The 57,671-nt window shown below is 72.6% G+C and carries 48 protein-coding genes (1 of these 48 running past the window's edge); 8 read left to right on the top strand and 40 right to left on the bottom strand.

The features are described 5' to 3' along the window. Nucleotides 1-1,367, bottom strand: the 5' portion of a protein-coding gene (gene guaB / locus ACZYRU_RS22985; RefSeq protein WP_488959425.1) for an IMP dehydrogenase. Its footprint begins 160 nt before the window's first position; the window shows 1,367 of its 1,527 coding nt (coding positions 1-1,367); its start codon is at nt 1,365-1,367; the stop codon falls past the left edge of the window. Between the two features lie 42 nt (nt 1,368-1,409). On the opposite strand from guaB, the gene zwf reads away from it, so the two are divergent. Next, the gene (zwf, locus tag ACZYRU_RS22980) at nt 1,410-2,870 is read left to right on the top strand and encodes a glucose-6-phosphate dehydrogenase (RefSeq protein WP_488959424.1); all 1,461 of its coding nucleotides are present in this window, start codon (nt 1,410-1,412) and stop codon (nt 2,868-2,870) included. On the opposite strand, the gene ACZYRU_RS22975 is transcribed toward zwf, so the two are convergent. The 8 genes from ACZYRU_RS22975 to groES form a co-directional block, all read right to left on the bottom strand. Next, on the bottom strand, nt 2,867-4,018 hold the full coding sequence (locus tag ACZYRU_RS22975) for an MBL fold metallo-hydrolase (RefSeq protein ID WP_488959423.1): 1,152 nt from the start codon (nt 4,016-4,018) through the stop codon (nt 2,867-2,869). The two genes, zwf and ACZYRU_RS22975, sit on opposite strands and share 4 nt — an antisense overlap. A gap of 54 nt (nt 4,019-4,072) precedes the next feature. Further along, nucleotides 4,073-5,080, bottom strand: coding sequence for a cytochrome d ubiquinol oxidase subunit II (locus ACZYRU_RS22970; protein WP_488959422.1), 1,008 nt, complete (start codon nt 5,078-5,080; stop codon nt 4,073-4,075). Then, nucleotides 5,077-6,486, bottom strand: coding sequence for a cytochrome ubiquinol oxidase subunit I (locus tag ACZYRU_RS22965; protein ID WP_488959421.1), 1,410 nt, complete (start codon nt 6,484-6,486; stop codon nt 5,077-5,079). The genes ACZYRU_RS22970 and ACZYRU_RS22965 overlap by 4 nt, the downstream gene beginning before the upstream one ends. Nucleotides 6,487-6,534: 48 nt before the next feature. Next, the gene (locus ACZYRU_RS22960) at nt 6,535-7,560 is read right to left on the bottom strand and encodes a 1-aminocyclopropane-1-carboxylate deaminase/D-cysteine desulfhydrase (protein WP_488959420.1); all 1,026 of its coding nucleotides are present in this window, start codon (nt 7,558-7,560) and stop codon (nt 6,535-6,537) included. Continuing rightward, on the bottom strand, nt 7,557-8,405 hold the full coding sequence (locus tag ACZYRU_RS22955; protein ID WP_488959419.1) for a GNAT family N-acetyltransferase: 849 nt from the start codon (nt 8,403-8,405) through the stop codon (nt 7,557-7,559). The genes ACZYRU_RS22960 and ACZYRU_RS22955 overlap by 4 nt, the downstream gene beginning before the upstream one ends. 350 nt (nt 8,406-8,755) lie before the next feature. Next, complete coding sequence (locus tag ACZYRU_RS22950) at nt 8,756-9,820, bottom strand: hypothetical protein (protein ID WP_488959418.1); 1,065 nt, start codon at nt 9,818-9,820, stop codon at nt 8,756-8,758. A gap of 88 nt (nt 9,821-9,908) precedes the next feature. Then, complete coding sequence (gene groL, locus ACZYRU_RS22945; protein ID WP_488959417.1) at nt 9,909-11,534, bottom strand: chaperonin GroEL; 1,626 nt, start codon at nt 11,532-11,534, stop codon at nt 9,909-9,911. An 81-nt stretch (nt 11,535-11,615) separates the two neighbouring features. Further along, complete coding sequence (gene groES, locus ACZYRU_RS22940; RefSeq protein WP_141801214.1) at nt 11,616-11,909, bottom strand: co-chaperone GroES; 294 nt, start codon at nt 11,907-11,909, stop codon at nt 11,616-11,618. A gap of 198 nt (nt 11,910-12,107) precedes the next feature. On the opposite strand from groES, the gene ACZYRU_RS22935 reads away from it, so the two are divergent. Next, nucleotides 12,108-14,237: an MMPL family transporter gene (locus ACZYRU_RS22935; RefSeq protein ID WP_488959416.1), complete on the top strand. Its 2,130-nt coding sequence runs from the start codon at nt 12,108-12,110 to the stop codon at nt 14,235-14,237. A gap of 12 nt (nt 14,238-14,249) precedes the next feature. Continuing rightward, nucleotides 14,250-15,425, top strand: a complete 1,176-nt coding sequence (locus ACZYRU_RS22930; RefSeq protein ID WP_488959415.1) for a class I SAM-dependent methyltransferase — start codon at nt 14,250-14,252, stop codon at nt 15,423-15,425. 6 nt (nt 15,426-15,431) lie between these two features. On the opposite strand, the gene ACZYRU_RS22925 is transcribed toward ACZYRU_RS22930, so the two are convergent. The 11 genes from ACZYRU_RS22925 to glmS all read right to left on the bottom strand — a co-directional run bounded on the left by ACZYRU_RS22925 (nt 15,432) and on the right by glmS (nt 26,764). Further along, nucleotides 15,432-16,310 (bottom strand): oxygenase MpaB family protein, encoded by an 879-nt coding sequence (locus ACZYRU_RS22925; RefSeq protein ID WP_488959414.1) that lies wholly within the window; start codon nt 16,308-16,310, stop codon nt 15,432-15,434. Between the two features lie 4 nt (nt 16,311-16,314). Continuing rightward, the gene (gene tsaD, locus ACZYRU_RS22920; RefSeq protein WP_488959413.1) at nt 16,315-17,379 is read right to left on the bottom strand and encodes a tRNA (adenosine(37)-N6)-threonylcarbamoyltransferase complex transferase subunit TsaD; all 1,065 of its coding nucleotides are present in this window, start codon (nt 17,377-17,379) and stop codon (nt 16,315-16,317) included. 169 nt (nt 17,380-17,548) lie between these two features. Then, a complete protein-coding gene (gene rimI, locus ACZYRU_RS22915; RefSeq protein ID WP_488959412.1) occupies nt 17,549-17,998 on the bottom strand; it encodes a ribosomal protein S18-alanine N-acetyltransferase in 450 nt (149 codons plus the stop codon). Next, nucleotides 17,995-18,618 carry a tRNA (adenosine(37)-N6)-threonylcarbamoyltransferase complex dimerization subunit type 1 TsaB gene (gene tsaB / locus ACZYRU_RS22910; protein ID WP_488959411.1) on the bottom strand — a complete coding sequence of 208 codons (624 nt, stop codon included), beginning with the start codon at nt 18,616-18,618 and terminating at the stop codon, nt 17,995-17,997. Before tsaB ends, rimI begins: the two co-directional genes overlap by 4 nt. 40 nt (nt 18,619-18,658) lie before the next feature. Continuing rightward, nucleotides 18,659-19,822, bottom strand: a complete 1,164-nt coding sequence (locus tag ACZYRU_RS22905) for a glycoside hydrolase family 16 protein (RefSeq protein ID WP_488959410.1) — start codon at nt 19,820-19,822, stop codon at nt 18,659-18,661. A 152-nt stretch (nt 19,823-19,974) separates the two neighbouring features. Further along, on the bottom strand, nt 19,975-20,901 hold the full coding sequence (gene tsaE / locus ACZYRU_RS22900) for a tRNA (adenosine(37)-N6)-threonylcarbamoyltransferase complex ATPase subunit type 1 TsaE (RefSeq protein WP_488959409.1): 927 nt from the start codon (nt 20,899-20,901) through the stop codon (nt 19,975-19,977). Further along, nucleotides 20,898-21,998, bottom strand: a complete 1,101-nt coding sequence (locus tag ACZYRU_RS22895; protein WP_488959408.1) for an alpha/beta fold hydrolase — start codon at nt 21,996-21,998, stop codon at nt 20,898-20,900. The genes tsaE and ACZYRU_RS22895 overlap by 4 nt, the downstream gene beginning before the upstream one ends. Beyond that, the gene (alr, locus tag ACZYRU_RS22890) at nt 21,995-23,164 is read right to left on the bottom strand and encodes an alanine racemase (RefSeq protein ID WP_488959407.1); all 1,170 of its coding nucleotides are present in this window, start codon (nt 23,162-23,164) and stop codon (nt 21,995-21,997) included. The genes ACZYRU_RS22895 and alr overlap by 4 nt, the downstream gene beginning before the upstream one ends. 5 nt (nt 23,165-23,169) lie before the next feature. Continuing rightward, nucleotides 23,170-24,549 carry an NAD(P)H-hydrate dehydratase gene (locus ACZYRU_RS22885; protein ID WP_488959406.1) on the bottom strand — a complete coding sequence of 460 codons (1,380 nt, stop codon included), beginning with the start codon at nt 24,547-24,549 and terminating at the stop codon, nt 23,170-23,172. Between the two features lie 3 nt (nt 24,550-24,552). Further along, nucleotides 24,553-24,906 (bottom strand): holo-ACP synthase, encoded by a 354-nt coding sequence (locus tag ACZYRU_RS22880; protein ID WP_488959405.1) that lies wholly within the window; start codon nt 24,904-24,906, stop codon nt 24,553-24,555. Between the two features lie 13 nt (nt 24,907-24,919). Continuing rightward, on the bottom strand, nt 24,920-26,764 hold the full coding sequence (glmS, locus tag ACZYRU_RS22875) for a glutamine--fructose-6-phosphate transaminase (isomerizing) (RefSeq protein ID WP_488959404.1): 1,845 nt from the start codon (nt 26,762-26,764) through the stop codon (nt 24,920-24,922). A 74-nt stretch (nt 26,765-26,838) separates the two neighbouring features. Here glmS and coaA point away from each other — a divergent pair, with 74 nt between their 5' ends. Then, complete coding sequence (gene coaA, locus ACZYRU_RS22870) at nt 26,839-27,834, top strand: type I pantothenate kinase (protein ID WP_488959403.1); 996 nt, start codon at nt 26,839-26,841, stop codon at nt 27,832-27,834. Here the strand turns inward: coaA and ACZYRU_RS22865 are convergent. From ACZYRU_RS22865 to rplM, 5 genes are all read right to left on the bottom strand, one after another. Next, entirely contained in the window at nt 27,821-29,209 is a 1,389-nt protein-coding gene (locus tag ACZYRU_RS22865; protein ID WP_488959402.1) for a serine/threonine-protein kinase, read from the bottom strand. The genes coaA and ACZYRU_RS22865 overlap by 14 nt on opposite strands. A 10-nt stretch (nt 29,210-29,219) precedes the next feature. Beyond that, nucleotides 29,220-31,430, bottom strand: a complete 2,211-nt coding sequence (locus tag ACZYRU_RS22860; protein ID WP_488959401.1) for a hypothetical protein — start codon at nt 31,428-31,430, stop codon at nt 29,220-29,222. A 98-nt stretch (nt 31,431-31,528) separates the two neighbouring features. Further along, nucleotides 31,529-32,884, bottom strand: a complete 1,356-nt coding sequence (gene glmM / locus ACZYRU_RS22855; protein WP_488959400.1) for a phosphoglucosamine mutase — start codon at nt 32,882-32,884, stop codon at nt 31,529-31,531. A 104-nt stretch (nt 32,885-32,988) separates the two neighbouring features. Next, the gene (gene rpsI, locus ACZYRU_RS22850) at nt 32,989-33,504 is read right to left on the bottom strand and encodes a 30S ribosomal protein S9 (protein WP_488959700.1); all 516 of its coding nucleotides are present in this window, start codon (nt 33,502-33,504) and stop codon (nt 32,989-32,991) included. 22 nt (nt 33,505-33,526) lie between these two features. Then, nucleotides 33,527-33,970: a 50S ribosomal protein L13 gene (gene rplM / locus ACZYRU_RS22845; protein WP_488959399.1), complete on the bottom strand. Its 444-nt coding sequence runs from the start codon at nt 33,968-33,970 to the stop codon at nt 33,527-33,529. Nucleotides 33,971-34,284: 314 nt separating this feature from the next. Here rplM and ACZYRU_RS22840 point away from each other — a divergent pair, with 314 nt between their 5' ends. Next, nucleotides 34,285-35,574, top strand: a complete 1,290-nt coding sequence (locus ACZYRU_RS22840; RefSeq protein ID WP_488959398.1) for a citrate synthase — start codon at nt 34,285-34,287, stop codon at nt 35,572-35,574. 181 nt (nt 35,575-35,755) lie between these two features. Here the strand turns inward: ACZYRU_RS22840 and ACZYRU_RS22835 are convergent, their stop codons facing one another. Together ACZYRU_RS22835 and ACZYRU_RS22830 are read right to left on the bottom strand one after the other, a co-directional pair. Next, nucleotides 35,756-37,057 (bottom strand): M1 family metallopeptidase, encoded by a 1,302-nt coding sequence (locus ACZYRU_RS22835; RefSeq protein WP_488959397.1) that lies wholly within the window; start codon nt 37,055-37,057, stop codon nt 35,756-35,758. Nucleotides 37,058-37,069: 12 nt separating this feature from the next. Further along, nucleotides 37,070-40,927 carry a Pls/PosA family non-ribosomal peptide synthetase gene (locus ACZYRU_RS22830; protein ID WP_488959396.1) on the bottom strand — a complete coding sequence of 1,286 codons (3,858 nt, stop codon included), beginning with the start codon at nt 40,925-40,927 and terminating at the stop codon, nt 37,070-37,072. Nucleotides 40,928-41,019: 92 nt separating this feature from the next. Here ACZYRU_RS22830 and ACZYRU_RS22825 point away from each other — a divergent pair, with 92 nt between their 5' ends. Further along, on the top strand, nt 41,020-42,654 hold the full coding sequence (locus tag ACZYRU_RS22825; protein ID WP_488959395.1) for a long-chain-fatty-acid--CoA ligase: 1,635 nt from the start codon (nt 41,020-41,022) through the stop codon (nt 42,652-42,654). A 163-nt stretch (nt 42,655-42,817) separates the two neighbouring features. Here ACZYRU_RS22825 and ACZYRU_RS22820 read toward each other — a convergent pair whose 3' ends face one another. Continuing rightward, entirely contained in the window at nt 42,818-43,870 is a 1,053-nt protein-coding gene (locus ACZYRU_RS22820; protein ID WP_488959394.1) for a hypothetical protein, read from the bottom strand. Nucleotides 43,871-44,242: 372 nt separating this feature from the next. On the opposite strand from ACZYRU_RS22820, the gene ACZYRU_RS22815 reads away from it, so the two are divergent. Then, nucleotides 44,243-45,427: a S1C family serine protease gene (locus ACZYRU_RS22815; RefSeq protein ID WP_488959393.1), complete on the top strand. Its 1,185-nt coding sequence runs from the start codon at nt 44,243-44,245 to the stop codon at nt 45,425-45,427. Between the two features lie 17 nt (nt 45,428-45,444). On the opposite strand, the gene ACZYRU_RS22810 is transcribed toward ACZYRU_RS22815, so the two are convergent. The 8 genes from ACZYRU_RS22810 to ACZYRU_RS22775 all read right to left on the bottom strand — a co-directional run bounded on the left by ACZYRU_RS22810 (nt 45,445) and on the right by ACZYRU_RS22775 (nt 54,230). Continuing rightward, nucleotides 45,445-45,627, bottom strand: coding sequence for a DUF5302 domain-containing protein (locus tag ACZYRU_RS22810; RefSeq protein ID WP_488959392.1), 183 nt, complete (start codon nt 45,625-45,627; stop codon nt 45,445-45,447). A gap of 69 nt (nt 45,628-45,696) precedes the next feature. Continuing rightward, nucleotides 45,697-46,734 carry a GNAT family N-acetyltransferase gene (locus tag ACZYRU_RS22805; protein WP_488959391.1) on the bottom strand — a complete coding sequence of 346 codons (1,038 nt, stop codon included), beginning with the start codon at nt 46,732-46,734 and terminating at the stop codon, nt 45,697-45,699. Continuing rightward, entirely contained in the window at nt 46,731-48,449 is a 1,719-nt protein-coding gene (locus tag ACZYRU_RS22800; RefSeq protein ID WP_488959390.1) for an ABC-F family ATP-binding cassette domain-containing protein, read from the bottom strand. Before ACZYRU_RS22800 ends, ACZYRU_RS22805 begins: the two co-directional genes overlap by 4 nt. A gap of 42 nt (nt 48,450-48,491) precedes the next feature. Further along, a complete protein-coding gene (locus ACZYRU_RS22795; RefSeq protein ID WP_488959389.1) occupies nt 48,492-51,212 on the bottom strand; it encodes an ABC transporter permease in 2,721 nt (906 codons plus the stop codon). Beyond that, nucleotides 51,209-51,934 carry an ABC transporter ATP-binding protein gene (locus ACZYRU_RS22790; protein WP_488959388.1) on the bottom strand — a complete coding sequence of 242 codons (726 nt, stop codon included), beginning with the start codon at nt 51,932-51,934 and terminating at the stop codon, nt 51,209-51,211. Before ACZYRU_RS22790 ends, ACZYRU_RS22795 begins: the two co-directional genes overlap by 4 nt. Beyond that, entirely contained in the window at nt 51,931-52,479 is a 549-nt protein-coding gene (locus ACZYRU_RS22785; RefSeq protein WP_488959387.1) for a PadR family transcriptional regulator, read from the bottom strand. Before ACZYRU_RS22785 ends, ACZYRU_RS22790 begins: the two co-directional genes overlap by 4 nt. 73 nt (nt 52,480-52,552) lie before the next feature. Next, nucleotides 52,553-53,683, bottom strand: coding sequence for a hypothetical protein (locus ACZYRU_RS22780; RefSeq protein WP_488959386.1), 1,131 nt, complete (start codon nt 53,681-53,683; stop codon nt 52,553-52,555). Then, nucleotides 53,676-54,230 carry a SigE family RNA polymerase sigma factor gene (locus ACZYRU_RS22775; RefSeq protein WP_488959385.1) on the bottom strand — a complete coding sequence of 185 codons (555 nt, stop codon included), beginning with the start codon at nt 54,228-54,230 and terminating at the stop codon, nt 53,676-53,678. Before ACZYRU_RS22775 ends, ACZYRU_RS22780 begins: the two co-directional genes overlap by 8 nt. Nucleotides 54,231-54,299: 69 nt before the next feature. On the opposite strand from ACZYRU_RS22775, the gene ACZYRU_RS22770 reads away from it, so the two are divergent. Beyond that, nucleotides 54,300-54,974 (top strand): maleylpyruvate isomerase family mycothiol-dependent enzyme, encoded by a 675-nt coding sequence (locus ACZYRU_RS22770; RefSeq protein ID WP_488959384.1) that lies wholly within the window; start codon nt 54,300-54,302, stop codon nt 54,972-54,974. Here ACZYRU_RS22770 and ACZYRU_RS22765 read toward each other — a convergent pair. Genes ACZYRU_RS22765 through truA form a run of 4 tightly spaced genes read right to left on the bottom strand, consistent with a single transcriptional unit; the run spans nt 54,964 to nt 57,358 of the window. Then, on the bottom strand, nt 54,964-55,206 hold the full coding sequence (locus tag ACZYRU_RS22765) for a hypothetical protein (RefSeq protein ID WP_488959383.1): 243 nt from the start codon (nt 55,204-55,206) through the stop codon (nt 54,964-54,966). The genes ACZYRU_RS22770 and ACZYRU_RS22765 overlap by 11 nt on opposite strands. Beyond that, nucleotides 55,206-55,877 (bottom strand): SIMPL domain-containing protein, encoded by a 672-nt coding sequence (locus ACZYRU_RS22760; protein ID WP_488959382.1) that lies wholly within the window; start codon nt 55,875-55,877, stop codon nt 55,206-55,208. Before ACZYRU_RS22760 ends, ACZYRU_RS22765 begins: the two co-directional genes overlap by 1 nt. A gap of 24 nt (nt 55,878-55,901) precedes the next feature. Beyond that, a complete protein-coding gene (locus ACZYRU_RS22755) occupies nt 55,902-56,501 on the bottom strand; it encodes a class I SAM-dependent methyltransferase (protein ID WP_488959381.1) in 600 nt (199 codons plus the stop codon). Then, nucleotides 56,498-57,358: a tRNA pseudouridine(38-40) synthase TruA gene (gene truA, locus ACZYRU_RS22750; RefSeq protein ID WP_488959380.1), complete on the bottom strand. Its 861-nt coding sequence runs from the start codon at nt 57,356-57,358 to the stop codon at nt 56,498-56,500. The genes ACZYRU_RS22755 and truA overlap by 4 nt, the downstream gene beginning before the upstream one ends. Between the last annotated feature and the right edge of the window lie 313 nt (nt 57,359-57,671).

Genomic DNA, 57,671 nt, shown 5'->3' with positions numbered 1-57,671 from the left:
AGCTGGTGCGCGACGCCGGCGAGCGGGCCCTTGTAGGCGACCCGGCCCTCGATGCCCTCGGGGACGATCTTGTCGTCGCTGGTGACCTCGGCCTGGAAGTAGCGGTCCTTGGAGTAGGACTTCTTGCCGCGGCTCGACATGGCTCCCAGCGAACCCATGCCGCGGTAGGCCTTGTACTGCTTGCCCTGGTGGAAGACGACCTCGCCGGGCGACTCCTCGCAGCCGGCGAGCATCGAGCCGATCATCACGGACTCGGCGCCGGCCACGATGGCCTTGGCGATGTCGCCGGACTGCTGGAGGCCGCCGTCGGCGATGACGGGTACGCCGGCCGGCCCGGCCGCGAGGGAGGCCTCGTAGACCGCGGTGACCTGCGGAACGCCGCACCCTGTGACCACGCGGGTGGTGCAGATGGAGCCGGGGCCGAAGCCGACCTTGACCGCGTCGGCGCCGGCGTCGACGAACGCCTGGGCGCCCTCGCGGGTGGCGACGTTGCCGCCGATCACCTGGACGTGCTTGGTGGCCGGGTCGGACTTGAGCCGGCGGACCATGTCGAGCAGGAGGGTGACGTGGCCGTGGGCGGTGTCGGCGACGAGGACGTCGACACCGGCCTCGATCAGGCCGGTGGCCCGCTCCCAGGCGTCGCCGAAGTAGCCGATCGCGGCACCGACCATGAGCCGGCCGTCGCCGTCCTTGGACGCGAGCGGGAACTGCTCGGACTTCACGAAGTCCTTGACGGTGATCAGGCCGCCGAGGCGACCGTCGGCGTCGACGAGCGGGAGCCGCTCGCGCTTGTGCTTGCGCAGCAGCGCGGTGGCGTCGTCACGGTTGATGCCGACGGCGCCGGTGACCAGCGGCATCGGGGTCATCACCTCGTCGACCTTCGTGGTGGCCCACTCCGCGACGGGGGTGAACCGCAGGTCGCGGTTGGTGCAGATGCCGAGCAGCCGGTAGTCGGCGTCGACGACGGGGAGGCCGGAGACGCGGTACTCGCCGCAGATCCGGTCGAGCTCCTCGAGCGTCGCGTCGGGGCCGATGGTGACCGGGTTGGAGATGATCCCGGTCTGGGTCCGCTTGACGAGGTCGACCTGGTAGGCCTGCTCCTCGGCGGAGAGGTTGCGGTGGAGGATGCCGATGCCGCCCTGGCGGGCCATCGCGATCGCCATCCGCGACTCGGTCACGGTGTCCATCGCCGCGCTGATCAGCGGCGACCTCAGCGAGATCTCGCGGGTCAACCGCGAGGTGGTGTCGATCTCGTCCGGCACCAGGTCGGAATGACCGGGCAGCAGCAAGACGTCGTCGTAGGTGAGACCGAGTGCAGCGAACTTGTCGGGGACCTCCACTGGACCAGTGTAGGGCGTGAGCCGCATCACGCAGCGCTCGCCCCTTGACGGATCCGGGAGGCTGGGACCGTGGTTTCCGACCTCTCCCCGCACGTCCTCGTCCTCTTCGGCGCGACCGGCGACCTGGCCGCCCGCAAGCTCTTCCCGGGCCTCTACCGGCTGGCCGTCGCGGGCCGCCTGCCCGACCACGTCGAGGTGATCGGCAGCGGTCGCCACTCCCCCGGCAGCGACGACGACTTCCGCCGCCACGTACGCGACGCCCTGGCCGAGTTCGTCGGCGACGTCGACGAGTCCGTGGCCGGTCCGCTGCTCGAGCGGACCAGGTTCGTCGCGTCCTCGGCCGACGACGGTACGGCGCTCGCTCGGGCGGTCGCCGATGCCGAGGACCGGATCCTCGCCCGGTGCGGGTGCCTGCTGGGCGACGTACGCCGCCTGCTCTACCTCTCGGTCCCGCCCGGCGCGGTCAAGGGCATGGTCGGCATGCTCGACCGCGAGGACCTCGTGGACCGCTCGCGACTGGTGGCCGAGAAGCCGTTCGGCACCGACCTCGCCACCGCCCGCGAGCTCCACGACGTGCTCTGCTCGGCGTTCGCCGAGGACCAGGTGTTCCGGATCGACCACTTCCTCGGCAAGGAGGCGGTCCAGAACATCCTCGCGCTGCGCTTCGCCAACGGCCTGTTCGAGCCGGCGTGGAACCGGCACTCGATCGAGTCGGTGCAGATCGACGTACCGGAGAAGCTCACGGTCGAGGGCCGCGGCAGCTTCTACGAGGGCACCGGCTGCCTGCGCGACATGGTGACCACCCACCTCGCCCAGCTGCTCGGCTTCGTGGCACTGGAGGACCCGCACGCGTTCCGCGCCTCGGCCATCCGGGCCGCGAAGGCGGCCACCTTCTCGGCCGTGCGCCCGATCGACCCGGAGCGGGTGATCTTCGGCCAGTACGACGGCTACCGCGCGGAGCCCGACGTGGCTCCCGACTCGCAGGTGGAGACCTTCGTGGCCGCGGAGGTCTGGATCGACAACGACCGGTGGCGCGACGTCCCGTTCTACCTGCGCACCGGCAAGGCCCTGGCCGACGGGCGCCGCACGATCACGGTCCGGTTCCGCGACCCGCGGCACCGGTGGCTCAAGCCCGAGGGCGGCGGGATCCCCGAGCCCAACGAGCTGGTGATCGAGCTGGCGGACCAGCCGCGGATCGCCATCGACGTGCGGGCCAAGCGGCCCGGTCCGGACATGGCGGTCGTGGAGGGCGTGTTCCGCCTCGACCTCGTCGACGACGTACCCGGCGCCGATCCGCTCGAGGCCTACGAGCGGCTGCTGCTCGACGTGATGCGCGGCGACCGCACGCTGTTCATCAGCTCCGAGGAGGTCGACCGGATCTGGGAGATCTTCCAGCCGGTGCTCGACCGTCGTCCGCCCGTGGAGCCGTACGCCGCGGGCACGTGGGGTCCGGCGTCAGCGCTCGACCTGCCGCTCGGCGGGTGGCGCCTCGGCAACCACCCCGCCGACCCGGAGCTGACCCGGCACTAGCGCGGCAGCGGGATCCGCATCAGGTCCTCGCCCACCACGACCCGGCCGCTGAAGCCCTGCTGCGCGCGCTTGCGCCACCGTGCGTCGCTGACGAGCGCGTGGGCCGCGGGGACCAGGTGGCTGAGGACGAGCGTGCCCACGCCGGCCTGCTCGGCGACCGCGCCGACGTCGGCCACGGAGGTGTGCGACTGCTTCAGGTGGTCGAGCGCGGCGGGCGGCAGGTCGCCGAGCGCCTCGAGGTCGATCGCCTCGTGCACGAGGATGTCCGCGCCCCACGCGAGCCGCACGACGTTCGCGGACACCGAGGTGTCGCCCGAGAACACGACGGACCCGTGGTCGGTGTCGAAGCGGTAGGCGTAGCTGGGGAACACGGGGCCGTGCGGCACCAGGACGGCGGTGACGCGCACCCGGTCGTCCTCCGTCACCAGGAACGGGTCCATCGGCGGCGCGGTCTCGCCCAGCGGGTCGGCGGGGACGTCGCTCGGGATCTGCAGCTCGTGGACGTCGATCAGGTCGCGCGGGTCGGGGCTGCCCGAGTCGCGGATGAAGAGGTTCGAGCTGTAGGCGTACGCGGCGATCAGGCGCTCGGTCATGTCGGCGAGACCGGGGGTCGGGTCGTCCGGCGAGACCGTCGGTACGTCGCCGCCCCTGAACGGCGGCCGCAGCGCCCCCGCCGGCCCGGGGCCGTACACGTCCACCCGCTGCGTCAGCGCGTCGTTGTCGTCGGTCACGCCCCAGCCCGCCAGCAGGAACACGTTGTAGTAGTCGGCGACGTGGTCGGCGTGCAGGTGGGTGATGAACACCGAGCCGAGGTCGGCGTACCGCAGCCCGACGTTGTAGTAGTTCGTGACCGAGCTCCGGCCGCAGTCGATCAGGTAGTTGCGGCCCTCGATGTGCAGCGCGCTGGAGATCCCGGCCCGGTCCGGCTCCGGCGGCGGTCCGGCAGAGGTGCCGAGGATGACGAGCTCGGCCGGGCCGAACGGCCTCGTGTGCGTGATCGGCCGCCCCTTCGCGGAGGCACTGGGCGCGAGCGCCGCCGCCCCGATGCCGACGGAGCCCGCCGCTCCTCCGAGCAGCAGGCTCCTGCGGCGCACACCCACTGCCGCGGTCGTCGTCCGGTCGTTCGATTCCTCGGTGGTCTGGGACATGCCAGCCACGTTAATTTTGGTCCGAACGACCTGTCGATGGTCAGTTCGTGGCCATCAGTGGTCCGGGCGCGACCACTCCTCCGACTGGGTGAGCTTGAAGAGGTAGGCCAGTGGCGGTACGACGACCACGACCGCCAGCCCCACTGCGACGAGCAGTCCCTGCAGCGTGGCGGTGGCACCGGCCGCGTCGTGGATGGTGACCTCGTCGACGAGCAGCCAGGGGTACTGGCCCACGCCCCACCCGGACACGACGGCGGCCACGGCGAGGACGGCGGTGATCCGCGCGACGGCGTACCTGCGGGTCCAGAGCAGCACCATCGTCGCCAGCCCGGCCAGGCCGGCGAGGACGACGAGCGGGGCGGCCCGGCCCTCGAGCCCGGCGGCCAGCGTCGGGGCGTCGTGGTCGATCGGGACGAGCGCGGCGAACACGATCGCGCCGGTCACCGCGCCGACGCCGAGGGCACGGATGCGCAGCTCGTCGGCCAGCCGGTCGTGACCACTGCGCCGCGCGTCGGCGACGAGGAAGGCGCCGGCGAGGAAGGCGCAGGTGCCGACGGCGATCGCGCCACCGAACAGCGAGGTCGGGTTGAGCCACGAGGACCAGCGGTCGCCGGAGCCGTCGAGCGGCACCCGGCCCGAGGCGATGCCGCCGGCGACGGTGCCGAGGAAGAACGGCGTGATGATCGACGAGGTCGCGAACACGATGCCGAACAGGCGGGCCTGGGCCAGCGTGGCGGCGTACTTGCGGAACGCGAAGCTGGCACCGCGCAGCACGATGCCGAGCAGTGCCAGCAGCAGCGGCAGCACCAGGGTCGACATCGCGGCGGCGAAGGACTCGGGGAAGCCGGTCCACCAGATCACCAGGACGTAGATCAGCCAGACGTGGTTGGCCTCCCAGACCGGGCCGATGCTGTGGTCGACGAGGGTGCGCAGCTCGGCACCCCGCTTGCTGCTGCCGGCGGTGAGGTCGAAGAAGCCGGAGCCGAAGTCGGCGCCGCCGAGCACGGCGTACGCGATGACGCCGACGAAGAGGGCGGCCGCGACGGCCAGCTCGAGGCTCATGCGTCGACCTCCGGAGTGGCGGCGACCTCGGGGGCGTACGGGCTGGGCAGGTCGGCGTCGCCCGCACGCCAGCGGCGGGCCATCGAGCGCAGGACGACGACCGCGCCGATCGTCATCGCGGTGTAGACGACGGTGCTGATGCCGAGCAGCCACCACAGACTGGCGGTGTAGTCGCCGACGGCGTCGGTGGTGCGCAGGACGTCGTACACGATCCAGGGCTGGCGGCCGACCTCGGTCGCGATCCAGCCGGCCTCGAGCGCGATCACCGCGAGGGGCCCGGCCGCGGCGGCGAAGCGCAGGAACCAGCGCTTCTCGAGCAGGTCGCGCCCTCGTCGGCGCTGGAACCAGAACAGGACGACGGCCGCCGCGAGCAGGGTGCCGATGCCGACCATGGTCTGGAAGGCCAGGTGGGTCATGTTGACCGGCGGGTGGTCCTCCTCGGGGATCGTGTCGAGCCCCGGGACCGGCTTGTCGGGCGAGTTCATCGCGATCAGCGAGCCGAGGTAGGGGATGTCGATCGAGCCCTTGACCTCGCCGTCGACCAGGATCCCGCCGAGCCGCAGCGGCGACGGGCTCTCCGTGGTCTCGGCAAGCTCGAACGCCGCCAGCTTGGCGGGCTGCCGCTCGTCGAGGCCGAAGCCGAGCACGTGCCCGACGAACGGCTGGGTCACGGCGGCGATCGACGCGAACACGAACGGGACCAGGAAGCCGAGCCGGTGGTGGGCGTCACGGCGGCCGCGGAGCATGCCGACGGCGTACACGCCCGCGACCGAGAAGCCGGTCAGCATGTAGGCGCCGACCCACATGTGGGCGAACTGGAGGAAGGCGTGCTGGTTGAACAGCACCTTCCACGGCTCGACGTCGGTGACCTGGCCGTCGACGATCCGGAAGCCGGTGGGCACGTTCATCCAGGCGTTGACGGCGAGCACGCAGTAGGCGCCGATGATGCCGGTGATCGCCATCGGCAGGACCATCATCACGTGCCGCTTGGCGGGTATCCGGCCCCAGCCGTAGAGGTAGATGCCGAGGAAGATCGCCTCGAGGAAGAACGCCAGGCCCTCGAACGCGAACGGCAGGCCGAGCACGTCGCCGTACGCCCCCATCAGGCCGGGCCACAGCAGGCCCATCTCGAAGCTGAGCACGGTGCCGGAGACGGCGCCGATCGCGAAGAGGACCGCGGACACCTTGGCCCAGCGCTTGGCGAGACCGAGCGCCACCGGGTCGTTGCGACGGATGCCCCGCAGGTGCATCACGAAGATCATCGCGGGGAACGCGACGCCGAAGCACGCGAGCACGATGTGCCAGCCCAGCGAGAGGGCCATCTGCTCGCGGGCGGGAAGCAGGCCGGGCGGCTCCGCCTCGGCGGCGAGGCGGGTGAGGGCGGTGACGACGTGGGGGGTCAGCACTCCTCGACCGTACTGCTTGTGAATGCGTTCACAAAGCCTGCGGAGGTGTCACGTGCGCCACAGGCCGGGGGCATCGCGGGGACCGTCCGTGTGCACGAAGAGCACCGGGCCTCGGCCCAGCCTGCCGCTGCCGAGCAGGTCGATCGTCCCGGCCATCGCCTTGCCCGTGTAGACCGGGTCGAGGTCGATCCCCTCGGTGTCATGTGCCCGCCGGCGGGTCTGCTCGGCCGCCGCGAGCGGGTGGCCGTAGCCGGTCCCGAGCCACTCCACGGACGCGTCGATGTCTGCCGCCGCGATCGGAGCGACCTCGAGCCGGGCCCCGCGCTCGCGGAGCACGGCGGCCGCCCGGCCGGACATGCGGGCGAGGGTCGCGGGGTCGAGCCGGAGGGTGTCGTTGACGACGACGCCGACCACCCGGGCGCGCAGGCCGGCCAGGCGCAGGCCGAGCGCGAGACCCGCGACCGTGCCTCCGCTGCCGACCGCGCACACGACGTGAGCCGGCTCGGGGAGGTCGCCACGGCGTACCTGGTCGGCGATCTCGAGGGCCGCCTCGACGTACCCGAGCACGCCCAACGGCGAGGACCCGCCGGCGGGCAGGACGTACGGCGGCCGCCCACCGCGGCTGTGGCGCGCGAGCAGCCACGGGAAGCAGGCGATCGTGCGCGCCTTCGAGTGCGTGAGGTGGAGCGTGGCGCCCGAGGCACGCAGCCGCACCAGCTGGTCCCGGACGTGATCGTCGACCGGCTGGTCGATCAGCGCGAGCGCCGTACGCAGGCCCTGCTCGCGCCCGTAGAGGGCGGTGGCCAGGCCCCAGTTGGTGCCGAGTCCGCCCACACTGAGGATCGAGTCCCGACCGCGTCGGCGGACGTCGGGCAGCAGCCACTCGAGCTTGCGGACCTTGTTGCCGCCCCACCCGCCGTCGCCGTAGGCGCCCTCGTCCTTGAGCCACAGCTCGGTGCCGGCGGGCGCGAGGTGCTCGAGCCGCCGTACGGGTGTCGGTGCGGTGCCGAGGCGCCGGAACGGGAGGGTCTCGGTCAGCTCGGGACAGCGCTCGTGCAGGAAGGGCGGCCTCAACGGCGCAGGTCGGCCAGCGCGATCCGCACGGTGAGCGACTCCCCCGCCATCCGGATCCGGCCGCGCATGCCGGCGGCGAGCACCATCGGGAGCACCGCCTTGGTGTCCGACGGCGCGGTCAGCACGATCTCCTCCGCGCCCGCCGAGCGCGCGGCCCGGGCGATGTCGGCGAGCAGCCGGGTGCCGACGCCGCGGCGGTGCCAGGCCGGGTCGACCCAGAGGTCCACCGGCCACGGCTCGTCGCCCTCGGTCGGCGTGAACTCGGCACGGCCGGTGACCTTGCCTCCCGCCAGCGCCGACACGACGGCGCCGTTCGTGACGAAGTCGGGATCCCCCGCCGCCGGCTGGTGCGGCGCCGGCGGGACCTGCGCGGCGAGCACTTCCCCCACCAGCTCGGCCAGCGCCGCGGCGCGGGCCCGCTCGATGGAGGTGAAGGGGGTGTCGCGGCGTACCTGGATCGTCGTGGAGGCGCCGATCGTCATCTCCAGGACGTCCTCCGACCCGTTGCTGGGCGCGACGTCGGCGTCGAAGAGGTGCGCCGCCACCTCGGGGAAGGTCGCCGGCTGCGAGAGGATCGCGCGCACCGCCTGCACGTAGCGGGTCGGCTGGTCCTCGAGCGCCGCGGTCGTCACGGGTACGGCGCTCACCGCCTCACCGCCGGCCGCGGTCACCAGCTCGTGGAGCTGTGCCGGCGTCCAGTCCTGCGGCACCTGCAGCACCAGCTCGTCGGTGACCGAGGTCCCCTCGGGAAAGACCTGGACGGTCTGGATGTTCACCCCGGCCCGACCGCAGGCAGCCGCCAGCTCCGCCAGGGCTCCGGGCCGGTCGGGCAGTCCGGCTCGCACGCGCCACAACATGTCCTCACCATGCCAGACATCCATGTCCCGGGGCGATCACGAATGTTTCGGGCGAGCACCCCCGACCACCGACCCGGCACGAACTGGCCTGCAGGCATCGCCGACCCGGCAGAAAGTGGCCTCGAAATCTCCCCGACCCGGCAGAAAGTGGCCTCGAAATCTCCCCGACCCGGCAGAAAGTGGCCTCGTTCTTGCGTCGACCCGGCAGAAAGTGGCCACACCGGCCGGCACCTCGCGCCGGGTCGGCCCGATCTCGGAGCACTTTTGTGCCGGGTCGGCGGAAGAAAGGAGCCAGTTTGTGCCGGGTCGGCCCGATCTCAGAGCACTTTCGGGCCGGGTCAGGTGGCGGGGAAGGTGAGCAGGCGGAGCATCTCGTCGAGGTGGTACGACGTCGTGGCGGGCCCGATCGAGCCGCTCCTGCGGGCCAGCTGCAGGTCGGCGGTCACCCGGAGCCCGGGGCGCTGCGCCTGCGCGGTGTCGGCGAGGAAGACGAGCCGGCGGCCGCCGTACTCCGACCTGCTGGTCCCCACCGGTTCGGCGCCGCCGAGGGTGGCCGTCCAGGCCTCGCTGGTCACCTCGTAGGCGGCGGACAGGTCACCCTCGACCCAGTGCGGCTCCCGCACCGTGGTGTCGAGGTCGACCACCACGAACGACCGGCCGTCGGGCGCCCAGCCCCGGCCGACGACGTACGGCGTCACGACGGCGAGACTGGTGTGGCAGGAGGCCGTGGGGTCCAGGCCGCGGTCGACACGCTCGGTGCCGGCCTCGCAGTAGGGACCGTCGAGCCAGCCCACGTCGCCGTAGGTCTGGCCCGTGCCCGGTTGGACGGCGAGCTGGCGCAGCTCGCGGGCCCGTCCCTCGTCGAGGGTGTGGCCGGCGATCGACAGGGTCTGCACGAGGCCGTCGTAGCCCACCTCGACCGCGGGCTCCGCGCCGGCGGGGACCGCGACGATGACCCGGCCGCTGAGCTCGGGCGTCGGCAGCCCGGTCCGCTGATCGCCGGCGGTGACGGCCAGCTCGACGAGCCCGGTGTCCCAGCTGTCCATGTAGTCCTGGTTGGTGCGGGTGTCGAGGATCCCCTTGACCTCCTGGGGGTACGCCGCCACGAACTCCAGCTCCCAGGCGACCTCGACGAGGGTGCTGCCGGGGCCGGCGGCGAGATCGTCGACGTCGAGGTCGGGGGTGTCGTCGTCGTAGCGCTCGCCGACCTCGGAGACAGCGAGGTCGAGGATGCCTGCCGGCGTGTGGACCGGCACCCCGTCGAGGTCGAGAGCGCTGCCGACCGGGCGGACGTCACCGCTCTCCAGCACCTCGGCGCGGTCGACGTCGTCGGGCCCGGACGAGCATCCGGTCAGGACGGCGGCGGTGATGCCGGCCAGCAGGGGGACGAGGAGGGGGCGCACGCCGCCCAGCCTCCCCCGTCGTGGTGGCGGAAAACGCAGCAGCCCGCCGCACCCGGAGGTGCGGCGGGCCGACACGTTCGAGCGAGGCTCAGTGGCCGTGACCGTGCCCGTGGCCGTGACCGGCCGCTTCGGGCTCCTCGTCCTCAGGCTTGTCGACGACCAGCACCTCGGTCGTCAGCAGCATGCCCGCGACGGAGACCGCGTTGGCCAGAGCCGAACGGGTCACCTTGACCGGGTCGATGACACCCTGCGCCAGGAGGTCGCCGTACTCGCCGGTGGCGGCGTTGTAGCCGTTGCCGACGCCGAGCTCGCGGACCTTGTTGATGATGACGTAGCCGTTCTCGCCGCCGTTCTCGGCGATCCAGCGCAGCGGCTCGTCGGCGGCCTTGCGGACGATCCGGACGCCGAACGCCTCGTCGCCGGTCAGGCCGAGGTCGTCGTCGAGCACCGACACGGCGTGGATCAGCGCGGAGCCACCACCGGGGACGATGCCCTCCTCGATCGCGGCGCGCGTCGCGGAGACGGCGTCCTCGATCCGGTGCTTCTTCTCCTTGAGCTCGACCTCGGTGTGGGCACCGACCTTGATCACCACGACGCCGCCGGCGAGCTTGGCCAGCCGCTCCTGGAGCTTCTCGGTGTCCCAGTCGGAGTCGGACGCCTCGATCTCCTTCTTGATCTGCTCGATGCGACCGTTGACCTCGGCGGCGTCACCGGCGCCGTCGATGATCGTGGTGTTGTCCTTGGTGACCACGACGCGGCGGGCCTGGCCCAGCACGTCGAGACCGACCTGGTCGAGCTTGAGGCCGACCTCGGGCGAGATGACCTGACCGCCGGTGAGGACCGCGATGTCCTGCAGCATGGCCTTGCGGCGGTCACCGAAGGCCGGGGCCTTCACGGCGACGGCGTTGAAGGTGCCGCGGATCTTGTTGACGACCAGCGTCGACAGCGCCTCGCCCTCGACGTCCTCGGAGAGGATGAAGAGCGGCTTGCCGGCCTGGATGACCTTCTCCAGCAGCGGCAGCAGGTCGGCGATCGCGCTGATCTTGCCCTGGTGGATGAGGATGTACGGGTCGTCGAGGACCGCCTCCTGGCGCTCCGCGTCGGTGACGAAGTACGCCGAGATGTAGCCCTTGTCGAACTGCATGCCCTCGGTGAACTCGAGCTCGGTCGAGGGGGTGTTGGACTCCTCGACGGTGATGACACCGTCCTTGCCGACCTTGCCGAACGCCTCGGCGAGCAGGTCGCCGATGTGGCTGTCGCGCGAGGAGACAGTCGCCACGGAGGCGATGTCCTTCTCGTCGTCGACGTCGCGGGCGGCGCTGCGCAGGGCGTCGCCCACGGCGGCGGCGGCGGCGTCCATGCCGCGCTTGAGACCCATCGGGTTCACGCCTGCCGCGACGGCGCGCAGGCCCTCGTGGACCAGCGCCTGGGCGAGGACGGTGGCGGTCGTCGTACCGTCACCGGCAACGTCGTTGGTCTTGGTCGCGACCTCCTTGGTGAGCTGGGCACCGAGGTTCTCGAACGGGTCGTCCAGCTCGACCTCACGTGCGACGGTCACGCCGTCGTTGGTGATGGTCGGGGCGCCCCACTTCTTGTCGAGCACGACGTAGCGGCCCTTCGGGCCGAGGGTCACCTTGACCGTGTTGGCGAGGGCGTCGACGCCCCGCTCGAGCGCGCGCCGGGCGTGCTCGTCGAACTCCAGGATCTTGGGCACTACTTCACTCCTTGGGTGGAAAGCCGAACGCCCGGGACGTCACGCACGGATGCGGACGTCCCGGGCGGTACGAGACTCAGCTCAGGCGATGACCGCGAGGACGTCGCGGGCCGAGAGGATGAGGTACTCGGCGCCGGCGTACTTGACCTCGGTGCCGCCGTACTTGCTGTAGATGACCTTGTCGCCCACAGCGACGTCGAGCGGGACGCGGTTGCCGTTGTCGTCGATGCGGCCGGGGCCGATGGCCAGGACCTCGCCCTCCTGGGGCTTCTCCTTGGCCGTGTCGGGGATGACCAGACCCGAGGCGGTGGTCTGCTCGGCCTCGAGGGGCTTGACGACGATCCGGTCCTCGAGCGGCTTGATGTTGACCGACACGATGTCGACCTCCACTTTCTAAGACTGTCTGGGTGTGTCCTGCAGGTGACCTGCGCTGGCACACTCGCGGCGAGAGTGCCAGAAACGAAACTAGCACTCTCCGCAAGGGAGTGCCAGAGGCCCCCTGCGGCAAGTGCTGGCGAGGACCTACCAAAGTCGGTTGACCAGGGCCCCCTGCCCGCCGATAGCGTTCCTGACATGTTCGGTGCCCTCGGCCGTCTCGTGTCCCGTCGTCCCTGGTACGTCATCGCCGCGTGGTTGGTCGCGACGGTCCTCGTCGTGATGTTCCACCCCAAGGTGGAGGCGACCACGGACCAGGCGGACTTCCTCCCCGACTCCTACGACTCGATCAAGGCCGCCACGTTGATGGCCGACGCCTTCCCCGACCAGACCGACTCCGGCGCGACGGTGGTCTTCGACCGCACCGACGGTGCGAAGCTCGCCGCGGCCGACGTCACGAAGATCGGCGAGATCATGCAGGGCCTCGAGCTGCCGAAGGTATTCACCTCGGCCGGTGAGCCGCTGGTGTCGCCCACGAGCGAGGTCGCGATCTCCAACCTGGCGCTCGCCGAGGGCGTGACCGGCCAGGACCCGAAGGAGCTCGACCAGGTCAAGGACCTGCGCGACGAGCTGAAGAAGGCCACCGACGGCACCGGCCTGCGAGCGCAGACCACCGGCTCCCTGCCGCAGAGCTACGACCAGGTGGAGTCCAGCGGCAACGCCGAGGCGATCGTCGGGCTCGCGACCGTGGTCCTCATCGTGCTGCTGCTCAGCATCATCTTCCGCAGCGTGCTGATCACCCTGCTGCCCCTGGTGGCCGTGATCGCGTTCATGACCCCGATGGCCAACGGCCTCATCGACATCGCCGCCAAGGTGTTCGGCCTCCAGAAGGACCCGTCGACGACGGTCATCCTGATCGTGGTGCTGTTCGGCGTCGGCACCGACTACGTGCTGTTCTTCGTCTTCCGCTACCGCGAGCGTCTCCGCGAGGGCGAGGAGCACCGCGCAGCCGTCGCCCACGCGATCGAGCGGGCCGGCGAGGCGATCGCCTCCGCAGGCGGCGCCGTGGTGGCGGCGTTCATGGCCCTGCTCCTCTCGACGCTCGGCATGTTCCGCTCGATCGGACCGTCGCTCGCGATCGCGGTCGCCGTGTCCGTCGTCGCGGCTCTCACCCTGATCCCGGCCTTCGCCACCGTCGTCGGGCGCGCGTTCTTCTGGCCGTCGAAGAAGTGGCGGATCGCGTCCAAGGGCGCCCGGTTCGAGAAGATCGGCAACGCGGTCGGTCGCAACCCCGTCCGCTTCGCCCTGGCCTCCGGCGGCGCCCTGCTGGTCCTCGCGATCTTCGCGCTCAGCTTCACCCCGACCTTCGACATCGGCTCGTCCAGCTCGGCGAAGAACATCGAGTCCGCCAAGGCCTCCGAGACCCTCGAGAAGGGTGGCTTCTCCGCCGGTGCGACGCAGCCGGCTCCGGTCGTGCTCCACTCCGACGCCGCGCTCGACCCTGCGACCTTCCCGGCGTTCAAGGAGGCGCTGGCCAAGGCCGAGGGCGTCAGCGACGTCGCGGACCCGATCCCGGCGCCCGACGGCAAGACCGCGATCTTCATGACCACGCTCGAGCACGACCCGTCCTCCGACGACGCGCTGACGGACGTGCGGGAGGGCCTGCGCCCGGCCGCGGAGAAGGCGGCCCCGGCCGGCACGTCGACGTACGTCGGCGGTCTGACCGCCATCTTCGTCGACTTCCAGGCCGCGATGAACCGCGACTACAAGGTGGTCTTCCCGGTCGCGGCGGTGATCATCCTGGTCATCCTCGCGCTGTTGCTCCGCTCGCTCGTCGCGCCGTGGTACCTCATGGTCTCGGTCGGCCTCGGCTTCGCGGCGACCCTCGGCGCGACGACGATCGTGTTCCAGTTCATCGGCGGCGCGGACGGCCTGATCTTCATCCTGCCGATCTACATCTACCTGTTCGTGGTCGCACTCGGCACCGACTACAACATCTTGATGGTGGCCCGGTTGCGCGAGGAGGCCCGCGAGGGCCTGACGCCACGCGAGGCAGCAGCGAAGGCGATCCACCACGGTGGTCCGACGATCGCGGCGGCCGGCCTGATCCTCGCCGGCACCTTCGCCTCGCTGATGCTGGCCGGCAACTCGTTCATGACGTCGATGGGCTTCGCGATCGCGTTCGGCATCTGCGTGGCCGCCTTCGTGATGGCGATGTTCTTCACGCCGGCTCTCACCGCGCTCATCGGGCACGCCGCGTGGTGGCCCGGGCACGGCGACGAGAAGCGGGACGAGGAGCCGGAGAAGGAGCTCGTCTCCGCGACCTGACAGGATCGGGGGGTGGATCTCGACGACTTCCGGTGGCTGCTGACCGACGAGGGGCAGGCGCTGCTCGCCGAGGCCACCACCCTGGTCGCCGACGGCGCCGCTGCCCTGGCGGCCGGCTCCGCGCTGCGTCGTACGACGACGCCGGAGCGGGCCGCGACGGCACTGACCCAGGTGGAGCTGCGCGGACGTGCGGTCGCGAAGTTCGGTGACCTGGCGGCGCGGATGTACTTCACGCCCGACGCCCTGGAGCAGGCGACCCGGCTGCGGGTCGCACGGCACCGGGCCGGGCGGGCATCGGCGTTCGGGGCACAGACCCTGGTGGACCTGGGCTGCGGGATCGGCGGCGACCTGATCGCCGCGGCGTCGGCGGGGATCGTGTGCGCGGGGGTCGACCTGGACCCGGTGCGGGTGGCGGTCGCGGAGGCCAACCTGGCCGCGCTCGGGCTGCCCGGGGCGGTCCAGGTCGTCGACGCCACGACCGTCGACCACAGCGGCTTCGACCTCGCCTTCGCCGACCCGGCGCGGCGCTCAGGAGCGGGACGCAGCTTCCGGGTCGAGGACTGGACCCCGCCGTGGACCTGGGTGGAGGGACTGCTGCGCCGCGACGCCTGCGTCAAGGTCGCCCCCGGCATCCCGCACGCGCTGGTGCCCGAGGGCGTCGAGGCGGAGTGGGTCAGCGACGACGGCGAGGTCAAGGAGGCCGCGCTGTGGGCCGGCCGTACGGCGACCGTCGCTCGCCGCGCGACCGTGATCGGCGCGGGCGGCCTGGCGACGATCACCGACGAGGAGGACCCGGGCCCGGGCACCGTCGGGGTGCGCGCGGTCGGTGGCTACCTCTACGAGCCCGACGGCGCGGTGATCCGGGCGGGCCTGGTCACGGCCGTGGCGGCCGGCGTCGACGGTGGCCTGGTCGACCCGATGATCGCCTACGTGACGGCCGACCAGCCGTTCCGTACGCCGTTCGCCCGCAGCTACCGGGTCCTCGAGACGCTGCCCTACCGGGAGAAGCAGCTCAAGGCGGCGTTGCGCGAGCGTGGCATCGGCCGGCTGACCATCAAGAAGCGCGGCGTCGACGTCTCCCCCGAGGCGCTGCGCAAGCGGCTGGCCCTGAGCGGCGACGGCGAGGCGACCATCGTGCTGACCCGTGTCTCCGGTGAGGGGACCGCGCTGCTCGTCGAGCCGTTCTGACGACGCTCAGGCCGCCGGCAGGTCCATGGTCCGCCGGCCCCGGGCGACCACGGCCCGCTCGCTGCGGATGACCAGCCGGTGCAGGTCGCGGTTGTCGCCGAGCCGCACCCGGTCCGGTACGACGTGCCGCGAGCCCCGCACCCCGGCGGTCACGGCGCGCCACGCGAGCGCGTGGGCGGGCGTCCAGCGCAGGCCGTAGAGGTCGCGCACCGGCGGCGGCAGCATCCCCTGCACGACGAGGTTGGTGGCCTTGATGCCGGGCGTCATCGGCCACGGCACCGGCATGTCGCGGGCGATCGCGAGGCCGACCACCCGGGCCTCGTCGGTCAGGTGCATCCGGCCGGAGGCGTACCAGTCGCGCATCCACTGCTCGAACGCCGCCGCGGTGGGTGGCGCCACCGACCGGGGCATCCCGAACAGTTCTCCGAAGCGGACCCAGTCAGCCCACAGGTCGTCCTTCTCCCCCGGTGTCAGCGGCCGCACCAGCGTCTCGAAGGCGACCCGCGAGGAGTCCGCGAGCATCGCCATGGTCCAGAGCATCAGCTCCGGGTCGAAGGCGTCGTACGGCGTCCCTCGGGCGAACTCCCCCTCGTCGCGGTCCAGCTCGCCCCGGACGCGCTGGTGCAGTCCGTGCACCGCGGCCAGGAGCCGGTCGGCCTCGGCCCGGGGCGCGAAGAAGACGGTCTCGAAGGCGAGCGCGGTGCGGGCGAGCCGCTCGAACGGGCGTTGCTTGGCGAGGGTGGTCTGGGAGGTGCCGACGTACGGCACCGGGTGGGTGGCGCCGATGATCAGCGCCCGCTGGCCGTAGGTCTGCCCGACCGCTCGGTGGGACTGGACGTGGCGGAGCATCGAGCCCTCGGGGAAGTAGCCCGCCTCCGGCGCCACCGGATCAGCCCGCCAGGACGTCGGTGACCGGCAGGCTCGAGTCGGCCGGCAGGTCGAGGGTCGAGGGGGTGCGGCCGCGGGCGACCATGGTCGAGCCGAGGGCCGCGACCATGGCGCCGTTGTCGGTGCACAGACCGGGACGCGGGACGCGGACCCGGATGCCGAGCTTGGTCGCCCGCTCCTCGGCGAGCGCGCGGAGCCGGGAGTTGGCGGCGACGCCACCACCGATCATCAGGTCCTCGATGCCCTCGGAGCTGGCGGCGTCGAGGGCCTTGCGGACCAGCACGTCGCACACGGCCTCCTGGAAGGAGGCCGCGACGTCGGCGACCGGCACCGGCTCGCCCGAGCGCTCGCGGGCCTCGACCCAGCGGGCGACGGCGGTCTTGAGGCCGGAGAAGGAGAAGTCGAAGCGGTGCCGCTCCAGGTCGCGGCGGGTGCTGAGGCCGCGCGGGAAGTCGATGGCGACCTGGTTGCCCTCGCGGGCCGCCCTGTCGATGTGGGGGCCACCGGGGAACGGCAGGCCGAGCAGCCGCGCGACCTTGTCGAAGGCCTCGCCGGCCGCATCGTCGATGGTGGCGCCCATCGGGTCCACGCCGCCGTCGTACCCGGTGATGTCGGTGACCTTGAGCAGGCTGGAGTGGCCGCCGGACACGAGCAGCGCGAGGCACGGCTCGGGCAACGGGCCGTGCTCGAGCTGGTCGACGGCGACGTGGGCCGCGAGGTGGTTGACACCGTAGATCGGCTTGCCGAGGGAGAGCGCGAGGGCCTTGGCGGACGCGACGCCCACGAGCAGCGCGCCGGCGAGGCCGGGGCCGTGGGTCACCGCGATCGCGTCGACGTCGGACAGCGCCACGCCCGCGGTGTCGCAGGCACGCTGGATGGTCGGGACCATCGCCTCGAGGTGGGCCCGGCTGGCGACCTCGGGTACGACACCCCCGAACCGGGCGTGCTCCTCGACGCTGCTCGCGACGGCGTCGGCGAGCAGGGTGTGGCCCCGGACGATGCCGACACCGGTCTCGTCGCACGAGGTCTCGATGCCGAGGACCAGGGGTTCGTCGTGGGTCGTCACGGGACCATTGTGACGGGTGAGCTCAGGACAGGTGCTGAGCGCCCGAGGTTCCTTGGCACGTGCCGCACTCCGGGCACGCACCTGGCTGCGTTGCCGTCGCTCGGTAGACAACCCGGTATGCCTTCGCTCCGGCGCCTTGCCATGCACGCACCCGGAGCACGGCAAGCACTCAAGGAACTCGAGCGCTCAGCACCAGTGCGTCGGTGCCGTCGCGGTAGTAGCGCGGGCGGCGGCCGAGCTCGGTGAACCCGTGCCGCTCGTAGAACAGCAGCGCCGCGAGGTTGTCCTCGCGGACCTCGAGCAGCAGCCGCTCGGCGCCGCCGTCGGCCGCAGCGGCACGGACGGCGGCGAGCAGTGCCGTGGCGACGCCGGTACGACGCAGCTCCTCGGGGACCGCGATCCGCTGCAGCTCGGCGTCGGCGTCGACCACGCTGACGACCGCGTAGCCGGCGAACCCGCCGTCGTCCTCGGCGACCACATAGGTGACGGTCGGCAGCGAGCCGCCGACGCCCTCGCCGACCAGGTTCTCCGACCAGGGGTCGAGGGGGAAGCTGTCGGCCTCGAGCGCGACGATCGCCGCGACGTCGGCGGCGACTGCGGGGCGGGTCGTGGTGCTCATCGTGCGGACGCCACCGCGTCGGGACGCCGGAGGTAGAGCGGTTCCGAGCCGAGGACCGTGAACCGGCCGGCGACCACGCCGCGGGCCAGCCAGGCGGCGTCGGGCCGCTCGGGACCGCGGGCGTCGGGGAACGCGTCGGGGTAGAGCCGGGCGCCCTCCCCGACCACCGGGCCGGTCGTGGCGAGCACGGCCGGCTTGTCGACGACCGGCTCGTCGAGGCGGGTCCCGCGGGCGTCGTACGACGCGAGGTAGACCTCCTTGCGCCGGGCGTCCGAGGCGACGACGAACGCGCCGGTGACGGCGCCGGTCTCGACGGCCTCGAGGGCGAGCGCGTCGAGCGAGCACACCCCGTGGACGGGTACGTCGAGCACGTGGGCCATGGTGCGGGCGGTGACCAGTCCGACCCGGAGCCCGGTGAACGGGCCGGGACCGACGCCGACGGCGATGCCGGTCAGGTCGGCCGGCTTCGCACCGGCCCGGGCCAGCGCCTGCTCGATGAGCGGGGCGAGCTGCTCACCGTGCTTCATGCCCTGGTCGGAGGTCGCCGCGGCGACGACGTCGGTCCCGTCGTGGAGCGCGACGGTGACCGTCGAGGAGGCGGTGTCGAAGGCGAGCAGCACTCTCCGAGGCTACCGCCCCGGGCCCTGCCCACTGCGCCACCTACTCCCAGGCCTTGACCCAGTCGACGAGCAGCGTGGACGTGTCGGGCATGCCCGCGGCGCGGGTGTTCCAGCCCAGGCCCCAGACCTGGGTGAGGACGACGTAGAACGGCTTGTCGAACGGCTGCGGTGCGGTCATCCCGGTCGGCGTCCAGGAGTGCGAGTAGCACAGGGTGCCGTCGTAGTAGAACCGCATGACGCTCGGCGTCCACTCGACCGCGTAGTCGTGGAAGGCCGTCGACGAGGTCGGCATCGTGCAGCTGTAGCCGGAGCTGAGGGCGGTGTTCTCGCCGGCGTAGTGCACCGACGGGTAGACGTTGGCGGGCAGGCCGGAGAACCACTCCGCGATGTCGACCTCGCCCGAGGCGGGCCAGCGGCCGTAGGCCTGGTCCTGCGGGTAGAGCCAGAACGCGGAGTGCGAACCGGCGATGCCGGCCTCGGCCGGCATCTTGATCCGCGCCTCGAAGCGGCCGTAGGCCTGGGTGAACATCGACCGGGTGGCGACGGTGGACACCTCGGCGTTGGTCATCCACGAGCCGTACGGGCTCTTGCAGAGGAACTGCTCGGGCAGGATCGTCGAGGTCAGCCGGAGCAGGCCGGAGGAGACGCCGACGGTGCGGTCGTTGTCGACGTAGCAGCCCTGGCTGCCGCCGTACATGCCGCTGATCCGGGTCTCCTGGACCATCCACTTGCTGCGGTCCAGCGTGGTGCCGTCGAAGTCGTCGCGGAAGGTGCAGGAGTAGTAGCCGCCCTCGGCCCGCTCGGGCCGGACGCCGCAGGTGTCGCTCGGTGCGGGCGGCTTCGGCTTGATCGCCTTGAGCGGGGACGTCGCGGCCGGGACGACCTTGCGGGTCCCGCTGACCTTGCCGCCGGCCACGACCCGGTAGGTGCGCGGCTGGTCGGGATAGGGGACGGAGATCCGGAAGGCGCCCTTGTGCGAGGCGCGGTCCTTGCCGACGGTGGTCCAGTACGACGGTCCGCGGGCCTGCAGCCTGACCACCTGGCGCGGCTTGGCGCGACCCTTGAACACGACGGCCTGCTGGCCTGCTCGCGACGTGACCCGATCCAGCGCCGGCCGGGCCTCGCCGGCTGAGGCCGGGCCCTCGACCAGTCCGATCGTGGCGACCACCAGCACGGCGACCAGGAGCATTCGTACACAACGCATCGTTCGTTCCCCCCAAGATCTCCCTCGGTCATCACCGTAGGAATCAGGGAGGGGTCGACGGATCGGGTGCGCGGCCCGACTCCGCTGCCCTCAATGGGCCATCGGTCCCGGGCGGGGGTCCCCGGAGGTAAAGGACGAAGTCCCGGGTCCGGTCAGCCGAGCGGTCGGAGGTCGACGTCGAGCCACCGGGTGCCGATGCCGTCGAGCTCGACGACACGCGGGTCGGCCTCGAGGTCGGTGGCGGTCGCCCCGGTGGCGCGGGTGATCCGCACCTCGAGCCGGGCGTCGGCCAGTCCCTCGGCGACCCCGGTCCCCCACTCCACGACCGTGACCGCCTCGTCGAGGTCGGTGTCGAGGTCGAGGTCGTCGAGCTCGGCCTGGCCGCCGAGGCGGTAGGCGTCGACGTGGACCAGCTCGGGACCGTCGCCGAGCGAGGGGTGCACCCGGGAGATGACGAAGGTCGGCGAGGTGATGCCGCCCCGCACGCCGAGCCCCTCGCCGAGTCCCTGGGTGAAGGTGGTCTTCCCGGCGCCGAGCTCGCCGCTGAGGACGAGCACGTCGCCGCCGGTGAGGTACGCCGCGATCCGGCGTCCGAGCTCGCGCATGTCGTCGGCGCCCGGCACGTCGACCACCACGGGCGCAGGCCGCGCCATCTGGACGTACGGCGCGTGGCGGCCGGTCTCGACGAAGCCCAGCTCACGCCAGAACCCGATCGTGCGCGGCAGCTCCTGGCGGGCCAGCAGCCGCACCCGACGGGCACCGGCGCGGGCGATGTCGAGCAGCGCGGCGCGGACCAGGCCGTGGGCGAGGCCGTGGCCCTGGGCGGCCGGGTCGACGCTGACGCGGCGCAGGTAGACGTCGTCGTCGACCGGGTCGAGGACCAGGGCGCCGACCGGGCGTCCGTCGTCGAGCGTCAGCAGCCCGCCGCTCGGGGTGAGCATCGCGGCGATGGAGTCCTCGGTCTCGGCCAGGGCGTCGGCCGGCGGGTCGAGGACCGGGCGGTCCGCGAACGCGGCCTTCACCACGGCCAGCACCTCCGCGGCGGCCTCGGGACCGACGCGCCTCGTCTCCAGCGTCATCGGGTCGCTGCCCTCGCGGACGCGGCGGTGATCAGCTGGTCGAGCTCGGCGTTGACCAGCTCGTGGCGCTCCATGGTGACCATGTGGCCCGCGCCCTCGCACTCGAGCAGCCGGGACCCCGGGATCCGCGACTGCAGCTTGCGGGCATGACCGATCGACGTCAGCCGGTCGTCGGTGCCGCAGATGACCGAGGTCGGCACGCGGCCGAGCACCTCGACGAAGTCGAACTTGTCGAGGCCGGCGAAGTGCGGGAAGAAGTCGGCGACCACCTCGAACGGGGTGGCGGCCAGCATCTCGTCGACGAACTCGACGTACCCGCTCGGCACGTCGCTGCCGAACGCGAACCGGTCGGTGGCCACGGTCGCGACAGCGCTGCCGGCGCGGCGCAGCGCGTCGATCGCGCGGTGGCCGAGGTGCAGGGTCCGGACGGCACTGCCCGTCAGCGGACCGGCCAGGCGGGCGGGCAGCATGGGCAGCAGGATCCGGCTCGGGTCGAGGCCCCCGGCGGTCGTGGAGATCAGGCCGACCCCGACCACGCGGGTGCCGATCAGCTCGGGGAACTGCTCGGCGAACGCGACGATCGACATCCCGCCCATCGAGTGCCCGACGAGCACGACGGGGCCCTCGGGGACGACCTCGTCGAGCACCCGGTGCAGGTCGCGGCCGAGCTGGTCGATGTTGGAGTGGGCACGGTCGGAGCTGCCGGAGCGGCCGTGGGAGCGCTGGTCGTAGTAGACGGTGCGGACCAGGCCGCGGTACGCCGCCCGCTGGAAGTGCCAGCAGTCGAGGTTGAGGCAGAAGCCGTGCACGAAGACCACGGTGACCGGAGGCGTCTCGTCCTTGGTACGGCGCAGCAGTCGCTCGACCGCCCCACCCGACGGCGCGACCGGCTCGACCTCGTCGACCTCGACGTGGAGCGGCAGGCCGTCGTCGGCGACCACGGTCACCGGCGTCGAGCGCAGCGACCCGAACGGGATGTCCTCGCCCGCCCGGCGGCTGATCGCCCGCTGCTGGCGCACGATGCCGACGGCCGCCGTCCCTGCGGCGACGCCGAGGGCGCCGGCGAGCGACCCGACCAGCCGTCCGCGGCGGCTCATCCCCGCACCCCGTCGGCCTCGGAATCCACGTACCTGCGGGACATCCGGCCCCCGATCCTGGTGACGATCTCGTAGTTGATGGTGCCGCAAGCCACGGCCCAGTCCTGCGCGGTCGGTCCCCCGGCGCCCGGTGGGCCGAACACGAGGACCTCGCTGCCGAGCTGCGGGCGGTCTCCCCCGAGGTCGACGACCACCTGGTCCATGCAGACCGTGCCGCGGATCGGTCGCACCTTGCCGTCGATGCCGACGCTCGCGGCCTGGTCCGGGGCGTCGGGCCGACCGGCGTTGCGCGGGATGCCCTCGCCGTACCCGACCGGGACCAGGCCGACCGTGGTCGGCTGCTCGGCGACCCAGCGCTGGCCGTAGGAGACGGCGTCGCCGGGGACGAGGTCCTTGACCGAGAGCAGAGGCGCGGTGACGGTCATCGCCGGGACCAGCCCGATGTCGGTCGCCTCCCCCGGCGCCGGGTCGAGGCCGTAGACCGCGATGCCGCAGCGGACCGCGTCGAAGCGGGACGAGGGTCGCAGGATGGCGGCGGCGGAGTTGGCGAGGTGGCGCAGCTCGGGGCGCAGTCCGTGATCGATGGCGAGCGCCAGCGCGTCGCCGAAGGCCTGCTCCTGGCGGTCGTTGGCGGGGTGGCCGGGCTCGTCGGAGCACGCGAAGTGCGACCAGACCCCGGTGATCCGCCAGGCGCCGGCCTCCTCACCGGCCCGGGCGCGGGCGAACACGTCGGCCCAGGCCGCGCGCGGCGCGCCGTTGCGGGACAGGCCGGTGTCGACCTTGAGCTGGACCCGCGCCGGCGTGGTGCGACCGGCGAAGGCGGCGGCCATGGCGTCGAGGTCGGCGACGCTGTGGGCGGTGAGGTCGATGCCGGCCCCGGCGGCCGCGGCGAGGTCGCTGTCGGGCCCGTTGATCCAGCACAGCACCGGTCCCTCGAGGCCGGCAGCCCGCAGGGCGAGCGCCTCCTCGACGGTCGCCGTCGCCAGCCACTCCGCGCCGCCCTGCTGCGCGGCCCGGGCGCAGGCGACCATGCCGTGCCCGTAGGCGTCGGCCTTCACGACTGCGATCAGGGGTACGCCGGCCGTGGCGCGCAGCAACCGCGCGTTGGCCCGGACCGCCGCCAGGTCGACGACGATCCCGGCCGGGCCGAGGGGCGGGCGCTCCATGGGTTCTATCGTCCCACCAACGTCCCGAGCACCACCGGCAGGGCGGTGGCCACGTCGCTCGCGACGATGGGGCCGCCCTGGGCGGCCAGCGTGGCGGCAGCGCCGTGCAGCCAGGAACCGGCCGACGCGGCGTCGAACGGGCCGAGGCCGGCCGCGAGCAGCGCGCCGATCAGGCCGCCGAGGACGTCGCCGGCACCGGCCGTCGCCAACCAGGGGGTGCCGGTGGTCGTGACCCGGACCCGTCCGTCGGGGCGTGCGACGACGGTGTGCCGGCCCTTGAGCAGCACGACGGCGTCGTACCGGCGGGCGGCGAGCCGGGCGTGCTCGAGCATCCGCGCCTCGACCTCGGCGCGCTCGACGTCGAGCAGCCGGGCCAGCTCGCCGGCGTGGGGCGTGAGGACGGCCGGGCGGCTGCGGGCCAGGCCGGCGAAGGCGAGGGCGTCGGCGTCGATCAGGAGCGGGACGTCGTCGGCCACGGAGCGGCGGACGGCGTCCTCGGCTCCTGAGTCGCTGCCGGAGCCGACCACCCAGGCCTGCACCCGGCCCGGCCCGACGACCTCGGGGTGCGCAGCGCGGACCTGGTCGAGCGCGGCCAGGTCGCCGTCGTACCGGACCATGCCGGCGAGCCCGCAGGCAGCGCCGGAGACGCTGAGCACGGCGGCGCCGGGATAGGTGGCGGAGCCGGCGCGGACGCCGACGACGCCGCGGGTGTACTTGTGGGCGTCAGCCGCGGGTCGCGGGAGCAGCGCGGCCACGTCGGCGGCCTGCAGCGCCTCGACCTGCGCCTCGGGCAGGTCGAGGCCGATGTCGACGAGGTGGACCGCGCCGCACGCCCGGGCGGCCGGGTCGACGAGGTGGCAGGGCTTGTGGGTGCCGAAGGTGACGGTCAGGTCGGCGACGACGTGAGGCCCGTCGATCTCGCCGGTGTCGACGTCGACCCCGGAGGGAGTGTCGACGGCCACGACCGGGGTCCCCGCCACGTGGGCGAGGGCGGCGACCGCCTCCGGGCGCAGGCCGGGGCGACCGCCGATGCCGACGATCCCGTCGACGACCACGTCGAACCGGCCCGGCCCCGGGGTGCCGAGACGTCCACCGGCCGCCCGCAGCGCGGCGACCCCGCCCTCGTGGGCGCTGGCGGACAGCAGCCATGCCTCCACCTGGACCCCACGCCGGGCGAGCAGCGCGCCGGCGTACAGCGCGTCGCCGCCGTTGTCGCCGGACCCGACGAGGAGCAGCACCCGACGGCCGTAGGCGGTACCGAGGAGGTCGAGCACGGCGTACCCCAGGCCGGCGGCGGCGCGCTGCATCAGCGCGCCCTCGGGCAGCCGGGCGAGCAGGTCGGCCTCGGCGGCCCGGACCTGCTCGACGGTGTGGGCGCGGAGCATGACCTACGACTCCAGGACCACGACGGCCGACGCGATGCCGCCGTCGTGGGTGAGCGAGAGGTGCACCGAGGTGACGCCGAGCGCGTCGGCCTCGGCGAGCACGGTGCCGCGGATGACGAACCGCGGCCGCCCGGAGTCCTCCGAGACCACCTCGGCGTCGTGCCACGACATCCCGCGCGGGGCGCCGAGCGCCTTGGCCAGCGCCTCCTTGGCCGCGAACCGGGCGGCCAGGGAGCGGATGTGGAGGCCGCGCTCCGCCTCGGTGAACAGCTTGGTCACCAGGGCGGGGGTACGGCGGCAGGACTCCTCGAAGCGGGCGATCTCGCACACGTCGATGCCGACGCCGACGACGGGCATCAGGTCGCCCCCGTCACTCGACCGTGACGGACTTGGCGAGGTTGCGCGGCTGGTCGACGTCGTGGCCGAGCACCGTGGCCAGCTCGCAGGCGAACAGCTGCAACGGGACGATCGAGACGAGCGGCTGCAGCAGCACGGGCACCTTGGGCAGGCGGATCAACGCGTCGGCGTACGGCTCGATGGAGTGGTCGCCCTCCTCGGCCAGGCAGATCGTGCGGGCGCCGCGGGCGCGTACCTCCTGGATGCCGCTGAGCATCTTGCCGTGGAGGTGGTCGCGCCCCTTGGGGGGTACGACGCACAGCACCGGCAATCCGTCCTCGACGAGCGCGATCGGGCCGTGCTTGAGCTCGCCGGCGGCGAAGCCCTCGGCGTGGAGGTAGGCCAGCTCCTTGAGCTTGAGCGCGCCCTCCAGCGCGACCGGGTAGCCCGCGTGGCGGCCGAGGAAGAGGACCGAGCGGGTGGTCGCGTGGTCGGCGGCGAGCGCGTAGACCTGCTCGGCGGTGCCGAGGACGGTCTCGATGTGGTCGGGCATCGCCTCGAGGTGACGCATGATCTCGTCGATCTCGTCGCCGAACCGGGTGCCCTTGACCTGCGCGATGTAGAGCGCGAGCAGGTAGCAGGCGACCAGCTGGGTCAAGAACCCCTTGGTCGAGGCGACTCCGATCTCCGGACCGGCGTGGGTGTAGATCACCGCGTCGGACTCGCGCGGGATCGAGGAGCCGTTGGTGTTGCAGATCGCCAGCACCTTCGCGCGCTGCGAGCGGGCGTGGCGGATCGCCTGCAGGGTGTCGGCGGTCTCGCCGGACTGGCTGATCGCGACGATCAGCGTCGTGGAGTCGATGATCGGGTCGCGGTAGCGGAACTCCGAGGCGAGCTCGACCTCGACCGGGGTGCGGGTCCAGTGCTCGATGGCGTACTTCGCGACCATGCCGGCGTAGAACGACGTCCCGCAGGCGATGATGATGATCTTGTCGACGTCGCGCAGCTCCTCGTCGGCCAGCCGCATCTCGTCGAGCTGCAGCTGCCCGGACGGCGTACGACGGCCGATCAGGGAGTCGGCCACGGCCCGCGGCTGCTCGAAGATCTCCTTGCGCATGAACCAGTCGTGGCCGTCCTTCTCGGCCGACGACAGGTCCCAGTCGACGTGGAAGCGGCGCGCCTCGACCGGGCGGCCCCAGAAGTCGGTGACCTCGACGGCGTCGCGGGTCATCACGACGATCTGGTCCTGGCCGAGCTCGAGCGCCTCGCGGGTGTGCTCGATGAAGGCGGCGACGTCGGAGCCGAGGAAGTTCTCGCCCTCGCCCAGCCCGACGACGAGCGGGGAGTTGCGACGGGCGGCGACGACCTTGCCGGGCTCCTCGGCGTCGATCGCGACCAGCGTGAACGCGCCGTCGAGGGTCTGGCACACCCGCTGCATCGCGGTGGTCAGGTCCTCGCCGGACTGGACCTGCAGCTCGAGGAGCTGGGCGACGATCTCGGTGTCGGTGTCGGAGAGCAGCTCGTGGTCGTCGGCCTCGAGCCGGGCGCGGAGGTCGAGGAAGTTCTCGATGATGCCGTTGTGCACCAGTGCCACGCGGCGGGCGGGGCCGGTGTGAGGATGCGCGTTGACGTCGTTGGGCGGGCCGTGGGTGGCCCACCGGGTGTGCCCGATGCCGACCTCGGCGACCGGCATCGGCTGCTCACCGAGCACCTTCTCGAGGTTGGCGAGCTTGCCGGCCCGCTTCTCGACCGTCAGCGTGCCCTGGCTCACGACGGCGACGCCCGCGGAGTCGTAGCCGCGGTACTCGAGCCTGCGGAGACCGTCGATGACGGTTTCCTGGGCCGACTGAGGCCCGACGTATCCGACGATCCCGCACATGATCGGCCAGTCTACGGGTCCGGATCGGGGACGCGCCGGACCCGCCTCCGAGCCCGGCTGGAACAATCGGCGCCATGACGACGGGCACCCCGGCGGACACCCACCACGGCGAGGAGTCGTCGCGGGAGGCTTCGCCGTACGTCGAGCTGGACCGCGCGACCTGGGCCGACCTGGCCCACGAGTGGCACCAGCAGGGCAGCCCGCTGACCAGCGAGGAGGTCGTCCGGCTGCGCGGCATGGGCGACTCGCTGGACCTCGACGAGATCCGCGACGTCTACCTGCCGCTCTCCCGGCTGCTGTCGCTGCGCGTCAACGCCGCGACCCGGCTGCACCACGAGCAGGAGCAGTTCCTGCACCGTCGTACTCCCCCGCGCACGCCGTTCGTGATCGGCCTCGCCGGCTCCGTGGCGGTCGGGAAGTCGACGGCCGCGCGCGTGCTGCAGCAGATGCTCGCCCGCTGGCCGGAGCACCCCAACGTCGCGCTGGTGACCACCGACGGCTTCCTCTACCCCAACGCCGAGCTCGAGGCGCGCGGCCTGCTCCAGCGCAAGGGCTTCCCGGAGTCCTACGACCGCCGCAAGCTGCTCAAGTTCGTCATCGACATCAAGTCCGGCAAGGACGAGGTCGAGGCGCCGGTCTACTCCCACCTGGTCTACGACGTCGTCCCCGACGAGAAGGTCGTCGTGAAGCGGCCCGACATCGTCATCGTCGAGGGCCTCAACGTCCTGCAGCCCGCTCGCACCCGCGAGGACGGCCGCACCGGCCTGGGCCTGTCGGACTTCTTCGACTTCTCCATCTTCGTCGACGCCAACACCAACCACATCCGGGAGTGGTACGTCGACCGGTTCCTCCGCCTGCGCGAGACCGCCTTCCGCGACCCCAACTCCTACTTCGCCCGGTACGCGGCGCTCAGCCACGACTCCGCCGTCGACGAGGCGCGCCGGATCTGGGACTCGATCAACGGGCCCAACCTGACCGAGAACGTGCTGCCCACCCGGTCCCGCGCGACGCTGGTGCTGCGCAAGGCCGCGGACCACGCGGTGCAGTACGTGCGGCTCAGGAAGATCTGACCTCGCCGAGCGAGAACTCCCGTTCGACGAGGACGCCGTCCGCACCGCGGACCGTCACACGCGCGTCGGTGGCGTCGTTCGCCAGGGGGAACCCGCCCGGGCAACGGCGGTCCGGGCAGAGCCCGGCGTAGTCGGTCGGCGTCTCGTGCTGGCCGACCTCGAGGCTGCCCTTGCCATCGATCGTGCCGTCGTAGCGCGCGACCTCGGAGGCGTACTTCCCGTTGATCCCGAGCCGCACCTCGACCGTGGCCGAGGCGTCCGGCGCCAGCCCGTTCACGTGGACGTTGAACCATGCGCAGTCCACCGTGCTCGTCCTCCCGTCGACGGTCTTCGGATAGCTGCAGGCCGCCTCGGGCACCACCGACATGGTCAGCCGCGGCTCGGAGGGCCTCGACGGCGACGGCTCGTCCCGCCCCAGCAACCACCATGCCCCGGCACCGAGCCCGGCGACCACGACGACGGCAGCCACCAGCAACGGCAGCACCCGCCGGCGTACCGGTTCGGGCTCGGGCGGGAGCGCCGGCGTCGTCGTCACGGTGGCCGGCGCGGTCGAGACCGGCGTCCCGGCCGCGATCCACGCCCGCAGCGCCTCGGCGGCCTCGCTGGCTGTCGGGTACCGGTCCTCGGGCGCCTTGGCCATGCACCGCGCGACGATCGCGTCGAGGCCCTCGACGCGATCGAGGTCGGCCGGGAGGTGCGGCACCGGGTCGTTGATGTGGGCGTTCGCGGCCTGGAAGCTGGTGCCGTCGTACGGCGGCCGGCCGGTCAGCAGGTTGTAGAGCAGGCAGCCGAGGGCGTAGACGTCGGTGGCCGCGGTCGCCACGTGCCCGAGGTGCCGCTCGGGCGCCATGAACGGCGGGCTGCCCGGGACGCCGCCGGTGACGGTGAGCCCGCCGTCCTCGGCGGTGGCGATGCCGAAGTCGGCGAGGACCGGGAGCAGCTGCTCACCGCGCCGCCACAGCAGCACGTTGCCGGGCTTCACGTCGCGGTGGACCACGCCGGCAGCGTGCGCATCGGCGAGGCCCTCCGCAACCGCTGCGGCGACCTCCGCCGCGAGCCGGGGCGGCATCGGGCCGTGCTGCTCGAGCCAGGCGACCAGGTCCCCGTCGGCGTGGAAGTCGGTCACCAGGTAGAACTGCCCGTCGCTGCTGCCGTAGTCGAAGACCACGACGATGTGCGGCGATCGGACCCGCGCGAGGATCGCGGCCTCGCGCTCGAACCGGCGCACGAACTCCTCGTCGGCGAGCTCCCGGCGGATCACCTTCACCGCGACCGTGCGACCGAGCACCCGGTCGCGGGCGCGGTAGACGACACCCATGCCGCCGCTGCCGACGATCTCGAGCAGCTCGTAGCGGTCCGCGATCACACCGAACATCACCGGCACCTCACCGGCCCACCTGGAACCGGCAGGCCACGGCAGCCCGCTGCACGCGGCCCGGGTAGAAGGGGCCGATCAGGTCCAGCGGGTCGACCGGCGGCGCGGTCCCGGGGGACGGGGCGGACGGGGCGGTCGTCGTGGTCTCCGCGGCCCGCACGTTGCGCACCACCGTCGGCGCGGGTGCCGGTGCAGGCGCACGGACGCTCACCCGGACGGCCTGCCGCGACATGGCGGTGGTCAGTGTGCCCTTGCCGCGGACCTGGACGGCGTACACCCAGCGCCCGGCCCGCTTCGGCCGGTGCACGACACGGAACCGCCCCTGCTTGTCGGTGCGCACGTGGACCTTCGTGCGAGCCAGGATCCCGCTGCTGCCGGTGACGCGGACGGCGTACAGGTCGACGGTACGACGCCCCTTCGGCCGCACCCGGCCCTCGATGACGAACGGCCGGCCGGCGATCGCCGCGCGGCTGCGCTTTCGGAAGCTGACCGCGGGCGTCGCGACCACGCGGAACGACCCGGTCGACTCGGGCTGGCCGTTGGCGCCCGTGGCGACGACCGCCACCCACCCGGTGCCGGTCACCGGGATCGGGACCTGCGTGACGCCCGGCCCCGCGACACCGGTGAGCACCGGTGCTCCCGCGTCCGGGGCGTTCTCCGTGGTGGAGAAGTAGAGCGCGTAGCGGCCGGCCTGCAGCAGCCGGACCTGCTCCCGAGCGACGAAGGGGTACGACGGCTGGCTGACCGCGCAGCCCTCGCGGGCCCCGACCAGCGGGTCGACCAGGCGCACGAAGTCGACGGCCGAGGGGCGCAGGCTCCACAGCCCGTTCGGATCGGCCGTGACGACCTCGAGCTGGGAGCGCCCGCCGGAACCGCGGCGTCCCACGATGCAGGCCGTGACCCCGGCCGGGAGTGCGCCGCCGGCCCCGCACAGCGGGATCCGCTGCTGCAGCCCGGGGCGGGACCGGAAGACCGTCAGCTCGGCAGCCGGCCGCGGGTCCTGCAGCTCGAGGTAGAGCGTGCTCGGCACGGCCGGTGCTTCGATCGTCACGGCGGGCTGGAGGTCGCCGGCCTGGGTGAGGGTCGCGCCTTCCTGGAGCACGACGCCCGAGACCGCCTGCTGCGGCGAGAGCACCGCGATCTGGGGGTCCTCCGCGCTCGTGGCGGGCAGGCACGGCCGAGCGGCGTCGCCTGCTGGGCCGGAGTCGCCGCAGGACGCCGTACCGAGGCGGGCGCCGGCGCGCAGGTCGCCGGTGATCGGTGCGGTGCCCGCGATGCTGAGTCCGCCGCTGCGCACGTCGACCTTCCCGGTGCCCGTGTAGTCGACGTTCAGGGCGCTGGCCCCGCTGCCGGCCGACTTGAGCACGGTCCCGTCGTTCGTGAGCTCGGCGAGGTCGGTGGCCGGCTGGCCGTTGGGCTTGCCCTCGAACACGCTGGCGTCCCCGGCGAGCTCGAGCACGCCTCCGGAGCCGACCGTGATCGCGGTGTCCCGGTCGGCGGCGACGTACCCCGTTCCCGAGACGAGCAGCCGACCGCCCGACCGGACGTCGACGGAGTAGCCGTCGGACAGGTTCACTCCCCGTCCGGCGACCTCGAGGACACCACCGGACGCGACCCGCAGCTGACCGGTCGTGGTCACCGGGCACGCGTCGATCGCCTGACCAGCCGGGAAGTCGGCGCAGTGGTCGTTGTCGAGGGTGCCGACCCCGAACCCAGCCTCGCCCCACACCACCCGCCCCTCGACATCGAGCCGACCGGGACCGCCCAGGGTGCTGCCGCGGAGGCTGACGGTGGCGTCCGCGTGGATCGTCGAGGTGTGGGTGCCCGCGGCGCCGTAGACCATCACCCGGGCGCCGGTCGCCACGAGTGTCGCGTTGGAGACCTCGAGCGCCTGCACGTGCACGTGGGAGCTGTCGTCGAGAGCGATCGTGACCGGCGACGCCGGCGCGACGCAGACGAAGCCGCGCAGGCTGTCGTCGGTCGTGGGATCGGCGCCGAAGTAGGTCGGCGCGCGGTGCCCGGTCTGGGCACCGGTGAGGGTCCAATTTCCCGCGTCGTTCCACGCACCGCTGCCGCCCGTCCAGGTGAACCGCACCTGACCGGGGCCCGGCGCGTCGCAGCCGGTCGCCGCAGCAGCCGGGCTCGCGGCCCCCAGCACTGCCAGCAGGCTCCCGACCAGGACACCTCCGGTCGCCAGGGCAAGTGCCCGCAGTCTCGTCATGCCCATCCCCCACGAGGTCATCCCGAGACCGGGAGTCAGCCTAGTGGCGCGGACGGCCCCTGTTCAGGCGATGGCGAGACCCAGGGCGGCGGGGACGCTCAGAGCGCCAGGCGCTCCCGTACGACGTCCGCCAGCCGCTGCGCAACCCCGTCGGCCTGCTCGGCGGTGGGCGCCTCGACCATCACCCGGACGAGCGGCTCGGTGCCGGAGGGGCGCAGCAGGACCCGGCCGGTCGTGCCGAGCTCGGCCTCGGCGCCGGCCACGGCCTCGAGCAGCGCCGGGTCGTCGGTGCGGGTGCGGTCGACACCGGCGACGTTGACGAGGACCTGCGGGAGGCGGGTCATCACGCCGGCGAGCTCGCGAAGCGAACGACCGGTGGTGGCCATCCGGCGGGCGACGTGGAGCGCGGTGAGGATGCCGTCGCCGGTGGTGGCGTGCTCGCGCATGATGACGTGGCCGGACTGCTCGCCGCCGAGGCTGAACCCGCCGCGGCGCATCTCGTCGAGGACGTAGCGGTCGCCGACGGCGGTCTGCACGACCGTGACGCCGGCCTGCTCCATCGCCTGGAGCAGACCGAGGTTGCTCATCACGGTGGCGACCAGGGTGTCGTCGACCAGGCCGCCGGACTCGCGCAGCGCCAGGGCGAGGATGCCCATGATCTGGTCGCCGTCGATGACCTCACCGGTGTGGTCGACGGCAAGGCAGCGGTCGGCGTCGCCGTCGACCGCGAAGCCGGCATCGGCGCCGTGCTCGAGCACGGCCTTGCGCAGCGGCTCGAGGTGGGTGGAGCCGCAGCCGTCGTTGATGTTGAGACCGTCGGGCGAGGCGCCGATGGTGACGACCTCGGCACCGGCAGCGCTGAGCGCACGGGGGCCGACCTCGCTGGCAGCGCCGTGGGCGCAGTCGAGGACCAGCTTGAGCCCGGCGAGCGGCTTGCCCATGGGTGCGTCGAGGGTGCGGACCAGGTGGTCGACGTACTCCTTGACGGTGGGTCCGTACGGCGTCACGCGGCCCACGGACGCGCCGGTCGGGCGGTCCCAGTCCTGGCCGAGGAGGGCCTCGATCTCGCGCTCGAGGGCGTCGTCGAGCTTCACGCCGCCGCGGGCGAGGAACTTGATGCCGTTGTCGGGCATCGGGTTGTGGGAGGCGCTGATGACGACGCCGACGTCGGCGCCGAGCGCGTCGGTGAAGTAGGCGACGCCCGGCGTCGGCAGCACCCGCAGGCGCAGCACGTCGACCCCGGCGGACGCGAGGCCCGCGACGACGGCGTGCTCGAGGAACTGCCCGGAGATCCGGGTGTCACGACCGACCACGGCGAGCGGGCGGGGGCGGCTGTAGCCGCCGTGCTCGACCAGCACCCGGGCCGCGGCACTGCCGAGGTCGACGGCCAGCTCGGCGGTCAGCTTGTCGTTGGCCAGTCCACGGACGCCGTCGGTCCCGAAGATGCGCGGCACGTGCTCCCCCTGCGGATGTTCGGTGGAAATTCGGTTCGAAAATGGCGACAGGGCCACGGACCGCGGCTGCGGTGCGTGGCCCTGTCGTGAGATCTCCGGGAAGATCAGCGCTTCGAGTACTGCGGGGCCTTACGGGCCTTCTTGAGACCGGCCTTCTTGCGCTCGGTCGCACGGGCGTCGCGGGTCAGCAGACCGGCCTTCTTCAGGGTCGGGCGGTACGCGTCGAGGTCGATCCCGTTGAGCGAGCGGGCCACGCCGAGACGCAGCGCGCCGGCCTGACCGGTGATGCCGCCGCCGTGGATGCGGGCGATCACGTCGAAGCGACCCTCCAGGCCGAGAGCCGCGAACGGCTCGTTGACGACCTGCTGGTGCAGCTTGTTGGGGAAGTAGTCGTCGATGGTCCGGCCGTTGATGGTCCAGTTGCCGGTGCCGGGGACGATCCGCACGCGGGCCACGGCCTCCTTGCGGCGACCGGTGGCGGCGCCGGGGGCGACGGTGACGGGGCGGTCGTCGGCGATGGCCGACGGGGAGGTCTCGCTGGTGTAGGCGACACCCTGCTCGTCGGTCTCGAAGGTCTCCTCGACCTCGGTGGTGTTCTCAGTCACGATGAAAGTCCTCAGTCCGATCAGATCTGTCGAGAAGTCACTGGGAGATCTGGGTGATCTCGTAGGGAACGGCCTTCTGGGCCTGGTGCGGGTGAGCCGGGCCGCTGTAGACCTTCAGCTTCTTGATCATCTGCCGGCCGAGGCGGTTCTTCGGCAGCATGCCCCACACGGCCTTCTCGACGGCCTTGCGCGCGTCCTTGTCGATGACCTCGCCGATCGGGGTCGCGGTCAGACCACCCGGGAAGCCCGAGTGGCGGTAGACCATCTTGTCGGCACGCTTGTTGCCGGACAGGGCGACCTTGTCGGCGTTGACGATGACGACGAAGTCACCGGTGTCGGCGTTCGGAGCGAAGATCGCCTTGTGCTTGCCGCGCAGCAGGTTGGCGGCGGTGACAGCCAGGCGACCGAGGACGACGTCGGTCGCGTCGATCACGAGCCAGGCGCGCTCGACGTCGCCGGGCTTCGGAGCGTAGGTGCGCATGATGCGTACCCTTCCTTGCTAGTTCGTTGCCCGTACGACGGTCGCCGCCCGGGTTGCCGTCACGGTCCGCGGGGGCCGCTCGGGCGACGTCTCCTGACGAACTCAGCCCGGCCCACGCACGCTCGTCTCTCGACGATCCATGAGCGATCCGGATCTGCCCCGACGGCCGGCCCGGAGGGCGGCGTACGAAGCGGCAGAAGACGCGACCTGCAAGGCTACGTGCCCTCGTCACCGAGGGGCAAATCCCGGGCTCCGGAACCACGCTTCGGGACACCGCCTTTTGGCACAGTGACGGTGGCGACTAGGTTGCAAGGGTGACTGACTCTCTCACCGTACGCGACAACCGCACCGGCGCGGAGTTCGAGATCCCGATCACCGACGGCACCATCAAGGCCTCGGACCTCGGGCAGATCAAGCTCAACGACGACGAGCCCGGCCTCGCGACCTACGACCCCGGCTTCGTGAACACGGCCTCCTGCCGCAGCGCCATCACCTTCATCGACGGCGACAAGGGCATCCTCGAGTACCGCGGGTACCCGATCGAGCAGCTCGCGGAGAAGTCGAACTTCCTCGAGGTGGCCTATCTCCTCATCCACGGCGACCTGCCCTCCAGGGAGCAGTACGACGCGTGGGTGCACGAGATCACCTACCACACGTTCGTGCATGAGAACGTGAAGGGCTTCATGGAGGGCTTCCGCTACGACGCGCACCCGATGGGGATGCTGATGGCGTCGGTGGGGGCCCTCTCGACGTTCTACCCGGAGTCCGCCCGCATCGAGGACCCGGAGAACCGACACATCCAGATCGTCCGGATGATCGCCAAGATGCCGACCCTCGGCGCCTGGGCCTTCCGCCACGCGCAGGGCAAGCCCTACGTCTACCCGGACAACGAGCTCTCGTACGCCGAGAACTTCCTCTCGATGCTCTTCAAGATGAGCGAGTCGAAGTACGCCGGCGACCCGCGCATCGTGAAGGCCCTCGACGTGCTCTTCATCCTGCACGCCGACCACGAGCAGAACTGCTCGACCAACGCGGTCCGCTCGGTCGGCTCCTCGCAGGTCGACCCGTACTCGGCCGTGGCCGCCGGCATCGGCGCCCTCTTCGGCCCGCTGCACGGTGGCGCCAACGAGGCGGTGCTGCGGATGCTGCGCCGGATCGGCACCAAGGACAACATCCCCGCCTTCATCGAGGGCGTGAAGAACGGCGAAGAGCGCCTGATGGGCTTCGGCCACCGGGTCTACAAGAACTACGACCCGCGCGCCAAGATCATCAAGAAGGCGTGCGACGACGTCTTCGAGGTCACCGGGGTCAACCCGCTCCTCGAGGTCGCCCAGGAGCTGGAGAAGATCGCGCTCGAGGACGAGTACTTCGTCAAGCGGCGCCTCTACCCCAACGTCGACTTCTACTCGGGCCTGATCTACGAGGCGCTCGAGTTCCCGCCCGAGATGTTCACGGTCCTGTTCGCGATCGGCCGCACGCCCGGCTGGCTCGCGCAGTGGCTGGAGCTGACCGGCGACAAGGAGCAGAAGATCGCTCGCCCCAAGCAGATCTACACCGGCGACCGCGGCCTGACCTTCGTTCCCGCCGAGGAGCGCTGGGCCTGATCACGCCCCCACGGCCGAGCTTGCGAGGCCGTGGACCAGGGCGGGAGGTTGAGGAGCGTCGGCTCGGTCCGAGCCTGCGAGGACCGAGCGACGCGTCTCGAAACCCAGCCCGGTTGCGTACGACGGTCGGACACGCGACCCCGGTCACCTGGTGACCGGGGTCGTTCGCATTTCGGGCCGCTCAGCCCTGCGGGTACGGCGGCAGCGCGACGTCGTACAACCACGGCCGCAGCACCGCCGCGACATCAGCACCGGTGTGCGCGGACGCGAACCCGAGGAAGTCCTCGGTGGTGACCGACTCCCCCGCGCGGGACGAGGCCCAGTCGCGCAGGACGGCGAAGAAGGCGTCGTCGCCGACGGCGACGCGCAGGGCGTGCAGGGTGAGGGCGCCGCGCTTGTAGACGCGGTCGTCGAACATCAGCTCCGGGCCGGGGTCGGCCAGCAGCAGGTCCTGCGGCAGGTCGGTGAGGCGCTCGTGGTGGTGGCGGGCCCACTCGTCGCAGGTACGCGGGCCGTCGCTCTCCTCGGACCACAGCCACTCGGCGTAGCAGGCGAAGCCCTCGTGCAGCCAGATGTCCTGCCAGCGGCGCAGGGTGACGGCGTTGCCGTACCACTGGTGGGCGAGCTCGTGGGCGATCAGCCGCACGTGGGACCAGTCCGGGGTGCAGAAGTTGCGGCCGAAGGTGGACAGGCTCTGGCTCTCGAGGGGGATCTCGAGGTCGTCGTCGGTGATGACGGCGGCGTAGGCGTCATAGGGGTAGGGCCCGAAGACGCGCTCGAAGAAGGCGAGCATGGCGGGCTGCTGGTCGAACGAGTCGACGAGGTCGGCGTCGGGCGGCCCGATGGTGCGGGTGCGGGCGTCGTGCTCGGTGGTCGTGTAGCGGCCGATCTGGACGGTCGCGAGGTAGGTCGCCATCGGCCGGTCCATCACCCAGGTCCAGCGCTCGCCGCTCGCACGGCGCTGGTGGGCGGCGAGGGTGCCGTTGGCGACCACGGTGTAGCCGGCGGGCGCGGCGAGGGCGATCCGGTACGTCGCCTTGTCGTCGGGCCGGTCGTTGCAGGGGAACCAGGTGGGGGCGCCGTGCGGCTGGGCCGCGACGATCACGCCGTCCTCGAGCTCCTCCCAGCCGGCATCGCCCTGGTACATGTCGATGACCGGCTTCGGCGATCCGCCGTAGACGACGGTCAGCCTCAGCTCCGCGCCGGCCGCGACCGGGCGGTCGAGCTGGAGGATCAACCGGTCGTCGCGGGCCGACCACTTCTTGATCGGGGCGCCCTCGATCCGCAGCTTCGACACCCGCAGGTGCGCGAGGTCGAGCACCAGGCGCGCGGTCTGCTCGCGCACGACGAGGTCGAGCACCGCGGTCCCGGTGAGACGGTTGCCGTCGGGGACGTAGGCGAGGTCGAGGTCGTAGTGCCGCACGGCGTACGACGGGTCGCCGTGGCCGGGCAGGTACGGGTCAGCGGTGGGCAGCAGCGGCACGGGGCAGGACTCTCAGTCGGTCCACGGACCGATGGGGTTGCCGATCCAGCGCGTCTTGTCCGGCACGGACTCCCCCCTCATCACCAACGACACCGGCCCGACCGTAGCGTGCTTCCCCAAGGACGCGGCAGGCAGCACCACCGAGTTGGGGCCGACGGTGGCGCCGCGGTGCACCCGGACGGTGTCGGTCGCGAGCAGCCGGTCGTGGAAGAGGTGGGTCTGCACGACGCTGCCCTGGTTGACGGTCGCGCCGTCCCCGAGCTCGACGAGGTCAGGCTCGGGCAACCAGTACGACTCGCACCACACGCCGCGGCCGACCTTCGCGCCCATCGCCCGGAACCACAGGGCGATCAGCGGCGAGCCCGTCGCGAGGCCGGCGAACCACGGGGTCGCGACCACCTCGACGAAGGTGTCGGCCAGCTCGTTGCGCCACACGAACGAGCTCCACAGCGGGTGGGAGCCGGCGCGGACCCGGCCGACCAGCAGCCACTTCGCAACGACGGCGACGACCCCGGCGACGAGGCCGGCCGCCCACAGCAGCAACGGTACGACGAGCAGGTCGGCGACCGCGCCCTGGCGGTCCCACACGGCGAGGGTGCCCAGCACCACCGCGAGGTGCAGGGCCACGGCGAGCGTCACGGGCAGCAGCCGGGCGATCTCCCAGCAGGCGCGGGCGAGCTTGAGCCGGGTCGGCGGCGCGTAGGTGCGCTCGTCGGCGGAGCCCTGGGCGGCGCGGCGCAGCGGTGCGGGCGGGCTGCCGAGCCACGACTCGCCGGCCTTGACCGTCCCGCGGGCGGGGGCAGCCGAGAGGACCGCGACGAGGGAGCGCTTCGGCACCTTGCGGCCGGGTGCCGCCATCGCGGAGTTGCCGACGAAGGCGCGCTTGCCGACCTTGACCCGCTCGGCGCGCAGCCAGCCGCCGCCGAGCTCGTAGCCGCCGATCAGCGTGTCGTCGGCGAGGAACGCCTGGTCGCTGACGCTCACCAGCGACGGGATCATCAGCGCGGTCGAGGCCTCGACGTCCTTGCCGATCCTCGCGCCGAGCAGTCGCAGCCAGCCGGGCGTGAGCTGCGAGCTGTAGAGCGGGAACAGCCAGGTCCGGGCCTCGTCGAGCACCCGGATCGTCGACCAGACGCACAGGGCCGGGCGGCTCTGCAGCGGGTGCGCGCCGGCCTTCACGCCGAGCGCGAGCAGCCGGACCACGCCGAGGATCAGGGCGGCGAGCACGACGAAGCCGGCCAGCACGGCGGGCGCCAGCCAGGGTGCGAGCGTTGCGGCCGCGTCCCGGGCACTGGTGGTGCTGCCGAGGTCGGCCAAGAGCACGACCGGCACCGCCACGACCAGCACCGCGATCGCGGGCAGGCAGGACAGCAGGCCGGCCACGGTGCCGTACGCGATCGCCCAGGTGCGCAGCGAGCGGCGCGACGCCGGCGGGCGCTCGGCCCACGGGCCGCGGGCGGCGGAGCTCATCCGGACCGCCGGGGCGCCGGACCAGAACTCGCCGGTCGGCACCTCGCCGAACACGGCCGAGCCGGGCGCCACCTCGGCGCCGTCCCCGACCACCGCGCCCGGGCAGAGCATCGACCGGGTGCCGACCCGGGCCTGGCGCCCGACCCGGATGCCGCCGACGTGGAGGGTGTCGCCGTCGATCCAGTAGCCGGTCAGGTCGACCTCCGGCTCGATCGAGGCACCCTTGCCGACGGTCAGGTGGCCGGTGACCGGCGGCAGCGAGTGGAGGTCGGCGCCGCGGGCGACCTTGGCGCCGAGGAGGCGCGCGTACCACGTGATGTACGGCGCCCCGGCGAGCCGCGTCGCACCGAGCTCGTCGGCCAGCCGCTCGGCGGTCCAGATCCGCAGGTGCACCCTGCCGCCGCGTGGATACGCGCCCGGCTGCACGCCGGCGAGCACCGCCTGCGCGAGCTTGGCGGCCACGAACATCCGTCCCGGCGGGCTGACGAACACGACGAGCAGCAGGGCGAGCACCCACCACGGAACGACGGGCAGCCACGCGACGTCGAGGACGTCGTGGCCGAGCCGCGCGAGGGTCAGGATCCCCGCGATCCAGCGCGGTGCCGCGAGCGCGCGCAGGACCGGGATCGCGAGCACCTGGCCGACCTGGGTCTTGCGCGGGATCGGCTTCACCTTGCGGCTCTGCTCGGCCAGCACGGACGGCTCGAGCCCGTCGAGGAAGCCGGCCAGGCCGTCGACGGTCGGGTTCTCGTACAGGTCGGCGACCGTCAGGTCGGCATGGTCGGCGCGCAGCAGGGTGACCACCTGGGCGGCGGTCAGGCTGCCGCCGCCGAGGTCGAAGAAGTCGGACTTCGGGCCGTCGGGCGCGGCGCCGATCACCTTCTGCCAGACCTCGGCGATCCGGGCCGAGGTGCCGTGCAGGCCGGCGTCCGCGGGGTCGGCGGTGGCGAGCGGCCAGGGCAGCGCGTCGCGGTCGACCTTGCCGGAGGTGCGGGTCGGGATGTCGTCGACGACCGCGAGCCGGGGCACCAGCGCGGCCGGCATGGTGGCCCGCAGGTGCGCGGTGGCCGCAGCACCGTCGTACTCGCTGGTGGTGGTGATGTAGCCGACGAGGAGCTGGTTGCCCGTGCTGGTGCGGCGTACGGCGGCCGCCGCCGCGCTCACGCCGGGCAGCGCGAGCAGCGCGGAGTCGATCTCGCCGAGCTCGATCCGGCGACCGCCGACCTTGACCTGGTCGTCGGCGCGGCCCGCGAAGAGCAGGCCGGCGTGGTCGTTGACGACGATGTCGCCGCTGCGGTAGGCGCGCTCCCAGCCGAGTGTCGGCATGGGGGCGTACTTCTCGGCGTCCTTGGCGGGATCGAGGTAGCGGGCCAGCCCGACGCCACCGATGATCAGCTCACCGCGCTCGCCCTCCCCCACGGGCTCGCCGGTCGCCGGGTCGACGACCACCAGGTCCCAGCCGGCCAGCGGGAGGCCGATCCGGATCGGACCCTCGGCGTCGACGAGCGCACCGCACGCGACGACGGTCGCCTCGGTGGGCCCGTAGGTGTTCCAGACCTCGCGACCGGGCCTGACCAGGCGGGCGGCCACCTCGGGCGGCAGCGCCTCGCCACCGAGGATCAGCAGCCGGACCCGTTCCAGCGCGTCGTCGGGCCACAGGCTGACCAGGGTCGGCACGGTGGAGACGACGGTGACGTCGTTCGCGGTCAGCCAGGGTCCGACGTCGACGCCACTGCGCACCAGCGCGCGAGGCGCGGGGACCAGGCAGGCGCCGTACCGCCAGGCCAGCCACATCTCCTCGCAGCTCGCGTCGAAGGCGACACTGAGCCCGGCCATCACCCGGTCGACCGGGCCGACCGGCGCGTCCTGCAGGAACATCAGCGACTCGGCGTCGACGAAGGCCGCGGCGTTGCGGTGCGTGACCGCGACGCCCTTGGGCGTGCCGGTCGAGCCGGAGGTGAAGATCACCCACGCGTCGTCGTCGGGCGTGGGGTCGCGCCTGTCCTGCGCTGCCGCGTCGCGCCGGGACTCGATGACCAGGCTGGCGCCGATCAGCGCGGCGACCTGCGCCTCGCCGAACACCAGCCGGGCGCGCTCCTCGGGGTCGTCGGCATCGACGGGCACGTAGGCCGCGCCGGCGAACAGGATCCCCATGATCGCGACGTACAGGTCGGTCGTGCCCGACGGCAGCCGTACGCCGACCTTGTCCCCCGGGCCGATCCCGAGCTCGGCGAGCTCGACGGCCACGATCTCGGCCGCCTCCGCGAACTCGGCGTAGGTGACGGTGTCGTTGCCGCTGTCGAGCGCCATGGCGTCGGGGTGGTCGGCCGCCGTACGACGGAACACGTCGACGAGCGTGCGCGGCGCGGGTGCCTCGGCGCCGCGGAGCAGGGGGTTCACCTCTCGATCCTCGTCGATGGAGGTGAACGGGAAGTGGCGTGTCGGGGCGCGGCTGGTTGTGCGGGTTTGTGACCTGGGCCACAATCTGCGGGGTGAGCGCGACGACGGAGTCCGAGTCCCCCGCCCCTGCCACCCGCGCCTGGCCGCCGGCCACGCCGCCCGAGCCGACCTACGTCGAGGACCGGCTCAACTACTGGGCGGAAGCCACGCCGGACGCCGAGGCGATGACCTACCTCGGCCGCACCTGGACGTGGAAGGAGTGGCACGACCGGGTGCATCGCGCGGCCGGCGGGCTGCGCGACCTCGGCATCGCGCGCGGCGACGTCGTGTCGTTCCTCGACAAGAACCACCCCGCCTGCGTGGAGATCAGCCTCGCCGCAGGGTCGATCGGCGCGGCCAACGCGATCATCAACTGGCGCTCGGCCGGCGACGAGATCGACTACGCCGTCAACGACTCCGGCGCGAAGGTGCTCTTCGTCGGCCGCGAGCTGATGCCGACGATCGAGGCGATCCGCGACCGGCTGCCCAACGTGAAGACGATCATCGAGGTGACCCCGGAGGGCGGCTCCGACGATGCCTACGAGCAGTTCCTCGCCTCGGCCACGCCCTGCGACGACGGGCCCGACGTGCTCGAGGACGACGTCTGTCTGGTCATGTACTCCTCCGGCACGACCGGACGGCCCAAGGGCGTGATGCTCACGCACCGCAACATGGTCCGGCACACGGTCAACGGCCACGACGGCTGGGGGTTCGAGCCCGGCGACAAGTCGATGGTGGCCATGCCGCTGTTCCACGTCGGCGGGTCGTCGTACGTCCTGTTCGGGATCCACGACGGCATCCCCAGCGTGATGACCCGCGAGCCCGACGCCGCCTCACTGGCCGGCGCCATCATGGCCGGCGCCAACCGCACCTTCCTCGTCCCGGCCGTCCTCGCGCAGGTGCTCCAGGCCGGCCCCGACGCGGTCAAGCTCTTCGGGCTGCTCAAGACCTACACGTACGGCGCCGCGCCGATGCCGCCGCCGCTGCTGCGCGCCGCCATGCAGGCCTGGCCCGACACCGACTTCATCCAGGTCTACGGGCTCACCGAGGTCGCCGGCGTCGCCACCCACCTGATGCCCGAGGACCACCGCACCGCGGAGTCCTCCGGTCACCCCGAGCGCCTGGTCTCGGCCGGCAAGCCGCTGCCGGAGTGCGAGGTCCGGATCGTCGACCCTGCGTCCTCGGCGGACGTGGGGGTGGGTGAGCACGGGGAGATCTGGCTGAAGACGCCCCAGCTGATGAAGGGCTTCCTCAACAAGCCCGAGGCCACCGCCGAGGTGATCACCGCCGACGGCTGGTTCCGCACCGGCGACATGGGCCACGTCGACGAGGACGGCTACGTCTTCGTCTCCGACCGGCTCAAGGACATGATCATCACCGGCGGCGAGAACGTGTACTCCCCCGAGGTCGAGCGGGTCCTCTCCGAGCACCCGGGAGTCCTCGAGGTGGCGGTGATCGGCGTACCCGACCCGACGTGGGGCGAGTCGGTCAAGGCCGTCGTCGCGCTCCGCGAGGGGTCCGATGCCACCGAGGTCGAGCTGATCGGGTGGACCCGCGAGCGGCTGGCGCACTACAAGGCGCCCAAGTCCGTCGACATCATCACCGCGCTCCCCCGCAACCCCACCGGCAAGATCCTCAAGCGGGAGCTGCGCAAGCCGTACTGGGACGAGCAGGCGCGCCAGGTCTGACGACTCCCGCTCGGGCCCCTGCGGCGCGGGCTGGCCGGCCTGGCTGTAACACGCCGTCCACTCGACTACCTGACGGTTCTCCGCAGAATCGAGCTCCAGATCGGGGCATTTCTGCTGAATCGCGCCGGGTAGTCGGGTGGACGGCGTGTTACTTGTCGAGATGTCAGGGCGACCAGCAGGGCAGCACCGGTCCCCGACGTACGACGATGCGCGGCTTCGGCCGGCGCGGCCCGAACTGCGCCAGGTCGGAGATGTCGGTACCGAACCGGGCACACGTGTCGAGGAACTCACGTCGGCAGCGCTCGAGCGCTGCCTTCCGCTGCCGGCCGAAGAAGTCGTTCCAGGTCAGTCGCGAGACACCGGTCTTGAACCCCGTCACGAAGTCCTGCCGCAGCTTCTCGTCCCAGAGCGTCTCCTCAGGATCCTTCACGGAGAACCCGCCGTCGCCAACGAGCCGGAGCTTCAACCGGCCGTCGATCTCGAACATGTGCCGCCCCAGGCGCAGGTCGCACCAGGCCGTCCGGCCGTCAGCGGTCAAGCCGAACTGAGGTTGGGGGACGCCGTACCCGAGCTCGGTGACGAAGTCCCGCCCGAGGGACTCCGCGACGGAGTCGGTGTGCGGCGATGCGGAGGCGACGACGTCGTGGACCACGGTGACGTAGGGCCAGTGGGTCATCGCTCCCGCCGCGCGCTCGAGGTCGGCACGCGTGGCCCCGGATCGGAGCGCTGAGTCAGCGGCAACCAAGCCGTGGAGGTAGCCGTGCTCGCGCGCGATGTCGAGGCTCGTTCGCGCGGCGTCCAGTGCGCGAACACCGTCGACCTCGATGACTTGACCGAGCTCGTAGGGCGCCAGGTGGTGCTTGACGCCGTGGCGCAGGTGCGCGCCGACGATGCCGGGTCGACCCACGTGGGTGACCGGGTCGCGCTCCTCGAGCACGTCGAGCTGCTGGAGGTGAGCCGACGAGTGGTGCGACATGACATGCGGGTCCCCGATCCGGAGGCTGGCGGCCCGGCCGACCAGAACCCTCCGCTGGACCGTCGTCGTGAGCGACTCGACGTACGACCTCTCGGCGTAGACACCTTGTCGTACTGCAGTCCACGCACCGGACCGGACGAGGCTGTCGATCTGGTGGCCGGCCATCCCGGCTTCCATCGCCTGGTGCCTGGTGACCAGCCCCCATTGCGCGCTCATCAGCGCCACGACCCGAGCATTCATGCACGCGAGCATCGGCGCTGGCACCTTCCCGCGGCGTCGTGCCCGTCATGACCTGTGGACCGAGCCCCCGCTGGCTGTGCATGTGGAGAACCAGCGACACGTTCCGGGACCCATGGGCCGGCCGGGATGTAACACGCCGTCCATGTGACTGGTCGACGGTTGTCAGCAGAATCGAGCCGTTCTGCGGGGCATTTCGGCTGACGACCGGCAGGTAGTCGGGTGGACGGCGTGTTACTGCACACCAGCCCGAGCCATCAGCCCGAGCCGAAGCCGGAGCCCGCGCAGGAGCTCGCCGACAGGTCTGAGCCCACTCATCAGAACTCCTCAACGCGTCCTCAGCGCGCTCACAGGGACACTGCCCACGATGGAGGCATGACCCAGCTTCCGCCGCCGCCCCCGTTCCCGCCGGCCCCGTTCGGACCGACGCCGCCCCCACAGCGGCGTCCCCGCCGGGCCGGGTTCGCGGTGGCGGTGCTGACCGGTGCCCTGGTGGTCGGGGGCGGCGCGGGGGTGGCGACCGCCGCGATCTACGACAGCGCGACGGGCGGGTCGGGCGGGTCCGCCACAGCACCGCTCTCGGTGGTCGACAACGGCAACCCCAAGCCGGCGTCGGGCAGCGTGGAGTCGGTCGCTGCGGCCGTGCTGCCGTCGGTGGTGGCCCTCGAGGTCAGCGGCGGCGGCGCGGCGGGCAGCGGGTCGGGCGTCGTGCTCGACGCGAACGGCACGATCCTCACCAACGACCACGTGGTGACCCTGGGCGGGGAGATCCCGGCCGACCAGGCCGAGGTGACCGTGTCGTTCAACAACGGCAAGAAGGTACGGGCGACGGTCGTCGGCACCGACCCGCTCACCGACACCGCCCTGGTCAAGGTCGAGGGCGTCTCCGACCTCAAGCCGATCACCATCGGCAAGTCGAGCAACCTCGACGTGGGCGAGCAGGTCGTCGCGATCGGGTCGCCGTTCGGCCTCGACGCCACGGTCACCAGCGGCATCGTCAGTGCTCTCGACCGCCCGGTCGAGGTCGCCCGCGACCCGCAGGGCAACGCCACGGCGTACCCGGCCATCCAGACCGACGCGGCCATCAACCCCGGCAACAGCGGCGGTCCGCTGGTCAACATGGACGGCCAGCTGGTCGGCATCAACGCGTCGATCCGGTCGACGTCGTCGGGCCAGGGCGCCGAGTCGGGCTCCATCGGTCTCGGCTTCGCGATCCCGATCGACGAGGTGCTGCCGATCATCGACCAGCTCCGCGCCGGCGAGACACCGACCCACGCCCGGCTGGGCATCCAGGTCGCCGACGCCGCGGGTACGGCGGGCTCCAGCGACACCACCCTCACCGGCGCCCGCATCGCCCAGCTCGAGAAGGGCTCGGCCGCGGCCTCCGCCGGCCTGGAGCAGGACGACGTCATCACCGCGATCGACTCCCATCAGATCGACGGCAGCGAGGCGCTGATCGCGACGATCCGCGCCTACCGTCCCGGCGACACCGTCAAGGTGACCTACCTGCGCGGCGGCAAGGACAGCACGACCGAGCTCAAGCTCGGCTCGGACTCCTAGGGCATGGGGCCTAGGGCCTAGGAGCCGCCGCCCCCGGCCTTGCGCCGGTGCATCTTCGGGGCACCGCCGACCACCTCGGAGCCGTGGGCCTTCTCCTTGGCCGGCCCGTCCGCGTGGACGCCCTGCTCCTTGTGGTTCTTGCGGTCGAGGGCCTCGCGCATCCTCGCCTTGAGATCGTCGTTCGCGCCGTTGGCAGTCATGGTCGTCCTTCCGCAGCAAGGTGGGGTGACTCCCCCACCGTTGCATCCCGGCGCCCGGGAACCAAGGCATTAACGGGGTGGCGCGGCGATCTTCTGCAGATCCGCCGACCGGGCAGTGGGCGCGAAGCCGAGCCGCTCGTTGATGTCGATCATCGGACCGTTGACCTCGGCGTTCCAGGTCACGACCCGGCGTCCGGTGGTGTCGAGGTCGCGCTGCAGTGCCTGCAGGTTGGCGACCTTGAGGGCCAGCCCGAGGCGGTGGCCGCGATGGTCGCGCCGCACGAGCGTCCCCCACTGGTGGACGAAGACCGGGTCGTGGGCGGGCACCATCAGCATCGACTGGGCGACCACCTCGCCGCGCTCGTCGAGCGCGACGGCATGCCACGGCGTGCGCGCCTGCCGGGCCTGTGCGGCCTCCGCCTCCCGGTGGGCCGCGACGTCGGCGGTCAGGTCCTCACGCTCGACCTCGCCGGCCGGCGCCTCGGTCATCAGCGTGGTCGAGACCGCCAGCCAGCCGACGACCAGGTCGTCGGGCACCGGACCGGACCAGGTCCGGATCTGGTACGACGCGTGGTGCGGTGCGGCCTCCGCGGCGAGGAGCGCGAGGTGGTCGGCCGCCACGGGCAGCGGGAGCTCGCGCTGGATCTCGCCGATGCCGAACCGGTAGCCGCGGGCCTGCGCGAACGCCATTCCGGGCACGCCCGCCCCGTCGACGGGACCACCGTCGAGCCACTGCGCGCGGGTGTCGAAGCGTGTGCGCCCGGCCGTGGCCGCCAGCGCCTCGACGTGGTGCAGCAGGCGGGTGCCGAGCCCCTGCCGTCGTACGTCGGGGCGCACGTGGACGTCGATCTCGGCGCCGTCGAGGTTGTCGAGCAGGCGCAGCGAGAGCCAGCCGGCGGCGACGGTCTCCCCGTCGAGGCGACCGGCGAGCAGGGCGACCCGGCGTTGCCGACCCGCGTCGCGGACGAGCACGGCCTGCTCCTCCGCCGTCGCCGTCGTGGCGTGCGGACCCAGCTCGTGCCGCTCGGACGCGGCAACCACCGCGGACCAGGCCTCCAGCGCAGAGCGGTCGTCGGCACCGATCTCCACGATCTCCAGCTCGCTCATCGCGCCCGTGCCACCCGCCCCTCGTCCCACACCGGTCCGTCGGACTCGTAGACCGTGCCGTCGGCGCCGAACACGCAGAAGCGGTCGAACCCGCGGGCGAACCAACGGTCGTGGGTGACCGCGACGACGGTGCCGTCGAACGCGGCGAGACCTTCCTCGAGCGCCTCGGCGGACTGCACGTCGAGGTTGTCGGTGGGCTCGTCGAGCAGCAGCAGGGTCGCGCCGGACAGCTCGAGGAGCAGGATCTGGAAGCGCGCCTGCTGGCCGCCCGACAGCGACTCGAAGGGCTGCTCGGCACTGGCGGCGAGCTCGTAGCGGTCGAGCACGCGGCTCGCCTGCTCACGGCCCATTCCCTGCCGTCCGTTGGGCACGCCGTCGCCGCGGTGCAGGATCTCGACCAGGGTCCGCCCGACCAGCTCGGGGTGCTCGTGGGTCTGCACGAACCAGCCCGGCCGCACTCGGGCGCCGAGCCGGGCGCGGCCGGTGTGCGCGACCGGAGCGATCGGTACGTCGCCCACCGGGCGGTGCTCGACGTCGGGGTCGCTGCCGCCCGCGGCGAGCAGGCGCAGGAAGTGGGACTTGCCGGAGCCGTTGGAGCCGAGCACGGCCAGCCGGTCGCCGTACCAGACCTCGAGGTCGAAGGGCTTCATCAGCCCGGTGAGCTCGAGCTCCTCGCACACGACCGCGCGCTTGCCGGTGCGGGCCCCGGACAGGCGCATCGTCACCTGCTGCTCGCGGGGCTGCTCGGTCGGCGGGCCGGCCTCCTCGAACTTGCGCAGCCGGGTCTGGGCCGCGCGGTACTGCGAGGACATGCCGTCGTTGTACTCCGCCTTGATCTTCAACCGCAGGACCAGCGCCTTGATCTTGGCGTGCTCCTCGTCCCAGCGGCGGCGGAGCTCGGCGAAGCGGGCGAAGCGGTCCTTGCGCGCCTCGTGGTACGACGCGAAGCCGCCCGGGTGCGTCCAGACGCTGTTGCCCCCGCCGCCCGCGCCGAGCTCGACGGTGACGACGTGGGTGGCGGCATTGGCCAGCAGCTCGCGGTCGTGGCTGATGAACAGGATCGTCTTGTCCGAGGCGGCGATCCGCTGCTCCAGCCAGATCTTGCCGGGCACGTCGAGGAAGTTGTCGGGCTCGTCGAGCAGCAGGACCTCCTCCGGTCCGGCCAGGAGGTACTCCAGCACGAGGCGCTTCTGCTCGCCGCCGCTGAGCGTGCGGAGCTCGCGGTACTTCGCCCGGTCGTAGGGCAGCGCCAGCGCCTTGACCGTGCACACGTCCCACACCACCTCGACGTCGTACCCGCCCGCGTCGGCGTACTCCGCCAGGGCGTGGGCGTAGGCCAGCTGGGTGGCCTCGTCGTCGGTGTCCATCAGGGCCAGCTCCCAGCGGTCCACCTCGGCAGCCGCGACCCGCACCCGCTCGGGGGCGAGACCGAGCAGCAGGTCCGCGATGGTCGGCGACCCTTCGCTGGTTGAGCCTGTCGAAACCCCGCGGTCCACCATCTGCCGCATCACGCCCAACCCGCCGGAGCGGGTGACCGCGCCGGCGTGCGGCTGCAGGTCGCCGGTGATGATCCGGAACAGCGTGGTCTTCCCGGCGCCGTTGGCGCCGACGAGCGCGACCTTGGCGCCCTCCCCGACGCGGAACGACACGTCGTCGAGCAGCACCCGCCCGTCGGGCAGCTCGAACCGGACGCCGGCGACCTCCACATGACCCACGAGGGTCGATTGTCCGCGAAGAGGCCGCCGGCTGCGACCCGATTACGCGCGTCGCTCCAGCATCGGCACCCGCGAGCGCGTGCACACCGCCGTGATCAGGGTCGCGAGGAGCGGAACCCCGAGCCCCACGCCCGCGAGGTTCGCCCACGGCACCGTGAAGGACGGCGCACCGAACGTCGCCCGCAGGGCGTAGGACACGAAGCTGCCGAGCACCACGCCGACCAGAGCGCCGACCCCCGAGATGACCAGGGCCTGCGCGCCGGCCAGCCGGCGTCGTACGGCGGGATCGGCACCCACCGCGGACAGGGTCGCCAGCTCGCGGCGGCCCTCGGCCGCGGAGAGCGCGACGGCGATGGCGACGCCGATCAGGGTGACCAGCGTGGCGATGCCGCCGACGACGAGCAGGGCGATGCGGTAGTCGTCGTGGTACGGCTCGCCGGTCGAGGCCCCGGCCCGGTGTCCCTCACGCGCGGCGCGGAGCCCGGCCTGCACCTGGGCCGGTGTGGCATCGGCCGCGAACGCGATCTTCCGGTTGGCGTCGGGATTCGTCACCAGCGCGTTGGCCTCGGCGGTCTCGGCGCTCATGAAGACGCTCGGCATGGAGGTGTAGTAGGTCTTTCGTTGCACCACCTTCGCGGGCAGCGAGACCTTCGGGACGTCGTCCTCCGTGCCGTCGGGCGCCACGTCGAAGTCGAGGGTCGCCGTGGCCCTGCCGTCGGCGTCGACGAGCGACGGGGAGGTCACGAGGACCTCGCCGCGGTCGAGAGCCGCCTGCTCTGCGGAGGTGACGTCCCGCCCGAGGGTGAGTCGCAGCAGCACCGGGTCCGCGATCGCCGCGGAGCCGGAGCTGCCGTAGGTGATGCAGCCGCTGTCGCAGCTCACGTGGTCGTTGAACCAGAGCGACTGGACGGGCGGCATCCCCGCCTCCTGCTGGTCCGGCGGGACGGCGTAGCCGAGCTCGGTCGGCGCCAGTACCTGCGCGTCCGGGAGGACGGCTGCCGCCCGCTCGACGGCCGCGCTGGTGACCGCCGCGCTCTCGGTCTGGTCGTTGCCGTACTGCGAGTAGATGCTCATCACGTTGTCAGGCAGGTCGGGCAGCCAGCGGGCCTCCTCGGCCCGGGCCGACCCGGTCATCGCGAATGCCGCCACGACGGAGCCGGCGACGGCCAGCATGATCGCGCTGGTGGCCGGCCCGGTGCGGTGCCGGTGCCGGTCGGCGTCACGGACGGCCAGCCGTCCGGGCAGCGGCAGCCGGGCACCGAACCTGCCGATCAGGCCGAGCAGCGAGGGCATCGCGAGCACGAGGCCGGCAACGCCGAGGACGGCCCCGGCGAGCACGAGCGCGATCGGGACGGTCGGGCTGGGCGGCATGAGTGAGACGCCGGTCAGCTGCGCGGTGGCCAGCGCGTCGGCGTACGCCGTGAAGTCGCCGGCCATCATGCCGCTCCCGACCAGCCCCAGGACGACGCCGGCCCCGATGCCGAGTCCACCGACCACGGCGGTACGGCGTGAGTGCTCCCGGCTGGTCCGGAACCTGCCCGACAGCGCGTCGAGCGGCTGCTTGCGGGCGGCGCCGATGGCGGGGACGACGGCCGCGAGCACGCCGGACAGCACGCCGACCACGACCGCGATCAGCACCTCCGGCCCGATCCGGAAGACCGGGATCGTCGAGCCGTTCATCCACTCCCACAGCGGCCACCCGAGTCGAGCGACCAGCAGGCCGACGACGACGCCACCGACGGTCCCGAGCACACCGAGCGTGGCGCCCTGGACGAGCAGGACCGCCCGCAGCTGGCGCGGCGCGGCGCCCCCGGCGCTGATCAGGCCCATGTCGCGGACCTGCTTGCGGGCGCCGACCGCGAAGGCCGCGCCGGCGAGCAGGACCACCTCGAGCAGGCCGAGGCCCACGATCAGGGTGGTGAGCGCAGCTCCACGCACCTGGTCGAGGGTGAGTGGCTCGTCCCAGTCCTGGTACTTGTCGCGGTGGACGTAGGTGTCGCGCGGGTAGAGCACCACGCCCTGCTCGGCCAGCTGGTGGGCGAGCGCGTTGGCACTGGTGCCGGGAGGCAGGTCGAGGAGATAGGTCGGCTGGATGTCGTAGGGCCCGTCGAGCCGGGGCCGCGGGACGATCTCCTGTCCCGGCTGGGCATAGACCTCCGTGCAGCGCAGGCAGTGCTCGTCGCGGACGATGCCGCTGACCGTGATCCGGGTGCCGGTCAGGTCATCGGTGACGACGTCACCCGGGCCGACGTGGAGCTTGTCCGCGACGCCCTGGGTGATCGCGACCTCACCGGGGCCGGGGTACTCGCCATCACGCAGCTGCATGCGATCGGGCTGGAAGACCGACGGCATCGTGGCCTCGGCAAGCGGCGCCTCCTCGTACCGGCCGCCCTTGCGCAGCAGCAGGAACGGGCCACCGTCGGTGCTCGAGGCGACCTCGGTCCGGGTGCCCGGCGGCAGCAGCCGCTCCAGGTCGACGGTGGCGGGGTCGCGCTCACCGACGCCGCCGTAGCCACCGTTCCACTCGGAGTAGAGATGGAAGTCCTTCAGCCGTTCTGACGACGTGACGACGAGCTTGGCGTCGGCGCTGCCGAGGTTCTGGTGGGCGTACCCGACCGGCGAGTCGGTGGACCGGTAGAGCACGTCGCTGAACGTGGCCACCGCGACCGGCAGGCCGATGAGCAGCGCGATCAGGATCGACCGCGCCAGGTTGCGGCGGATCGAGCGTCGCGCCATCCGCTGGGCGGGCTTCCAGACGCTCACGTCAGCGCCCCGAGGTCGAGGACGGCCGGGGCGTCGGCGACGGTCTCGTCGACGATGGCGCCGTCGCTGATGAACACCACCCGGTCGGCCCAGGCGGAGTGTCGGGGCTCGTGGGTGACCAGCAGGCAGGCGGCACCGGCGTCGCAGCGCGCCCGGAGCAGGCGCATGACGCCCTCGCCGGTCTCGCTGTCCAGCGCCCCGGTCGGCTCGTCGGCGAGCACCAGGCGCCGCGGGCCGATCAGGGCGCGGGCGATCGCGACCCGCTGCTGCTGGCCGCCGGACATCTCGTCCGGGAACCGGTCGGCGACCTCCCGCAACCCGATCTCCTCGAGCGCGGCGAGCGCCTCGGTCCGGGCGTCGGCGGCCGGGGTGCCGTCGAGCTCGCGAGGCAGGGCGATGTTCTCGGCGGCGGTCAGCGACGGCACCAGGTTGAGGTCCTGGAAGACGTAGCCGATCGAGCGGCGCCGCAGCCGGGCCAGCTCCTTGCGGGACAGGCCGCCCAGCGACTGGCCCTCGACGAGGACGTCACCGGAGCTGGGGGCGTCGAGGCCGCCGGCCAGGTGCAGCAGGGTGCTCTTGCCGGAGCCCGAGGCGCCGCGTACGGCGACCAGCTCGCCCGGGGCGACGGTGAGGGTGGCGGCGTGCAGGGCGGTCACGAGGGTCTCGCCGACGCCGTACACCTTGCCGGCGTTGCGAATCTCCAGGACGGGGTTGGCGGTCACTGGACGGCCTCCTTCTCGGGGGTCTCTGCGGTTCGGGCCTTGCGGAGCCGGGCTTCACACCGGTCGAGCCAGCTGACCTCGGCCTCGACGGCGAAGATCAGCGAGTCGACCACCATCACCCGGGCCAGGTCCTCGTCCGGGACGGACGCCTTGGCGCGGGTCAGGGACTGCAGGGAGCTCATCGCCTGGCGGCGCTGGGCCTGCACCACCTCGCGGGCCTCGACCCCCGGGGTGCTCACCGCCATCGCCAGCTTGATCGCGAGCTCGTCACGCGGCCGCGACTCCTGCGCGATCGGCGAGCGGAACCAGCCGGCGAGCTCCTCGCGGCCGGCCGGGGTGAGCGCGTAGACCACGCGCCCGTCGTCGTCCGGCACCCCGTCGGCCTCGATCTGGCCGCCCTTCTCGAGGCGCTGGAGGGTCGAGTAGACCTGCCCGATGTTCAACGGCCAGGCCGACCCGGTCGTGGCCTCGAACTCGGCCTTCAGCTGGTAGCCGTACTTCGGGCCCGGCGCCAGGAGCGCCAGGAGACCGTGCTTGATGGACATGAGTACGGAGTATGCATACGGCGTATCCATATGTCCAGAGGCGCGCCGCGCCGCACAGCTGTCGATGTCGGGGTCAGCGCACCTTCGTGAGCAGCTCGGCCACCAGGTCGCGGTCGGGCGCGGTGACGAAGACGGCGTACTTCCCGCGCCAGACGTAGCCGCCCCAGACCGTCCCGTTGCGAACCAGCTCCCCCTCGCCCATGGCGGGCTGGTAGGTCGCGGCGAGCAGGAACTGGACACCCTCGCTGTCGTTAGTGCGGCGGCACTCCGGGCCGGGGGCGAACTGCGGGATGCCCCCACAGGAGTGGGCCTGCCAGGTCGGCGGCACCTCGAGCGACACCCCGTCGGCCTCGACCGAGACGAGCGAGGTGCGCGGCGCGCACGCCGCCATCCCGCTTGCAGCGCGGACCTTCGCGGAGCCGACGACGAGCTGGGCGAGCGCGTACGACGGCGCGACCACCGCCACCGACGCCTCGACGGATCCCCCGGCCACGTAGGCGAAGTGCGTCGCGTCGCGCTCTCCGACGAAGGCGGCGTAGTCCTCGGGCAACGGGCCGGCGCAGACGACATAGCCGGAGGTGTCCGCGCCCGCCGGCAGGCCCCAGCCGACCGGCGTCTCATAGGCCAGGTCCGGGCCGCCCCCGGCGACCCACCGGCTGCCGTCGACGACCGGCTGGCCGGCGACGCGCGCACTGGCGAGCACCTCGCGGACCAGGTCTCGGTCGGGGCCGGCGACCGACAGGACCTGCTGGCCGACGTACACGTAGCCGGCCCACGGACCGTCGGCGTCGGGGAGCCGGAGGAGCTCGCCCGGGCCCATCTCCGCGTCGTAGGTCGCGCCGCCGGAGAAGCCCGCACCCTGCCAGTCGGTGCACGGATCAGTGGGGGCCCAGATGGCACGGCCGTCGCAGTCGAAGCGACGCCAGTCCCCCGGGACCTCGGCGCGGACGTCACCGTGCCGGATCGTCTGCCACTCGGACCCGCCCGACGGCGTGGTGACGTGAGCGGCCCGCGGCGCGGGCCGGGTGAGCGCGGTCGCGCCGATGCCGACCGCCAGCACCGCCACGACCGCTCCGACGACGACCCGCCGTTGCCGGCGCCGGCGGTAGCGGCGACGGGCCGCGTCCGCGAGCCCCCCACCCTCCGGCGCTCCGTCCGCGATCCCGGTCAGCGCCGCGCCCAGCCGTTCCTCGACGTCACTCATCGTCGTCACCCCGCTCGTCCCCCAGCGTCGTCCGCAGGACGGCCAGACCGCGGGAGACCCGCGAGCGCACCGTTCCCTCACGGACCCCGGTCAGGGCAGCGATCTCGTCGTACTCGAGCTGTTCGTAGTAGCGCAGCACCACCGCCGTGCGCTGAGCCTCGGGCAGCGCACGGCACGCGGCCCACAGCCGCTGACGCTCGTCGTGCCCCGGCCCGTCGGCCGGTGCGTCGCCCGGGCCGGGCACGGTGGCACCACTGTCGACGTACGCCGCCGGCGACTCGCGACGCCGGAACTTCCGCCACCAGGAGGTGTGGGCGTGGACCACCATCCGGCGCACGTACGCGTCGAGGTCGTCGGCGCGGGTGATCCGGTCCCAGCGCGGCAGGGCCCGGGAGAGCGCGTCCTGGACGACGTCCTCGGCGTCGGCGGCGTTGCCGGCGAGCAGGTGCGCCAGGCGCAGCAGGGCCGGTCCGCGGGCAGCCACCCAGGCGTCGAAGTCCGGCCGGTCGGGCGCGATCCGCGCCGCGCCGACCGACTCACCCGTCACCAGTGCCTCCACACTCCTCAGACGCACGGCGCGTCGATCCTGTTGCGAGTCTGCTGCAAGGATCTCGCCATGGAGTGGATCGACCTGCTGGAGAAGACCACCGGCGAGTTCGCCGACGTGCTCGCGAGCGGCGACCTGGCGGCCCCCGTCCCGAGCTGCCCGGACTGGACCCTCGCCGACCTCGGCGAGCACACGCGCTGGGTGCACGCCTGGGCCACGCACGCGATCACCGACAGCTCCCCCGACGGCGACACCCCCGCCCCGGGCCTCGAGCGCGACGCCCTCGTCGGCGGCTACCGGGCCGCTGCCGGCGGACTGGTCGACGTGCTGCGTCGTACCGCTCCCGACACGCCCGTCTGGACCTTCGGCCCCGACTCACGGGCCGGGTTCTGGCGGCGCCGCCAGTTCCACGAGGTCACCATGCACCTGTACGACGCCCTCGACTCCCAGGCGCGCACGGCCGAGTGGCAGCTGAGCCCCGAGCTCGGCTGGGACGGCGTCGACGAGGTCGCGACGCTCTTCTACCCGCGCCAGGTCCGACTCGGCCGCACCGATCCGCTGCCCGCCCCGGTGCGGCTGGTCGCCACCGACCTCGACCGCTCGCTCGTGCTCGAGCCCGACGCCGCCGGGGAGCCGGTCGAGCTCGCCGCCCCTGCCACGGACCTGCTGCTCGTGCTCTGGGGGCGGATGCCGGCGACCGGGCCGGCCGCCGACGTCCTCGCGCAGGCGAAGGTCACGCCCTGACCCACTCCGCCGGGCAGTGCTCGTGCAACCGGCAGCAGGCGTGTGGGTACATCTCCTCGTCCGGCCACGGGTGCGACCACCCGGCGCCGGCGAGCTCCGGGTGCGTGCACTTGTAGCGCTCAGCCCGGTCGGCCGCGGCCGCCTGCTGCAGGACGGCGGCCCGGTCGTGGGTCAGCTCGCCGCGGCGGTCGAGCAGCCGCGCGATGTCGGAGAGCGTGGGAGCGGGCACCATCAGTCCGCGACGAAGCGGGCGTCGACCTCCGCGGAGACCTCGATGTCCTCGGGCGAGAGCTCCAGCTCGGCGCCACCGCCGGAGTCCTTGGCCGCCATCCGCATGTACGCCGCCGGGCCGCCGCCGCCCATCGGCGAGATGCCGTTGCTGAGCATGCCGGCGTCGGCCACCGCGACCGGCCGGACCGGTCCGAGGCCGAGCGCGTCGGCGTACTCCTGGGCGCGACGGGCGGCGTCCTGCACGGCGCGGGCGCGCACGGTGCGCTCGAGCTCGACCCGGCGCGCCTCGGTCAGCGCCCACTGGACGCCGTCGAGGTGGAAGCCCTCGGCCGAACCGACGAGCCCGCCCACCCAGCTGGTGAGCCGGGCGAAGTCGCGGAACTTCACGTGCACGCCGACGCTGGCGTGGTGGACGAGCGGGAGCTTGCCGTCCTGGTTCCACGGCCGCTCGGCCCAGGTCCGCACGTGCTGGGTGGACCACCAGGTCACCGGCCCGTTGGCCGGGTCGTGGAGCTCCTGGACCGATGCCTTCACGGCCTCGAGGTCGCCCACGACGCGGTCGTAGACGGGCTGCAGCACGGGGCCCTGGAAGGACAACGTGACCTGCGCGGTGCCGCGCTCGGGTGGCTGGAAGGCGGAGTGCGACCCGCGCACGGTGAACTCGGTCGGCATGGCGCCACTCTAGGCACCGGTGCCTCAGGCACGACGGGTCTCGAGGACCCGGAACCCCTTCGCGCTGGCGATCCGACCGGTCGGGAAGCCCTGCTCGCCGAGCCAGCGCTGCAGCGAGTCGGCGCCGAGGTTCTTGCCGACCACCATCACCGCGCGGCCGCCGGGCGCGAGCCGCGGCAGCCAGGTCAGCAGCAGCTCGTGGAGAGCCGCCTTGCCGATCCGGATCGGCGGGTTGGACCAGATCTCGTCGTACGTCGCCGCCGGGTCGACCTGCTCCGGGACCTGCGCGATGTAGCGGTCGGCGAGACCGAGCGAGGCCGCGTTCTCGTTGGCCAGCAGCACCGCGCGCTGGTTGACGTCGACGGCGGTCACGGTGGCGCTCGGTGCCGCGACGGCGCAGGCGATCCCGATGACGCCGTACCCGCACCCGAGGTCGAGGATCCGCCCGCCGGTGGGCGGATCGGTCTCTCGGAACAGGACCGACGTACCGATGTCGAGGCGGCCCTGCGCGAACACACCGGACCCGCTGACCAGCCGCAGCTGGTGGCCCCAGACCTCGGCCTCGACGGGCGCGCGCTGGAAGGCGACCGACGGGTCGGCGGAGAAGTAGTGCTCGTCGCTCACCCTTCGGCTCCGTCCGTCTCGGCGTGGGTACGGCGAGCCGCGGTCTGCGCCACCCGGTCCGCCAGCCTGGCGGCATCGGGGTAGGCGACCTCCTCGAGCGTCAGCCCGTGCGCAGGGACGACGACCACGCCCTGGTCGCGCCGCCGTCCGGTGAGGATCTCGACAGCCCAGGCGGGGTCCTGGCGGCCCTCGCCGATGGCGATCATGCAGCCGACGAGCGCACGCACCATCGAGTGGCAGAACGCGTCGGCCTTCACGTGCCCCACGACGAGCTCGTCGTCGGTGCGGGTCCAGCCGAACTCCAGCAGGGTGCGGATCGTCGTCGCGCCCTCACGGTGCTTGCAGAACGCGGCGAAGTCGTGGAGCCCGACCAGCGAGCGCGCGGCCTCGTCCATCGCGGCGACGTCGAGCCGGCGCGGCCAGAAGAGCACGTGGTTGCGGGTCAGCGGGTCCGCGCGTGCCGGGTCGTCGACGATCCGGTACGCGTAGCGCCGCCACAGCGCCGCGAACCGCGCGTCGAACCCCTCGGGGGCCGCGCTGATCCGGTGCACCCGCACCGTCTTGTCGAGCACCCCGTTGACCCGCCGGGCGAGGATGTCGAGCTGCGTGACCTGACGAGCCGCGGTAGGCGAGCCCGCCTCCGGGTTCTCGGGCACGTCGACGTGCACGACCTGCCCGCGCGCGTGCACCCCGGAGTCGGTCCGTCCCGCGCAGGTCACCCGCAGCGAGCCCTCGGGCAATCGCAGCACGGTCGTCAGCGCGGCGGTCAGCTCCGCCTGCACCGTGCGCAGCCCCGGCTGTGACGCCCAGCCCCGGAAGTCACCGCCGTCGTAGGCGAGGTCGATCCGCAGGCGCACCGGGTCAGCCTAGGGGAACCTTTTGCGCAGGGTTGATCGCGGGGTTGATGCGGTGCCCAACAGCGCACGACGCCCGACTGAGCGGGGTTTCCGTCGGGCGCCCCGCGTGGTCTGGACTGAGCGGAGCGAGCGAGGAACGAGCGAGCGCAGCGAGGGAAGATCACGCGCCGAAGCGCGCCCGACATACGAGACGCTTCTATGGTTGTCAAGCAGCCAACGGCACGTCGTGTCCGGGTTCCGCGGGGTTCGCGTTGACGTGCAGGGTCCGGAACAGCTGGCGGGCGATGTAGCGCTTGAGGCAGCGACGGATCCG

The sequence above is a fragment of the Nocardioides sp. F233 genome, from assembly GCF_057813895.1.
The sequence above is the reverse complement of the archived record's forward strand: the minus strand, read 5'-3'. Positions and strand labels throughout refer to the sequence as shown.

What these genes read in the sequence shown, in the direction of transcription:
- ACZYRU_RS22975 (WP_488959423.1), bottom strand. Translation starts at nt 4,018, where the DNA reads ATGTCCCAGACCACCGAGGAATCGAACGACCGGACGACGACCGCGGCA.
- ACZYRU_RS22970 (WP_488959422.1), bottom strand. Translation starts at nt 5,080, where the DNA reads ATGAGCCTCGAGCTGGCCGTCGCGGCCGCCCTCTTCGTCGGCGTCATC.
- ACZYRU_RS22935 (WP_488959416.1), top strand. Translation starts at nt 12,108, where the DNA reads ATGTTCGGTGCCCTCGGCCGTCTCGTGTCCCGTCGTCCCTGGTACGTC.
- rimI (WP_488959412.1), bottom strand. Translation starts at nt 17,998, where the DNA reads ATGAGCACCACGACCCGCCCCGCAGTCGCCGCCGACGTCGCGGCGATC.
- ACZYRU_RS22905 (WP_488959410.1), bottom strand. Translation starts at nt 19,822, where the DNA reads ATGCGTTGTGTACGAATGCTCCTGGTCGCCGTGCTGGTGGTCGCCACG.
- tsaE (WP_488959409.1), bottom strand. Translation starts at nt 20,901, where the DNA reads ATGACGCTGGAGACGAGGCGCGTCGGTCCCGAGGCCGCCGCGGAGGTG.
- ACZYRU_RS22895 (WP_488959408.1), bottom strand. Translation starts at nt 21,998, where the DNA reads ATGAGCCGCCGCGGACGGCTGGTCGGGTCGCTCGCCGGCGCCCTCGGC.
- alr (WP_488959407.1), bottom strand. Translation starts at nt 23,164, where the DNA reads ATGGAGCGCCCGCCCCTCGGCCCGGCCGGGATCGTCGTCGACCTGGCG.
- ACZYRU_RS22885 (WP_488959406.1), bottom strand. Translation starts at nt 24,549, where the DNA reads ATGCTCCGCGCCCACACCGTCGAGCAGGTCCGGGCCGCCGAGGCCGAC.
- ACZYRU_RS22880 (WP_488959405.1), bottom strand. Translation starts at nt 24,906, where the DNA reads ATGCCCGTCGTCGGCGTCGGCATCGACGTGTGCGAGATCGCCCGCTTC.
- glmS (WP_488959404.1), bottom strand. Translation starts at nt 26,764, where the DNA reads ATGTGCGGGATCGTCGGATACGTCGGGCCTCAGTCGGCCCAGGAAACC.
- coaA (WP_488959403.1), top strand. Translation starts at nt 26,839, where the DNA reads ATGACGACGGGCACCCCGGCGGACACCCACCACGGCGAGGAGTCGTCG.
- ACZYRU_RS22865 (WP_488959402.1), bottom strand. Translation starts at nt 29,209, where the DNA reads ATGTTCGGTGTGATCGCGGACCGCTACGAGCTGCTCGAGATCGTCGGC.
- ACZYRU_RS22860 (WP_488959401.1), bottom strand. Translation starts at nt 31,430, where the DNA reads ATGACGAGACTGCGGGCACTTGCCCTGGCGACCGGAGGTGTCCTGGTC.
- rplM (WP_488959399.1), bottom strand. Translation starts at nt 33,970, where the DNA reads ATGCGCACCTACGCTCCGAAGCCCGGCGACGTCGAGCGCGCCTGGCTC.
- ACZYRU_RS22820 (WP_488959394.1), bottom strand. Translation starts at nt 43,870, where the DNA reads ATGAATGCTCGGGTCGTGGCGCTGATGAGCGCGCAATGGGGGCTGGTC.
- ACZYRU_RS22815 (WP_488959393.1), top strand. Translation starts at nt 44,243, where the DNA reads ATGACCCAGCTTCCGCCGCCGCCCCCGTTCCCGCCGGCCCCGTTCGGA.
- ACZYRU_RS22810 (WP_488959392.1), bottom strand. Translation starts at nt 45,627, where the DNA reads ATGACTGCCAACGGCGCGAACGACGATCTCAAGGCGAGGATGCGCGAG.
- ACZYRU_RS22805 (WP_488959391.1), bottom strand. Translation starts at nt 46,734, where the DNA reads ATGAGCGAGCTGGAGATCGTGGAGATCGGTGCCGACGACCGCTCTGCG.
- ACZYRU_RS22785 (WP_488959387.1), bottom strand. Translation starts at nt 52,479, where the DNA reads ATGTCCATCAAGCACGGTCTCCTGGCGCTCCTGGCGCCGGGCCCGAAG.
- ACZYRU_RS22780 (WP_488959386.1), bottom strand. Translation starts at nt 53,683, where the DNA reads ATGAGTGACGTCGAGGAACGGCTGGGCGCGGCGCTGACCGGGATCGCG.
- ACZYRU_RS22770 (WP_488959384.1), top strand. Translation starts at nt 54,300, where the DNA reads ATGGAGTGGATCGACCTGCTGGAGAAGACCACCGGCGAGTTCGCCGAC.
- ACZYRU_RS22765 (WP_488959383.1), bottom strand. Translation starts at nt 55,206, where the DNA reads ATGGTGCCCGCTCCCACGCTCTCCGACATCGCGCGGCTGCTCGACCGC.
- ACZYRU_RS22760 (WP_488959382.1), bottom strand. Translation starts at nt 55,877, where the DNA reads ATGCCGACCGAGTTCACCGTGCGCGGGTCGCACTCCGCCTTCCAGCCA.